General features: G+C 40.9%; 67 protein-coding genes, 1 pseudogene and 1 other annotated feature (2 of these 69 running past the window's edge). Of the genes and pseudogenes, 51 read left to right on the top strand and 17 right to left on the bottom strand.

What is annotated here, in order from left to right; all coding sequences use genetic code 11:
• On the top strand, positions 1-619 hold the 3' portion of the coding sequence (locus NR125_RS07530) for a bifunctional cystathionine gamma-lyase/homocysteine desulfhydrase (RefSeq protein ID WP_192908097.1). 509 nt of this gene lie to the left of the window's left edge; only the last 619 of its 1,128 coding nucleotides appear in the window; the start codon falls outside the window, past its left edge; its stop codon occupies positions 617-619.
• A 62-nt stretch (positions 620-681) separates the two neighbouring features.
• On the opposite strand, the pseudogene NR125_RS07525 reads toward NR125_RS07530, so the two are convergent.
• A pseudogene (locus NR125_RS07525) lies at positions 682-834 on the bottom strand (DUF1259 domain-containing protein); the annotation flags it as partial.
• Between NR125_RS07525 and NR125_RS07520 the strand changes: the two are divergent.
• On the top strand, positions 787-936 hold the full coding sequence (locus NR125_RS07520) for a hypothetical protein (RefSeq protein ID WP_256814915.1): 150 nt from the start codon (positions 787-789) through the stop codon (positions 934-936). The pseudogene NR125_RS07525 and the gene NR125_RS07520 sit on opposite strands and share 48 nt — an antisense overlap.
• 47 nt (positions 937-983) lie before the next feature.
• Here NR125_RS07520 and NR125_RS07515 read toward each other — a convergent pair whose 3' ends face one another.
• From NR125_RS07515 to NR125_RS07505, 3 genes are all read right to left on the bottom strand, one after another.
• Positions 984-1,280 (bottom strand): 4a-hydroxytetrahydrobiopterin dehydratase, encoded by a 297-nt coding sequence (locus NR125_RS07515; RefSeq protein WP_019381100.1) that lies wholly within the window; start codon positions 1,278-1,280, stop codon positions 984-986.
• A complete protein-coding gene (locus tag NR125_RS07510) occupies positions 1,277-3,010 on the bottom strand; it encodes an aromatic amino acid hydroxylase (protein ID WP_192908098.1) in 1,734 nt (577 codons plus the stop codon). Before NR125_RS07510 ends, NR125_RS07515 begins: the two co-directional genes overlap by 4 nt.
• 91 nt (positions 3,011-3,101) lie before the next feature.
• Positions 3,102-3,309, bottom strand: a binding site (T-box leader).
• A 100-nt stretch (positions 3,310-3,409) separates the two neighbouring features.
• On the bottom strand, positions 3,410-3,664 hold the full coding sequence (locus tag NR125_RS07505) for a YiaA/YiaB family inner membrane protein (protein ID WP_009335475.1): 255 nt from the start codon (positions 3,662-3,664) through the stop codon (positions 3,410-3,412).
• Between the two features lie 392 nt (positions 3,665-4,056).
• Between NR125_RS07505 and NR125_RS07500 the strand changes: the two genes are divergently transcribed.
• The 5 genes from NR125_RS07500 to NR125_RS07480 all read left to right on the top strand — a co-directional run bounded on the left by NR125_RS07500 (position 4,057) and on the right by NR125_RS07480 (position 7,741).
• A complete protein-coding gene (locus tag NR125_RS07500) occupies positions 4,057-4,296 on the top strand; it encodes a hypothetical protein (RefSeq protein WP_192908099.1) in 240 nt (79 codons plus the stop codon).
• A complete protein-coding gene (locus NR125_RS07495) occupies positions 4,271-5,044 on the top strand; it encodes a class I SAM-dependent methyltransferase (RefSeq protein WP_192908100.1) in 774 nt (257 codons plus the stop codon). Before NR125_RS07500 ends, NR125_RS07495 begins: the two co-directional genes overlap by 26 nt.
• A 120-nt stretch (positions 5,045-5,164) precedes the next feature.
• The gene (locus tag NR125_RS07490; RefSeq protein WP_192908101.1) at positions 5,165-6,118 is read left to right on the top strand and encodes a DUF2268 domain-containing putative Zn-dependent protease; all 954 of its coding nucleotides are present in this window, start codon (positions 5,165-5,167) and stop codon (positions 6,116-6,118) included.
• A gap of 15 nt (positions 6,119-6,133) precedes the next feature.
• Complete coding sequence (locus NR125_RS07485; protein WP_019381095.1) at positions 6,134-6,736, top strand: hypothetical protein; 603 nt, start codon at positions 6,134-6,136, stop codon at positions 6,734-6,736.
• Positions 6,737-7,033: 297 nt separating this feature from the next.
• Complete coding sequence (locus tag NR125_RS07480; RefSeq protein WP_192908102.1) at positions 7,034-7,741, top strand: DNA alkylation repair protein; 708 nt, start codon at positions 7,034-7,036, stop codon at positions 7,739-7,741.
• A gap of 47 nt (positions 7,742-7,788) precedes the next feature.
• On the opposite strand, the gene NR125_RS07475 is transcribed toward NR125_RS07480, so the two are convergent.
• Entirely contained in the window at positions 7,789-8,400 is a 612-nt protein-coding gene (locus tag NR125_RS07475) for a cupin domain-containing protein (RefSeq protein ID WP_009335470.1), read from the bottom strand.
• A 484-nt stretch (positions 8,401-8,884) separates the two neighbouring features.
• Between NR125_RS07475 and NR125_RS07470 the strand changes: the two genes are divergently transcribed.
• Entirely contained in the window at positions 8,885-10,339 is a 1,455-nt protein-coding gene (locus tag NR125_RS07470) for a serine hydrolase domain-containing protein (protein WP_192908103.1), read from the top strand.
• A 38-nt stretch (positions 10,340-10,377) separates the two neighbouring features.
• Here the strand turns inward: NR125_RS07470 and NR125_RS07465 are convergent, their stop codons facing one another.
• Positions 10,378-10,854: a VanZ family protein gene (locus tag NR125_RS07465; RefSeq protein ID WP_192908104.1), complete on the bottom strand. Its 477-nt coding sequence runs from the start codon at positions 10,852-10,854 to the stop codon at positions 10,378-10,380.
• Between the two features lie 120 nt (positions 10,855-10,974).
• On the opposite strand from NR125_RS07465, the gene NR125_RS07460 reads away from it, so the two are divergent.
• The 9 genes from NR125_RS07460 (at position 10,975) to NR125_RS07420 (ending at position 16,115) form a co-directional block, all read left to right on the top strand.
• A complete protein-coding gene (locus NR125_RS07460; RefSeq protein WP_226280666.1) occupies positions 10,975-11,343 on the top strand; it encodes a hypothetical protein in 369 nt (122 codons plus the stop codon).
• Between the two features lie 458 nt (positions 11,344-11,801).
• Positions 11,802-12,032, top strand: coding sequence for a hypothetical protein (locus NR125_RS07455; RefSeq protein WP_192908986.1), 231 nt, complete (start codon positions 11,802-11,804; stop codon positions 12,030-12,032).
• A gap of 163 nt (positions 12,033-12,195) precedes the next feature.
• Positions 12,196-12,387, top strand: a complete 192-nt coding sequence (locus tag NR125_RS07450; RefSeq protein WP_009335464.1) for a hypothetical protein — start codon at positions 12,196-12,198, stop codon at positions 12,385-12,387.
• Between the two features lie 22 nt (positions 12,388-12,409).
• Positions 12,410-12,847: a YfmQ family protein gene (locus NR125_RS07445; RefSeq protein ID WP_009335463.1), complete on the top strand. Its 438-nt coding sequence runs from the start codon at positions 12,410-12,412 to the stop codon at positions 12,845-12,847.
• Between the two features lie 183 nt (positions 12,848-13,030).
• On the top strand, positions 13,031-13,489 hold the full coding sequence (locus tag NR125_RS07440) for a LytTR family DNA-binding domain-containing protein (RefSeq protein WP_019381085.1): 459 nt from the start codon (positions 13,031-13,033) through the stop codon (positions 13,487-13,489).
• Positions 13,486-13,899, top strand: coding sequence for a DUF3021 domain-containing protein (locus tag NR125_RS07435; protein ID WP_019381084.1), 414 nt, complete (start codon positions 13,486-13,488; stop codon positions 13,897-13,899). The genes NR125_RS07440 and NR125_RS07435 overlap by 4 nt, the downstream gene beginning before the upstream one ends.
• Positions 13,900-13,917: 18 nt before the next feature.
• Entirely contained in the window at positions 13,918-14,829 is a 912-nt protein-coding gene (locus NR125_RS07430) for an ABC transporter ATP-binding protein (RefSeq protein WP_192908106.1), read from the top strand.
• A complete protein-coding gene (locus tag NR125_RS07425; RefSeq protein ID WP_256814904.1) occupies positions 14,826-15,566 on the top strand; it encodes an ABC transporter permease in 741 nt (246 codons plus the stop codon). Before NR125_RS07430 ends, NR125_RS07425 begins: the two co-directional genes overlap by 4 nt.
• Before the next feature lie 108 nt (positions 15,567-15,674).
• Positions 15,675-16,115, top strand: coding sequence for a GNAT family N-acetyltransferase (locus NR125_RS07420; RefSeq protein WP_192908107.1), 441 nt, complete (start codon positions 15,675-15,677; stop codon positions 16,113-16,115).
• A 330-nt stretch (positions 16,116-16,445) separates the two neighbouring features.
• Here the strand turns inward: NR125_RS07420 and pdxR are convergent, their stop codons facing one another.
• Entirely contained in the window at positions 16,446-17,879 is a 1,434-nt protein-coding gene (gene pdxR / locus NR125_RS07415; protein ID WP_192908108.1) for a MocR-like pyridoxine biosynthesis transcription factor PdxR, read from the bottom strand.
• A 766-nt stretch (positions 17,880-18,645) separates the two neighbouring features.
• Between pdxR and spxA the strand changes: the two genes are divergently transcribed.
• The 3 genes from spxA (at position 18,646) to NR125_RS07400 (ending at position 19,947) form a co-directional block, all read left to right on the top strand.
• Positions 18,646-19,041: a transcriptional regulator SpxA gene (spxA, locus tag NR125_RS07410; RefSeq protein ID WP_009335456.1), complete on the top strand. Its 396-nt coding sequence runs from the start codon at positions 18,646-18,648 to the stop codon at positions 19,039-19,041.
• A gap of 79 nt (positions 19,042-19,120) precedes the next feature.
• On the top strand, positions 19,121-19,534 hold the full coding sequence (locus tag NR125_RS07405; RefSeq protein ID WP_009335455.1) for an RrF2 family transcriptional regulator: 414 nt from the start codon (positions 19,121-19,123) through the stop codon (positions 19,532-19,534).
• An 83-nt stretch (positions 19,535-19,617) separates the two neighbouring features.
• Positions 19,618-19,947, top strand: coding sequence for an IDEAL domain-containing protein (locus NR125_RS07400; RefSeq protein ID WP_009335454.1), 330 nt, complete (start codon positions 19,618-19,620; stop codon positions 19,945-19,947).
• Positions 19,948-20,006: 59 nt separating this feature from the next.
• Here the strand turns inward: NR125_RS07400 and NR125_RS07395 are convergent, their stop codons facing one another.
• From NR125_RS07395 to NR125_RS07385, 3 genes are read right to left on the bottom strand one after another with little or no spacing between them, the layout of a single operon-like run.
• Positions 20,007-21,080 carry a zinc metalloprotease gene (locus NR125_RS07395; RefSeq protein WP_192908109.1) on the bottom strand — a complete coding sequence of 358 codons (1,074 nt, stop codon included), beginning with the start codon at positions 21,078-21,080 and terminating at the stop codon, positions 20,007-20,009.
• 13 nt (positions 21,081-21,093) lie between these two features.
• On the bottom strand, positions 21,094-21,630 hold the full coding sequence (locus tag NR125_RS07390) for a DUF2812 domain-containing protein (protein ID WP_009335452.1): 537 nt from the start codon (positions 21,628-21,630) through the stop codon (positions 21,094-21,096).
• Positions 21,627-21,947: a PadR family transcriptional regulator gene (locus NR125_RS07385; RefSeq protein WP_009335451.1), complete on the bottom strand. Its 321-nt coding sequence runs from the start codon at positions 21,945-21,947 to the stop codon at positions 21,627-21,629. The genes NR125_RS07390 and NR125_RS07385 overlap by 4 nt, the downstream gene beginning before the upstream one ends.
• 181 nt (positions 21,948-22,128) lie before the next feature.
• Here NR125_RS07385 and NR125_RS07380 point away from each other — a divergent pair, with 181 nt between their 5' ends.
• The 4 genes from NR125_RS07380 (at position 22,129) to NR125_RS07365 (ending at position 24,562) form a co-directional block, all read left to right on the top strand.
• On the top strand, positions 22,129-22,692 hold the full coding sequence (locus NR125_RS07380; protein WP_009335450.1) for an AAA family ATPase: 564 nt from the start codon (positions 22,129-22,131) through the stop codon (positions 22,690-22,692).
• Positions 22,693-22,743: 51 nt separating this feature from the next.
• Complete coding sequence (locus NR125_RS07375) at positions 22,744-23,133, top strand: hypothetical protein (protein WP_157380267.1); 390 nt, start codon at positions 22,744-22,746, stop codon at positions 23,131-23,133.
• An 18-nt stretch (positions 23,134-23,151) separates the two neighbouring features.
• Complete coding sequence (locus NR125_RS07370) at positions 23,152-23,634, top strand: hypothetical protein (protein ID WP_192908110.1); 483 nt, start codon at positions 23,152-23,154, stop codon at positions 23,632-23,634.
• Positions 23,635-23,965: 331 nt separating this feature from the next.
• Entirely contained in the window at positions 23,966-24,562 is a 597-nt protein-coding gene (locus NR125_RS07365) for a hypothetical protein (RefSeq protein WP_254786628.1), read from the top strand.
• A gap of 68 nt (positions 24,563-24,630) precedes the next feature.
• On the opposite strand, the gene NR125_RS07360 is transcribed toward NR125_RS07365, so the two are convergent.
• The gene (locus NR125_RS07360; protein ID WP_009335446.1) at positions 24,631-25,068 is read right to left on the bottom strand and encodes a cell wall hydrolase; all 438 of its coding nucleotides are present in this window, start codon (positions 25,066-25,068) and stop codon (positions 24,631-24,633) included.
• Positions 25,069-25,662: 594 nt separating this feature from the next.
• Between NR125_RS07360 and NR125_RS07355 the strand changes: the two genes are divergently transcribed.
• The gene (locus NR125_RS07355) at positions 25,663-26,550 is read left to right on the top strand and encodes a gluzincin family metallopeptidase (protein WP_256814900.1); all 888 of its coding nucleotides are present in this window, start codon (positions 25,663-25,665) and stop codon (positions 26,548-26,550) included.
• A gap of 33 nt (positions 26,551-26,583) precedes the next feature.
• Here the strand turns inward: NR125_RS07355 and NR125_RS07350 are convergent, their stop codons facing one another.
• Positions 26,584-27,969 carry a sigma-54 interaction domain-containing protein gene (locus NR125_RS07350; protein WP_071159732.1) on the bottom strand — a complete coding sequence of 462 codons (1,386 nt, stop codon included), beginning with the start codon at positions 27,967-27,969 and terminating at the stop codon, positions 26,584-26,586.
• Between the two features lie 180 nt (positions 27,970-28,149).
• Here NR125_RS07350 and NR125_RS07345 point away from each other — a divergent pair, with 180 nt between their 5' ends.
• The 5 genes from NR125_RS07345 to NR125_RS07325 all read left to right on the top strand — a co-directional run bounded on the left by NR125_RS07345 (position 28,150) and on the right by NR125_RS07325 (position 34,741).
• Positions 28,150-29,169 (top strand): NAD(P)/FAD-dependent oxidoreductase, encoded by a 1,020-nt coding sequence (locus tag NR125_RS07345; RefSeq protein ID WP_009335442.1) that lies wholly within the window; start codon positions 28,150-28,152, stop codon positions 29,167-29,169.
• A 31-nt stretch (positions 29,170-29,200) separates the two neighbouring features.
• On the top strand, positions 29,201-30,286 hold the full coding sequence (locus NR125_RS07340; RefSeq protein ID WP_192908112.1) for an aromatic ring-hydroxylating oxygenase subunit alpha: 1,086 nt from the start codon (positions 29,201-29,203) through the stop codon (positions 30,284-30,286).
• Positions 30,279-31,727, top strand: coding sequence for an aldehyde dehydrogenase family protein (locus NR125_RS07335; protein WP_009335433.1), 1,449 nt, complete (start codon positions 30,279-30,281; stop codon positions 31,725-31,727). The genes NR125_RS07340 and NR125_RS07335 overlap by 8 nt, the downstream gene beginning before the upstream one ends.
• Before the next feature lie 18 nt (positions 31,728-31,745).
• On the top strand, positions 31,746-32,837 hold the full coding sequence (locus NR125_RS07330) for a tartrate dehydrogenase (RefSeq protein WP_192908113.1): 1,092 nt from the start codon (positions 31,746-31,748) through the stop codon (positions 32,835-32,837).
• A gap of 350 nt (positions 32,838-33,187) precedes the next feature.
• Positions 33,188-34,741, top strand: a complete 1,554-nt coding sequence (locus NR125_RS07325) for a BCCT family transporter (RefSeq protein WP_009335424.1) — start codon at positions 33,188-33,190, stop codon at positions 34,739-34,741.
• Positions 34,742-34,836: 95 nt separating this feature from the next.
• Here NR125_RS07325 and NR125_RS07320 read toward each other — a convergent pair whose 3' ends face one another.
• A complete protein-coding gene (locus NR125_RS07320) occupies positions 34,837-35,766 on the bottom strand; it encodes a DMT family transporter (protein ID WP_019381064.1) in 930 nt (309 codons plus the stop codon).
• 208 nt (positions 35,767-35,974) lie between these two features.
• Between NR125_RS07320 and NR125_RS07315 the strand changes: the two genes are divergently transcribed.
• From NR125_RS07315 to NR125_RS07295, 5 genes are all read left to right on the top strand, one after another.
• On the top strand, positions 35,975-36,451 hold the full coding sequence (locus NR125_RS07315) for an Lrp/AsnC family transcriptional regulator (protein ID WP_009335421.1): 477 nt from the start codon (positions 35,975-35,977) through the stop codon (positions 36,449-36,451).
• A gap of 261 nt (positions 36,452-36,712) precedes the next feature.
• Positions 36,713-36,841, top strand: a complete 129-nt coding sequence (locus tag NR125_RS07310) for a hypothetical protein (RefSeq protein WP_256814885.1) — start codon at positions 36,713-36,715, stop codon at positions 36,839-36,841.
• Entirely contained in the window at positions 36,801-37,049 is a 249-nt protein-coding gene (locus NR125_RS07305) for a hypothetical protein (protein ID WP_256814884.1), read from the top strand. Before NR125_RS07310 ends, NR125_RS07305 begins: the two co-directional genes overlap by 41 nt.
• Before the next feature lie 12 nt (positions 37,050-37,061).
• Positions 37,062-37,388, top strand: a complete 327-nt coding sequence (locus tag NR125_RS07300; RefSeq protein ID WP_256814883.1) for a hypothetical protein — start codon at positions 37,062-37,064, stop codon at positions 37,386-37,388.
• A 113-nt stretch (positions 37,389-37,501) separates the two neighbouring features.
• Entirely contained in the window at positions 37,502-37,705 is a 204-nt protein-coding gene (locus NR125_RS07295) for a ChaB family protein (RefSeq protein WP_009335418.1), read from the top strand.
• A gap of 45 nt (positions 37,706-37,750) precedes the next feature.
• Here NR125_RS07295 and NR125_RS07290 read toward each other — a convergent pair whose 3' ends face one another.
• Complete coding sequence (locus tag NR125_RS07290; protein WP_256814882.1) at positions 37,751-37,969, bottom strand: hypothetical protein; 219 nt, start codon at positions 37,967-37,969, stop codon at positions 37,751-37,753.
• Entirely contained in the window at positions 37,942-38,220 is a 279-nt protein-coding gene (locus NR125_RS07285; protein WP_226280673.1) for an SRPBCC family protein, read from the bottom strand. The genes NR125_RS07290 and NR125_RS07285 overlap by 28 nt, the downstream gene beginning before the upstream one ends.
• Before the next feature lie 159 nt (positions 38,221-38,379).
• Between NR125_RS07285 and NR125_RS07280 the strand changes: the two genes are divergently transcribed.
• The 8 genes from NR125_RS07280 (at position 38,380) to NR125_RS07245 (ending at position 45,514) form a co-directional block, all read left to right on the top strand.
• Complete coding sequence (locus NR125_RS07280; RefSeq protein WP_009335416.1) at positions 38,380-38,580, top strand: hypothetical protein; 201 nt, start codon at positions 38,380-38,382, stop codon at positions 38,578-38,580.
• A gap of 188 nt (positions 38,581-38,768) precedes the next feature.
• Positions 38,769-39,332: a VanZ family protein gene (locus NR125_RS07275; RefSeq protein WP_192908116.1), complete on the top strand. Its 564-nt coding sequence runs from the start codon at positions 38,769-38,771 to the stop codon at positions 39,330-39,332.
• 20 nt (positions 39,333-39,352) lie between these two features.
• The gene (locus tag NR125_RS07270; protein ID WP_009335414.1) at positions 39,353-40,036 is read left to right on the top strand and encodes a response regulator transcription factor; all 684 of its coding nucleotides are present in this window, start codon (positions 39,353-39,355) and stop codon (positions 40,034-40,036) included.
• Positions 40,026-41,144 (top strand): sensor histidine kinase, encoded by a 1,119-nt coding sequence (locus NR125_RS07265; RefSeq protein ID WP_192908117.1) that lies wholly within the window; start codon positions 40,026-40,028, stop codon positions 41,142-41,144. Before NR125_RS07270 ends, NR125_RS07265 begins: the two co-directional genes overlap by 11 nt.
• A 185-nt stretch (positions 41,145-41,329) precedes the next feature.
• Positions 41,330-41,872 carry a GNAT family N-acetyltransferase gene (locus NR125_RS07260; RefSeq protein ID WP_192908118.1) on the top strand — a complete coding sequence of 181 codons (543 nt, stop codon included), beginning with the start codon at positions 41,330-41,332 and terminating at the stop codon, positions 41,870-41,872.
• A 394-nt stretch (positions 41,873-42,266) separates the two neighbouring features.
• Positions 42,267-43,799 carry a maltose/glucose-specific PTS transporter subunit IIC gene (locus NR125_RS07255; protein ID WP_009335411.1) on the top strand — a complete coding sequence of 511 codons (1,533 nt, stop codon included), beginning with the start codon at positions 42,267-42,269 and terminating at the stop codon, positions 43,797-43,799.
• Positions 43,800-43,823: 24 nt separating this feature from the next.
• A complete protein-coding gene (locus NR125_RS07250) occupies positions 43,824-44,516 on the top strand; it encodes an N-acetylmannosamine-6-phosphate 2-epimerase (RefSeq protein WP_009335410.1) in 693 nt (230 codons plus the stop codon).
• 158 nt (positions 44,517-44,674) lie between these two features.
• On the top strand, positions 44,675-45,514 hold the full coding sequence (locus tag NR125_RS07245) for a MurR/RpiR family transcriptional regulator (protein WP_009335409.1): 840 nt from the start codon (positions 44,675-44,677) through the stop codon (positions 45,512-45,514).
• 49 nt (positions 45,515-45,563) lie between these two features.
• Here the strand turns inward: NR125_RS07245 and NR125_RS07240 are convergent, their stop codons facing one another.
• Positions 45,564-45,911, bottom strand: coding sequence for a DMT family transporter (locus tag NR125_RS07240; RefSeq protein ID WP_019380224.1), 348 nt, complete (start codon positions 45,909-45,911; stop codon positions 45,564-45,566).
• Position 45,912: 1 nt separating this feature from the next.
• Positions 45,913-46,236, bottom strand: coding sequence for a DMT family transporter (locus tag NR125_RS07235; RefSeq protein WP_019380225.1), 324 nt, complete (start codon positions 46,234-46,236; stop codon positions 45,913-45,915).
• A 168-nt stretch (positions 46,237-46,404) separates the two neighbouring features.
• Between NR125_RS07235 and NR125_RS07230 the strand changes: the two genes are divergently transcribed.
• From NR125_RS07230 to NR125_RS07195, 8 genes are all read left to right on the top strand, one after another.
• Entirely contained in the window at positions 46,405-47,613 is a 1,209-nt protein-coding gene (locus tag NR125_RS07230; protein WP_019380226.1) for an erythromycin esterase family protein, read from the top strand.
• Positions 47,614-47,659: 46 nt separating this feature from the next.
• Positions 47,660-48,517 (top strand): manganese catalase family protein, encoded by an 858-nt coding sequence (locus NR125_RS07225; RefSeq protein ID WP_009335405.1) that lies wholly within the window; start codon positions 47,660-47,662, stop codon positions 48,515-48,517.
• Positions 48,518-48,652: 135 nt separating this feature from the next.
• Positions 48,653-49,426, top strand: a complete 774-nt coding sequence (locus NR125_RS07220; protein WP_019380227.1) for a TerC family protein — start codon at positions 48,653-48,655, stop codon at positions 49,424-49,426.
• A gap of 232 nt (positions 49,427-49,658) precedes the next feature.
• Entirely contained in the window at positions 49,659-50,771 is a 1,113-nt protein-coding gene (locus tag NR125_RS07215) for a sugar ABC transporter substrate-binding protein (RefSeq protein ID WP_019380228.1), read from the top strand.
• 81 nt (positions 50,772-50,852) lie between these two features.
• Entirely contained in the window at positions 50,853-52,373 is a 1,521-nt protein-coding gene (locus NR125_RS07210) for a sugar ABC transporter ATP-binding protein (RefSeq protein ID WP_019380229.1), read from the top strand.
• A 12-nt stretch (positions 52,374-52,385) separates the two neighbouring features.
• On the top strand, positions 52,386-53,561 hold the full coding sequence (locus NR125_RS07205) for a sugar ABC transporter permease (RefSeq protein ID WP_019380230.1): 1,176 nt from the start codon (positions 52,386-52,388) through the stop codon (positions 53,559-53,561).
• A 212-nt stretch (positions 53,562-53,773) separates the two neighbouring features.
• Positions 53,774-54,751, top strand: coding sequence for a sugar ABC transporter substrate-binding protein (locus NR125_RS07200; RefSeq protein WP_019380231.1), 978 nt, complete (start codon positions 53,774-53,776; stop codon positions 54,749-54,751).
• Positions 54,748-55,743, top strand: partial view of a sensor histidine kinase gene (locus NR125_RS07195; protein WP_019380232.1) — the 5' portion only. 444 nt of this gene lie beyond the right edge of the window; only the first 996 of its 1,440 coding nucleotides appear in the window; it begins with the start codon at positions 54,748-54,750; its stop codon lies off the right edge, out of view. The genes NR125_RS07200 and NR125_RS07195 overlap by 4 nt, the downstream gene beginning before the upstream one ends.

Raw genomic sequence — 55,743 nt, 5'->3', positions numbered from 1 at the left:
CACCTTCAGTACACCATATTGGCAAAATCCGATAGAACTGGGTGCTGATATAGTCCTCCATAGTGCCACCAAATATATAGGCGGACATAGTGATGTGGTTGCTGGGATGGTTGTGGTGAATTCCGAACAGCTTGCTAGAGATATGCACTTCATCCAAAATTCAACCGGTGCTGTTCTGGGACCGCAGGACAGCTGGCTATTAATCAGGGGAATTCGGACACTGGCCATTCGGATGGAGGAAATTGAAGAAAATGCGAAAAGGGTGGCACATTTTCTTGCCAATCATCCACAGGTTTCAAAGATTTATTATCCAGGATTTAAAGATCATAAAGGCCATGACATTCACTTGCAGCAGGCACGGGGCTTTGGCGGAATGATTTCCTTTGATGCCGGAACCGGTGAAAAGGCAGAAGAGGTCCTTAAAAAAGTAAAATACTTTACCCTGGCAGAAAGTTTGGGCGCGGTGGAAAGTCTAATTTCCCTTCCAGCCAAAATGACACATGCATCGATACCGAGAGATCGCCGTCTGGAATTGGGAATAACAGACGGCCTGATCCGCATATCGGTTGGTCTGGAAGATGCCGAAGACTTGATTGAGGATTTGGAGTCAGCGCTATAAGGAAAAGCCCCATTTAGTTCAAATTCTAAATGGGGCTTGCGTATTTTTTTATTTGAAAATGATTAACTTCTTAACGCTCTTCTGACTTTCCTTGCAAAATTGATTGGATGATCAACATCCTGGATATTCACATAAATGAGGCTGGGCTGATCAAATAGCCACTCATTGTGTACGGACGAAACGGTTATTACCTGTTTAATAATGGCACAAGCAAATCAGAGGATGACAAGAAGATTTTGCTGAATCTTCATTCAGACTGGTATGCAAAGAGAAGGGCGTTTTACGAAGTGCTTCCGGAATATGAGATTCCGGCTTGATACAATGGAAAAATAAGTGCCTGTCACCTCAACAGGCACTTATTTTCCTAATGATGGTCTGCAAGATAAAGGTCATCAATCTGCATGGCTAGCTTAAAATCCAGACCTGTCAGCCCATTCTCACTCCAGGAAGTGAGGGAGATGATCACCATTTTGTATTGAATGGTGATAAAAGGATGATGGTTTTCTTTTTCAGCAAGGGATGCTATTTTGTTTACGAATGCGATTCCATCGAGGTATTCTTTGAAACGGTAACGTCGTTCAATCCATTTGCTGTCTTTTCTTTTCCAGTCCGACAGCGTGGATAGTTGCCGGGCTATTTCTTCTTCACTTAATCTTTTCATACTTTGACATTCCTCCTGCCAAAAATGACATCGAGTCCGTTTTGAATCAGCCGGACATAGCGTTCTTCCCTGCTTAACTTTTCAAGCTGGTCCAGGAGCAGTTTTTTCAAAGGGGATTCTTTGTCATGCTTTTCAAGCAGTTCCAAAACTTCCAGCTGAAGCAGCCATTCTTCCGGGAACTCATCGAGAATTTTTCCGATAACACTGTGAAGAAGGACATCCTGAGAGAAATTCGTGTCTCTGATTTGCCTTACTTCCGCATATAGCTCTTCCAGAGGCGTAAGGGTTGTTCCTTCTTTTGGACTTTCTTCTTCGTTTATAACAGATTCCCCGTGGTATGCAGCGTAATCTGCTGCGATGGGCCGTGCAGAAACAATCTGACTGCCCACAGCTAAATCATATGTGCCCCAAGTGGGATGGAACAAGATTTCTTCTCCCTTTTTGACGAGACATTCTTCAAGTGATATTAAAACAAGGGTATCATGATTAAATAATAGATTCGTCACATGGCCGGAAATTTCTACTCCGCTTTCGAATGTGATTTGCATCATTTTATTTATTTCGATGCCAAGTTTTTTCAGGCTCTGTTCAGATTGATTCTCCAGCTTAATGCCTCCAGCAAGTTTTCCGATAGGCGCTCCAAAGCCGTCATTGTGAATATCAGGACCATGATGATTAATTTGTTCATTTTGAATCGAAAGGGCACTTGGACCTGAGGTTTTGACATAGATGGCTTCCCCTTCTGCATCCTTCATGATATCGGTGAAAAGACCAGTAATCTGAATTCCGGAATTGAACTCGATGTGCGCAACCTTGCTTGAAGCGATCGCTTTTTCGATAGCCACTGTACCGCCTTGTCTGAAGGCCATCGACTCGCCGAACCTCGTCACTTCCTCAATCAATTGTTCAAAGCTTTCGCAAACAAATAGCTGAGTCTGCATAGATGTAACGTCATAGCTGGTGTTAATCGCATCTTCAATTGTGAACAGGCGTTTCTTCACCTGATCGGACAGGCTATGTTTACTTTCTCCTACAGATGACAGCAGTCCTGCACCGAAGATCTTGGGCTTCTGCAGATCGCCAATCAGTCCAAATTCAACTGTCCACCAAAAAATCCGGGAGATTTGCTCAGCTTCAGAAAGTCCTTTTACGAGCTGCTGTTTTTCCTTTAACCGCTGTTTGGCTGCTTCAATTTCTTCTTCTGTTGAAACAGGACTTTCCATGACAATCGATAAATGCCTGATTGCTTCAAACACCTCATGTTCTTCTTTTGTCGCAAAAGCGTTGGCGCCGATATTCCCTATTAATTTAACAAACTCTGAGTAGGTTTCATCAAATAAAATCGGTGCATGCCCCGCCGCTTCATGGAGAATGTCAGGAGCGGGTGTGTATTCGATATTGGTCTTCTGGCGTATATCCGTTGCGATAGGAAGGATGCCATGCGCTTGAAAATCAAAAAACGCTGTGCCGGGAATCAATCCGTCGACAATGACAGCCCCCCAGCCGATTTTATCTAAATGATCGTTCATTTCACTTACCCGTGGAATGCTGTCGATGGAAATGCCGGATGACTTCAGACCTGAAGTGAATGCATCATGGGCTATGTCCTCAAGGAAATGATGATTTTGCCTCATCACATATCTCCAAACCGCATGGTCAATGGGACTGTAAGCATTGTAATGCTGCTGGGCTGTAAAAGGGCGTAAGTGCAGGGGAATCGATTTCTTCATTTGGTATGTCTCCTTTTATTAGTTTTCATGCTTAAACGCTTTTTAGTGCGAAAGTAAATGGATATAAAAAGTCCCTGCTGAATTTTCATTCAGCAGGGACGAATTTATTCGCGGTACCACCCTGATTGTAAGTATAGAACTTACCACTTCACAGAATAACGGCTAAACCGTCTTATTTCAGAAAAGAAATAAGAAGCTCCAGAAACGTAATTCATGATCTCCTTTGTACTGGTTTTCAGCACCACCAGCTCTCTGTAACAGGGAGGATACCACTACTTCAATTCCTTCAAAGCATTTAAGTATTAGGATGCTTTATATCTTAAACGCTTTTAAGTGTTAAAGTCAACACATTTTATTTAATAAAAAGAAAAAGCCCAGAAGCATTTCTGAGCTTGTGTATTATTGTTCAATTTTAGCTGATCTGCGCTCCTGCTCTGCCATGATTTCCGCATCTTCGGCATTGTCCCGTGTTACTTTCTGAGTCAGAATGGAACCAACTGCCACCAGGAGCATGACCGCAATATAATACCCTTTTTCATTAAGCTCCATATCAGCATTGTAAAGCCCAATCAGAAACAGGCCAACGCCGGCGATCAGTGTAAAGTATGCTAAAAATGTAAAAGCTGGCGTGTTTCTCCTTCTATACTTTTGCATGTGTTTCAATCCCCTTTTTTCATAACAAATTTTCTCGGTTCCCCTTGCAGTGCTGTAAGGTTTACATCTAATACAGCAGATGTAACATTTTATTCTTTATGACTTAAAATTATCCTTTTTTGTAAAAAAATGCAACATAAAATCATGTGAGTTTTCTACTGTTTTTAATTTTCGTTGAAAATTCACCTATTTAGAAGATATGTTAGTGTAAAAAGGTTTAAATAAAGAGAGAATCTAAAGCTGGTATTTTTTTATTGGCTGAAAGGAGGTAAAGATTTGTTAGCGAATATAGTGTTCCGGGATTGATTCTGTTTTACTTTTATTGCTGATAGCAAGTGGAATATTTTTTGTTTACCGGCTGTTTAAGAAATAACCGATATGAGGTGGGCAAAGTGCGCTATATTTTATTAATCGCAGTAATAGGTTTGCTGATTTATATTCTTTTTCGGATGTTTAAGTCCAGAAGAGACGTATCAGGCAATAACTTTACCCCAATTGATGACTTGGATAATGGGCTGATCAGGAAAAGCAGCAAGGAACCTCATAAAATTGAAGCTAGAGTGAAACTTCATTTGAAGATAGAAAGGAGAATTATATCTGGATACTATGAAATTTACAGAAGAATACAATGATCCGATTTTATATGATAAAGAGAATAACTCCTACCAGGAGGATGTATCCTATCTGCTGAAATGGGCTTCAAAAACGGGTGGGCCAATTATTGATTTAGCCTGCGGGACAGGGAGAGCGGCCATTCCGCTGGCAAGTAAAGGGCATCGTTTGATTGGAGTAGATGCCCATAGCGGAATGTTAAACCTTGCAAGGGAGAAATCAGCTGGGCTGGGCCTGCAAAAAATTGAATGGGTGGAACAGGATTGCCGAGGTCTCAGTCTGAATGTGAAGAGTCCGTTCATGTTCTCAGTCGGAAATTCTTTTCAGCATTTTTTAACGAATGAAGATCAGGATGATTTCTTATCATCTGTTAATAAACATCTGGAACGCGGCGGCATCTTTGTCTTTGGATCAAGGTTTCCGAGTGTGGAAGAGCTGCTGCAGCCTGCAGAAGAAGAATATTGGAAAACGTATATAGACCCTGTCAGTCAAAACAAAGTGGATGTATATACAATCAGTACGTACGACTCACTAAGTCAGATTCAGCATTATATCACTGTAAGAAAATTTTACGATAGTGAAGGAATGCAGACCAATGAAAAAAGAACAAGTATAAACCTGCGGTATGTTTTTCCAAGAGAAATGGAGCGGCTTCTATTGAATAACGGAATGGAGATTGTCCATGTATTTAGTGATTGGCAGGAGACACCTGTCAGATCTGATAGCTATGAGATGGTTTATGTTTGCAGAAAGATGAGAGAAATTTAGGGATTATACTGCCTGTCCTCTTAAAAATGAGGGCAGGATTTTTTATGGGTGTTACCTAGCGGATGTCCAAATTATGGTAATATTAATTTAAAAGATATATTTGGGCAAGGGATGGTTGGTATGAAGAGAGTTTTGCGGTTTTCAAAAATTATGCTGATGCTGACGATACTGTTCACATTGGCTGCCTGTTCCGAAGAGGAAAAGTCGAGCAAAGAAAAACAAGTTGAAGAAAAGATTGCTTATTCATTTGAACATCCGGAGACAAAACAAAAATACAAAGTCGTACACGCTTATAAGCTATATACTTCTCTGATTGATCAGCTCGAAAAAAACCAAGAAGATGCCGGTGAAGTTTATCAGAATAAAATAATAAAAAAAGTCTACAACACATGCTTTGAGGGCGGGGAATACCTCCACATGGTAGATAACCTGCTGAAATGGTCCCCTGAAAACTCTGATTCAATTAAGAAAGTTCTGAACGAAATCGATGAAGAAAAAACAAATGTTGCCATTAAGGATGCACTTCTAAAATCCTCAGATTTTTTACCTTCGGAGGAAGAAACAGCAGTTTGCGTTTTTCCTTCACATCCCGGAAATGAGAATACAATGGTTGCAGCAGGAGCTGGAAAGATTATTGTTTTTTACAATGAATTTTACACAGAAGATATGATTAGGGCCGGCATAGCTCATGAATATCATCACAGTATATGGACTGAACAACACTTAGAAAAATATATATCTTTTTCTGTGCTGGATAACCTCATTTTTGAAGGTAAAGCTGTGATGTTTGAAAAGCTCGTTTATCCAAATATCACCTTTTCTCAAGTGGACCCAAGTTTTAATAAAACCTTCTGGGCAAAAGTTGAAGGAGATTTAGATACATATGATCTAAATCGTTCTCTGGAGATTTTAATGGGCGGTCAGGCCCTTCCACGTCATTATGGCTACAGTGAAGGCTACAAAATGGTAGATTCTTATCTCAAACTGCATCCGGATACTACTCCGGAAGAGTGGACAGCCTTGAGTGCGGAAGAGATTTTTCAAGAGGGGCAGTATTTAAAAAATTATCAGTAGCGCTGAGGAGGAGTAATGGTGAAAAGAATGCCGTTTGAAAGACCTGCAGAGCATTATGATGAAAGACTGTTATCCATTGATGAGCAGATATGCACTTTGCTGAAGCGGCGGAAGGAATTATCTGATAACCCAGGGTATCCGCACCTTGATGTGATTTCGAAATGGGCAAAAGTGAATGGCCTTTATGAGGATTATTTAAGGTCACTATTTGGCTTGCTGGAAAATGATGAGCATTTCCGCCCGCAGGTCGAGCCCGTTAATTTTCAAAAGTATATACCGATTTTGAAGTCAGTTGAGAAAGAAAAAGCTATTTACTCAGTGAACTTTATTAGGCAATATGAAAATGCAAGTGTCGTGAATTTTAATATCGATTGGGAACCTGACGAAGAAAATAGAAGAGATCGGCTTCACCGGCATAGTTTCTGGGAGTTAGAGATTGGTGAAGGATATGATACAAGAATAACGGGTGGAAGTGGAACAGACGGACATCTTAACCACAATTTTGTTGTATCCCCGCCTCTGCCTGAACAAATATCTGGGCTGGAGTTTTTTTTCAAAGAGTATAAAACTCCTTTCAAGAAGAAGCCCACAGACCTGGAGATATGGATGCGTTTATGAAGCATCAGGAGATGTCTCCTCGTTAATGAATTTAATTAGCATCACTTCTTCGGTTGTATTGTTCTTATAACTTATACGTGAGTCTATTGGTTTCCCTGTTCTTCACCATCCTGCTCTTCTTGAAAGTGACGAAATTAATCCGTTTGTTAAAAGAAAATTGATGACGGCTGCTGGAAAGCTCGGCTTAACCACAATATATAGCTTGGTGACAAGAGCTTTTTAAGGAGAAATTGGCTTAAAGTAAATGAATACGGCTGATAATGTAATGGCGGCTGTTGTTTGAAGGGGTGAAAGAGATTGAATTATGAAGAAATCATGAAAAGGCTTGAGGAGCTTGGCTCTGATCAGACGAAGCGGATCTTTATGAATCACGGGGCGAAGGAGCCTTTTTTTGGCGTGAAGGTTGGAGATTTGAAAAAGCTGGTGAAGCATGTAAAGAAGAATCATGAGCTGGCACTGCAATTATATGAATCAGGAAATCATGATGCGATGTATTTGGCAGGACTATCGGTTAATCCGAAGCTAATGACAAAGGAGACTTTACAGGATTGGGCTGAGAAGGCTTATTGGTATATGCCTGCGGAATATACAGTTGCCCAGGTGGCCGCTGAAAGTGATTATGCTCTTGAATTGGCCCGGGAGTGGATTAAATCGGAGGAAGAAATGGTTTCAGTCTGCGGCTGGAGAACTTACTCCAATTATGTATCAATCACATCTGATAATGAGCTGGATGTCAATGAAATAAAAGCATTATTGACTAAAGTTAAAAATACCATTCATGAAGAAAAAAACCGAGTAAGGTATGTGATGAACGGTTTTGTCATCTCTGTGGGGTCATATGTATCGGAGCTGAATGTGGAAGCGAAGGATGTCGCTGATCACATCGGAAAAGTGCATGTGGATGTCGGAAACTCCGCCTGTAAAGTTCCTTTGGCAAAGGAATATATTGAAAAGGTGGAGTCGAAAGGCCGGGTTGGGGTTAAGCGGAAGACTTGCATATGCTAAGAGAATCTAAGAAGACAGGCATGGTAATATCCATGCCTGTGAAACCCTCAATAATAATACATATGTTGAGGGAAATATTGTTGAGTGTATTGATATTGCTGGTTTGGTTCCGGGCTTTGAGTATTTCTGCTGCAGTCTTTTGTCGGGCCGATAAAGGTTGAAGGCTGGACAGGTGATACGGTCTTCTGCCATTGCTTTTCATCCATACAATAAGTGTGCGCCATTATATTTGAAGGCGTTAATTTGAGAATGTCTGATCCCAGGATGACTTCCGGAGTAGGAGCATTAAAGATGGCCAGCAGATGAGTGCTGTCGGTATTGGCTATCTCATAATGCCACCAGCCCTGAGGGACATTGGCTACTTGCCCAGGTGTAATGTAATAGTTCTGGATTTGTTTTGTAAATGGATTAAGTAATGAAACAGTCGCTGCACCTGAAATACAATAAACCAATTCTGCAGCGTTTTGGTGATAATGGGGTTCTATCACATTATTTTTGCTTAGATAGATGTCCAGAAGTGAGACATCTTCCAGCGTGTTTAATTGCTGAATGCCCAATACATTTATTAAATTTCTGTTATCTTTTTTCATTAGATTGCTTTTGTTCACATCAAAAAAGTAATTTAAAGACGGAGAGCTGTAATCCAAATATTTAACCATTTCTGCTCAGTCCTTTTGGGAAATGAATTTCTCAGATAAAGTATGCATATGCCTACAATCGGTGCATGTACCTAAATAACGTGGTTGTGTTTGAAAAAGAAGGAGAGCAATAAATGAAGAAAAAAGGCATAAGGTTCTCGACTGGTATGAAAGGTAAAATCACCATTACTAAAAAGAGACCAAAAGTTCTATAGGCTTAAGAAAACTAATCGCTACAGTATTCATTATTTGTTTGCCGGCCCCATGTGTACCTCTATCATTCTATATAACCTGCATTATTTTCCAAATTATCTTTCTTGATGAAAGAGTCCGATTTTCTTCTGCGTCTCAAGTCCTATTTGAAAATAAAGCTGAGGCTCATTATAGATATTTCCAAATACAGGTAAGATGAGATCAAGAAAGGGAATGTGACTATAGATATTTTTTAGCATCCCGACAACGGGACAAACCGTTGATTAAGAACATTGGTAGAGGGAGAGGTTATATGGCAGTATTGCCGTCCAGTTCTTTAAAGATAATATTGGTTCTTTTCTTGCTCACTTCATTTAGTCATGATTTGCTTGAAAATTCTGCTTCAGCTGAGGAAGACATCGAAGCAAAAATAGAGAAGGCAATTAAGGATTACCTGGAAGAATATCAAGTTCCAGGAGCTTCAGTTGCCATCGTTCATAATAATGAGCTGTTTTTTTCACGGTCATGGGGCGTTACTGGAGAATCAGAGGAGGAGGTTACAGAACAAACTCCTTTCACGATTGGCTCCATAAGCAAATCATTAACGGGAATGGCCATAATGAAATTAGCTGATAATGGAACCATCCGCCTGGATGCCAGCATTCAAGAATATCTTCCCTGGTTTACACTGAAAAATGGGAAAGCTGCCGAAATAACAGTGAAGCAATTGCTCACGCAGACAAGCGGGTTGAGTACCTACGAAGGGCTTGCGCTATCTGATAAAGAGTTAACAGGCAGTAAGGCTATTAAGAATCAAGTCAAGAAAATGTCAGAAGTTGAACTGACTGCTGAACCTGGTGAGAAACATCAATACAGCAATGCTAATTTCTTAATTCTGGGTGCAATGATTGAAGAACTAACAGGAATGCCTTATGCAGAGTATATGGAACAGCAGGTTTTTGAGCCTTTAGGAATGAAAAATGCTGCAGCCAATAAAGAGGGAGCTTATAAGAAAGGATACCTTAGCGGTTATCAAGCCTGGTTTGGATTTCCTGTGAAAAGTTCTGTAGCCTACGATAATGCCGGGGCACCATACGGATACATTACGGCCAGTTCTGCAGATATGGTCCAATTTGTAAAATTATTGAGCGGGAAAGGGCCAGATCATTTTATCAGTGACAAAACATTGGATTTATTTATGACTCCTCAGGTACAAACAGGTGAGGACCGATATTATGGTTTAGGAATACGCATATCAGGCCCGGATACTTCCAGAGAAATGATCTGGCATTCTGGTTCTACACCTGATTCGCATGCAGAAGTCTTTTATATCCCGGTAACTGGCTGGGGCGGCGTGATTCTGACAAATAAGAATCATATTTTAGAGGAAGATGGGCTTTATTATCTTAAGAATCATATTATTAGTCTTTTAAATGGCGATGAGACAGAACAAGTACCTAATCATAGTTTGGCGATACAATCCATTCTGCTGGGATGCGTCCTGCTGCTAATAATACTTTCAATCTATTTATGGAAAAGATTCAGAACACGGAAGTTTCTAAAAAAGGGAACGGGACTTTTCTTAGGGCTGATTTTTATTGGCCTGTCAGCTGGACTAATCCCTCTTTTCACAGCTAGTACATCTTCACCTTGGCATTCCATCTCTGTCTTTGCACCTGATATTGCCCTTTTAACGATTTTGGGTGTAATTCTACTAGCAATAAATGGGCTGCTGCTGATTAGATTAATTTTTAATAAAAAAGGGTAATGGAAATGCCTGTCTAAATCCGTTAGACAGGCAATTTTTTATATGTTCACTGCATTTTTCCTTGTTTTCCGGGCTGTCATCGCTTTCCATAATCCAAACCCTATTAACGCTCCAATGATATTTAGAATAAAGTCATCAATATCTAAACTTCCTCTTCTTGTGACCAGCTGTATAATTTCCACACTAAGAATCATAACAGTCATGGTAACTGCAAATGATTTAATTCTGTTTAGCGTTCTTATAAAATAGGGCAGAAAAATTCCCATTGGCAAAAATGCAGCCACATTGCCGGCAAGGTTTTTTATAGGAATGATTAAATTCATACTTCCATTTGAAATAGCTAGTACATACCCATTAATTGTTTTAAAAGGCACAAAGTTTGAGGAAAGTTTCATATATTCCATTAACGGCATGTCTGACCAAAATCCTCTCGATATAAAGAAGAGTAATACTGTTAAGGCACCTAGGCAAGAAAGAAAGCTAATTCCCATGATCAATCTTATGATCTTTTTCATTATTATCCCCGCTTAAAAATAGTCTTTGATAATAATAACATAATTTTTCCAAATTTTACCCAATAAAGTTAACTGCCTGCTATTATAATAAAACTAATGCAATGCATAAGGGGGGGTGTTATGAAAAAGGGTTGGATTAGAATGATGGCTATGGCATTCATTATTATAAATGCAATAACCTATTATGAATTCTTTTTTGTTCCAAAGAATTCAATTGAACTGTATCAGGAGATTGCATTTGCAGAAAACTACGAAGAGGCTCAAAAAATTGTTCTGGAGGGATTTGAAAGCAATTTCAAGGAAGAGGATTTTGAATACATAAATAGACGGGATACCTTGCCTGATCGAATAAGCCAGTTTACTCTATTGGAATATGAGGGTAAGACCTTTGTGATCATGACATCCCCGGGCACTGAAAAGTTAAAAGTACTTGCCGTGGAAGAACTGCCAGATGAATTGAGGGAGTATTTTATGAAATTGCCTCAATAGATTAATAGTCATATTTTAGTAGATAGGGACATCTTTTATACAGAGGTGTTTATTTTGAAAAAGAAACTAATATGGCTGTGTGTAGTTATTGTCTTGATTTTTACATTTTATGAAGTAATGTTAAAAACCAAAACGGTTAAAGTTATACGGGTGAAAACGGGGATTGGTCAGTTGAAATTAATGCTAAGCTGGCTGGTCTTGAAGGAAGTCACTCCATAAAGATCCGCTATAAAGGGTCAGGTACCGTTGAGCGCGCAGATTATAGAATTTTCCCGGATGATTATGAAGGGGGATATCCGGATTTTGATAATAAAGGAAACTATTATTGGGCATGCAGTGACTGTGGTTATTATGACCAGAAAGATGAACTTCTTTTTTTCATTGTATGGGAGGAAAGAGGAAAAGCAGGTGAAAAGGCGGGTTTTATAGATTTAAAGAGAGCCGATAGGAGGAAATTAATGCTGTGGGTACTGACGCAAAATAAGAGAAGCATAGTCAATGTGAAAGAGGTAACTGTTAAAGGAAAAACCGTGGAAGGAATAATCAGCAGGAGTTTCTTTGTATATTGGAGCAGGGTCCTGGGTGAATATGACTCTCATGAAAGAGCAATGGATGTGGTCAAACAGATTCATAAAAAATTAGAGGGTGAAGCAAGAGGTTCAACGGCCTTTTCTATGCCTGATATGTAGAGTTCAATAATATTTGCCGTACCTATTAAGATGGGAGCGGCATTTTTTTTGGTGAAAAGTGGATGGTTAATTTTATATCGAATTGGATGGTTATCTATTGACTGGTTTACGGTATTATTTAGTTATAGAAGTTTATTAAAATGTAAAAGAAGAGGTGCGCAGCATGGGAATAATGCTTGGGCTGGTTCTAATTATCTTAATTTTTGCTGTGGTTTCGACTTTGCTGCTTACAGGCAAGGCTGATGAAAACTATGGAAGTTCAACAAAACGGAACACAACCAATTTAACCTTAATATATGTGGTAATTATTTTTATCGGATTAGCTTCTCTTGGAGTTTATATTTGGCGGTTCTAAATACAAATGGAGATGAAAAAAGATGACATGGGCAGTAGTGGTTCCTATTATTCTCGTTAGTCTGCTGAAAATCGTGCTGACCTGTATGCCGACCGGCACGGTTAATTGGCTGATCCGTAAATTTGAAACTCATTCCAAGCTTGATGAAAAAGAGGTTACAGTCACAATTGGTGATAATAGGCTGAAAGATGAGGAGAAGTTTCAGTTTATCAATCAGTTCAATGAAGGAATATTTATTAAGAAACACTATATCCACCCGGGCAACGAACAGCTTTTTTTACGGCCGGAGATCAGTGGAACACCTATAGTTATTGAGTTTCTGGAAAGAGATGACAAGCTGTTCGTATATAGCTATAAGGACCGAATTGATGTGGTCAAACAGTGCAGAAAAAAGGTCATCGCATACAGCTTGATTTCTGATAGCCTGCAAAGCAGTTCACTGGCAATCAAGGCCAGTTAAACTAAGAACATCAAATAGACGCCTAGATCCTTCGTGATTTAGGCTTTTTTATGTCTGCAGGAGGGAGGGGAATTACTGCAGCTTACCCTGCTGATCATGCGTGTTGCCTTAATTCTGGTGACAATTGGAAATTAGCCATCTATACTGAATCTATAAAGCTGATGGAAAGGAGGGGCGCCCTTCATGAAAATCCTGCTTAACATCGACCCGCGCAACGAGGAAACCTCCGTGACAATTCATTGCAAAGAAATCACCCCGGATATCCAGGAAATCCTAGAGTACCTTAAGAAGAATGAAACCGGCCTGATTGTCGGAAAGGATGGAGAGAACCAGCACTTAATAAAGCCTGATGAAGTTCAATTTTTCCGTTCAGAAGGCGACACAGTGACAGCCGCCACCCCTGAAGGAATTTTTAAAGTAAAGCAAAAACTTTATGAACTTGAACAATCCCTCCCTCCCCACCGGTTTATCAGGATATCCAAATCAGTCATAGCGAACCTTTACGCCATGAGCCATTTTGAGCCATCCTTTAACGGGACACTCTGTGTGCACTTTAAATCGGGGGAGAAGGAGTATGCTTCACGCCATTATGTCGGACGGATAAAGGAAATTTTGAGAATGAACAGGAGGGAGACGAAGTGAGGACATTTTTGTACAGAAGCATGATCGGCATATTCTTTGGGGGATTCATTTCTACAGCGGCAACTATAGCCTTAACTTATTTCGGCGGTCAACCCACGTTAGATGGGCAAACATTTATCATAAATGCATTGGGCTTTATTATCAGCGGCTGGCTGTTTACGGTTACTCCGCTTTATTTTGAAATCCGCTCACTTCGCCTGCCCATGCAGACTGCCCTGCACTATCTTACCGTCACGATTGTTTATTTCACATTAGGGCTTTGGATTGGCTGGATTCCGATCGGAGTAAAGAACTTTTTCATCTACCTTGCAATCTCACTATTGGTTTACGCGATTGCCTGGATCGGCTTTTATCTTTACTTTAAAAACGAATCGAAGAAGATGAATGAGGATCTGGAATGTATCGAATAGAAGTGAAGGAGGATTCGGATGGAAAGTGTCATTTCTGTAAAAAATTTATCTAAAAATTATGGTGCCGCCCGGGCAGTAAACAATCTTTCCTTTACTGTTTATAAAGGGGAAATCTTCGGAATTATAGGGCCGAACGGAGCAGGAAAAACAACAACACTTGAAATACTTGAGGGGATCTCTGTTCCGAGCGGAGGGGAGGTTGAAGTGCTTGGCCTTGTTCCAAGCAAGCAGCTGCGTGAATTAAACAAAAAAATCGGCGTGCAGTTTCAAGCCACATCCATTCAGAAGAAAATGAAAGTAAAAGAAGCGCTGGACCTCTTTTCTTCCTTTTACGAAGGCCCGGCGCAAAAAGATTATTTAATAGACTTGCTGGGCTTAAAAGAAAAATTGAACGTAAGGTTTGATGACCTATCCGGGGGCTGGAAACAGCGGGTAACGCTCGCCTTAGCCACCCTGCATGAACCTGAAATTCTTTTCCTCGATGAACCGAGTATGGGGCTGGACCCTTCTGCAAGGCGGGAAATGTGGTCATTAATACGGCTGTTAAGGGACCGGGGCAGCACCACTGTCGTGACAACGCACTATATGGAAGAAGCTGAGCAGCTTTGTGATCGGGTGGCAATGATCTATAGCGGCCAATTGAAAGCACTGAATACACCGCATGAATTGTTGAATGAAGGGGCTGCTGACTGTCTGGCCTTTACGAGTGCCGGCCTTAGCCGTGTTTATTTACTCTCCCTTCCGGGTGTTGAACGAGTGGAAAATAACCTGGACGAATTCAAAGTGTACTGCGATGATCAGCAGACAACAGCTTTTCACATTTTCACTCATTGCCAGGAAAAGGGGATACGTCTGGCAGACTTTAAGTTTGAGAAGGGCTCACTCGATGATTTATTTGTCCAGTACTTAGAAAAGGAGAAAATCGGATGAATGCTATTGTAAAGCTCGCCAGCCTTGAAACGAAAATGTTTTTTAGGGACCGGTTAAGCATGTTCTGGACGTTCCTGTTTCCAGTTGTCATGATTTGGCTGTTCGGTTCCATGTTTGTAGGAGACAACATGAGCCAAAAGGCTTTTGCAGAATACTTTGTTCCTTCATGGATTGGCGTCAACATAGTAACCACTTCCTTTTTTACACTGGGAACCGTTTTAACCAATTACCGGGAAACGGGTGTTTTAAGGAGGTATCAGTCAACTCCGCTTCAGCCATGGAAAATCCTCGCCGCCCATACCTTTCAAGGGACCGTCATCCTTGCCATATCTGCATTGATGCTTATGATCTTTGGGATGCTTCTGTATGACCTGACTCTGCCGGCTTATATTGGCAGTACGCTGCTTTCTCTGCTGATCAGCATCCTGGCCTTTTTCCCGTTTGCTTTATTCCTGACATCCTTAGCTAAAAATGCACAGTCTGCAGCAGCCATCAGTTCCTTATTCCTGAACCTGATGCTGTTCCTCTCAGGTGCGACCTTTCCTCTTGAGATGATGCCATCAGTCCTTCAATACGCAGCTAAAATCCTTCCGCTTTATTATGTGATTCAATTGCTGAGGGGTACCTGGACTGAAGCGCCGATTACGGAATATGGATTTGAAGCTGCTGTTCTGATTGGGATTGCGATTGTGTCTGTTGTACTTGCTGTGCGATTCTTTCGGTGGAGCGGAAAGTAAGCCCTAAGAGATTGGGGCTTTTTCATTGCATAAAAACATATTGAGTTTACAAATATTTGTTAATATTTATATAATTACTTAATTCATGTTATAAAGGTGGTTATGAATATGGAAATCTATCAAGCTTCAATGGAGGATCTGGAAGGAGTTTCTGCATTATTTAATTTATATCGCGTATTTTACAAACAAGCACCCGATTTGGAAGCAGCAGCCGATTACGTAAAAGAACGATTAGAGAAGAAGGATTCTGTCATATATGTGGTGAACAAGGAAGGAAAGTATCTTGGATTTACTCAGCTTTATCCAACTTTTTCATCTATATCTATGAAAAGAGCCTGGATCCTGAATGATTTGTATGTGGATGCAGAGGCAAGGAAAGAGGGAATAGGGGAAAAGCTCATAGACAAAGCGAAAGAGCTCGCTGCTGAAACAGGTGCGGTAAGTATCAGCCTCAGTACGGCTCCTGATAATTTTTCTGCACAAAGACTCTATGAAAAAATCGGGTTTAAGCGGGATGAGCAATTTTACCATTATGAATTGAGTATTTAATGGATTCTTTAAAAAGGAATGGATTTTCCATACCCTTGGAACCATTTAAATATCAAATGAATAATATTTATGGTTTTTTATAAATTTTTCTGTTTGTATTATCTGGATTTAAGTAATTTGCAATAGGTTCTGAAGGCTCTCTCTTTGCGGGGGGCCCAATACCACAGACTCTTTGAGTTCTTTAGATCTGTGACATCGTAATGTATAACCCTGTGGATATGTGAATTAGATAAGCAGATATGCTGATTTTTCAATGATGGAAGATTCAATTTGTTGTAGAATTTTGCATTACCTTAATGAAAAAACGCCTGAAAACCAGGCGTATTTTCATTATTCTAGAGTTTTCAGAGCCTCAGCAAACCGCTTAATACCTTCATGGATTCTTTCTTCATTTTCCCTGCCAAACGTAAAACGCACGAATCCCTTCTCAGAGCCCATGGTGGTTCCGGGAACGTAGATGACACCCCGTTTAATTGATTCTTCAAGCAGCTGATTTTCATTATGCTCTTTTTTGATCCTGCACCAAAGATGGATTCCGCCTTGCGGAGTGCTGAATTCCACTTGGTCTTTCAGGAAATGATTCAGGCTTGAAACAATGGAGTTTCTCCGCTGTTCCAAATGTCTGGTTAGAAATTTTAAATGTGACTCAAAGCCTGCGGACTCAATAAAATCATTCGCAATCCATTGCGAATAGCTTCCATGACCGAAATCCACCTGCTGCTTAGCATCTGATAACCGCTCAATTACTGATCTCGGACCGATGATCCAGCCGATTCTGAGGCCGGAAGCGACAATTTTGGTCATGGAGCTTATATATAAAACAATGCCGTTACGGTCGAGGGATTTGAGTGTCTTCATTTTTCCGCAGGTAAAGGGTGTCAGGCTGTAAGGATCATCTTCCACCAGCGGAATTCCGTATTCAGAGGACAATTCAAGGATTTTTCTGCGCCTGTCTTCAGGAAGCAATGTGCCTGTTGGGTTCTGAAAAATGGGATTTAAAAAGATCATCTTAATTCGATGCTTTTTATATAAAGCTATAATATCATCAGGATTTATTCCATCCTTGCCTGTTTTTAAATAATAAGTTTTGACTCCTGCTGATTTAAAGATTGGCAGGCTGTAGTGGTAAGAGGGATCCTCGATGGCAACAGAGTCCCCGGGCTTTAAGAGGCATTGGACGACAAGGTGCAGGGCCTGTTGGGCACCGGAAGTAATAAGTATGGAAGAAGGGCTGGTCTCGATGTCCCGGAACTTTTTTACATGGTCAGTCAGTGTTTTTCTCAGGATTTCATTTCCCTGAGGGTGATCGTACCCCAGTGTCCCGATAAAAGAGCGATTGGAAGTAATCTCTCTTAGCGAAGCCAAAGGAAAGAGGTCCTGAGAGAGTTCCCCGCTGGCCAGGTTGATCAGTTTTGTCTCTGCCAGTTCTTTATGAATCCTTTGTGTGACTGGCAAATTGGGCAAAAAGGAGCCTGCTTCTATATACCGGTTCCAGCTTGGAATGCGCCTTTTGGCCATTCCCCAAATATCTTTGCTGACCATCGTACCGCTTCCCCGATTTCGTTCAACAATCCCGTTTGACTCCAGTTCATCATATGCAGCAACAACCGTGCTTCTATTGATATCAAACTGTTTTGCTAACCCTCTTTCTGAAGGCAGCGGTTTGTCGGGAGGGAATGTGCCATCTGCTATTCCGTTTTCTATATACATCGCCAGCTGCTTATAAATAGGTGTTTTTGATTTTCTATCAGGTTTCCAATCCAATTGAAACATCCTTTTCGAAGTGAAACTTTAAAATTATTATAACAGCCTTTTTCTAAAATAATGGATGGAGAGGGTTTAAAAGCGTAAAAAAAAGCAGATATATGGCTTTTAAGGTTTGTTCTTTTCCATTAACTTCTGAAAGCCGTAATTAACATTTGCAAGTGCGAAGGAAATCAGGAACAGAGTAATGGGTTTGAATTTTTTAAGCTTGTAATGGCCAATCTTTTGGAATAGTGCATTTAGCGGGAAAGCAAAAATGATGTCCATCACGAAATTAAAGAAAAAATATAGCAGGTATTTACCATAAGTAAAATGAAATACCCATAAATTTATTGCGAAAAAGGGACCGAAAATAAAAGCTAATGCGTCCAATACAATAAATTTTGTACCGCCTTTTACTTTCCACCATTTAAAAAGAAGGTTTAAAAGGGTTTGCACTAACAAAATGCATGAGCAAAATAAGGTAACCGGCAGAAATCTTTTAAAGGACGACTTTGGGAGGAAAATGACTGTTATGGTCCATAAAAGGATTGCGTTAACAACTCTAAAGAAATTTACGTTCAAGAGTAACCCTCCTTTTTTATTATGGTGTTGAATTGTATGGCGATTATTCGAGTAGTAAAAGAAAATATTGACTTTTTTAACTGTAATGATTATCATTACAGTATACCCAATTGGGGAAAGAAGGATTTACTTTTGAATGTTAACTGTAAGAAATTATATTACATTTATAAAAATATCTAAACAATAGAGGGAGTGTTTTTAAATGGTGAATTTATTCTTATCATCAAGCTGCGGTTCCTGCCGGAAAGCCCGTGCATGGCTTGAGGAGCATCAAATAGATTATGTTGAACGGAACATTGTAACAGATCCGCTTACAGTGGATGAAATTAAATCGATTCTGCGCCTTACAGAAAATGGGACTGAGGAGATTATTTCAACTAAATCAAAAGCTTACCAGGAGTTAAACGTGAATATTGATTCCATGCCGCTAAAAGAGTTATATCAATTGATTATCGATAATCCTCAAATGCTGCGCAGACCGATTATTCTCGATGAAAAAAGACTCCAGGTCGGCTTTAACGAGGACGAAATTCGCAGCTTCCTTCCACGGAAGTTTCGTACGTTTTCATACAATGAACTGCAAAGATTGGCTAACTAACCTGTCTGTAAATTGTTGACAAGTCGATCTGTAACACTTAGTATTACAGTACAGTATGAGAAAATATAGGAGGCCGGCCATGAATAGCGATTTTACTCTTGCCATTCACAGTCTAACTTATCTCGCCCTGCAGCTGGATCGCATGTCAACGAGCGATGCGATTTCTGAAAGTGCAGGTGTCCATCCGGTCCGCATCCGAAAAGTCCTGAGTTTATTAAAAAAACATGGATTTATTAAATCAAAAGAGGGAACGGGCGGCGGATTTATTTTTGCCCGGGATTTAAGCGAAGTGAATCTTTGGGATATTTATAAGATTACTTCTGAAGGCGCACTGCAGCCGAAGTGTCCGGATTCAAATGAAGCCTGTGTAGTGGGGGCTAATATGCAAAGAGTTCTGATCAACATCTTTTTAGGTGCAGAGGAACATTTAGGTGAATATTTAAAGCACTATACATTAAAGAATATTGTTGATTTGATCTATAAAGAAAATTAATTGGGAGCTAATAAGCTTTCCATTCATTAAAATGTAACGAAAATTATTACAGTTTGAAAATCTCATTTAAGAAGGTGAAAAAAATGATGTCCAACAATAAGGCCATTTTAAAAGCGGGAGATTGGATTAAGGGGAAATCCCGTGAAGGGGAACTAATCGTTGGCTATATCGAAGCTCTTGAAGAAGGAATTATTAAGACAAAAGTTATTTCAAGTGATAATAAAACTATTGAAGGCAAAATCATTCCCCTGCTTAGCAAACAGGTTAAGAAAATGCCGGCGGCAAAGGTAGCCAATAAAGAACAGATCCATTTCCTGATCGACCTTGCCCTTTCCACTGGAGATGAAGAATGGTTTTTTGAATTGACCTCGAAGCTGAATTCGATGAGAGAGCTTGTGAAGGATATTAAATAAAAACCAGGGAAGTGCCTGTGTCCGTCTGCTTATAAGCAGGCAGATGCAGGCACTTTGTTTTATATTGCTTTACAGTCTTGTGCATTATGGCTGTCCATACGATTCCTTATTATTTCTGTCAGCTTTAGTTCTGCATGAAAATAACCGTATTGGGTGCTTCCTTTTCTGCAGGTCCTCTCCACTTCATCAAGAAGGGAATATGCTTTTTCGGCATCTCTATTTAAATAAGCCAGAATGGCTTCGCTTCTTTTGTAGCTGACCTTATCTATTGTATACATATTGCTATGCAAGGTTTTAATTAAAGTCAGATCAGGTTCTAAGGATAGGAATGAGTCGATTTGCCGGATATGTGAAGCAAACTGCAGACGGAATTTCGTTTTGTTGGTTATAGGAAGTTTTTTGAAGGCAGCAATTGATTCCGAGGCTTGCTCATAATTGCTATTCATGAGGTGATAGTAGAATAGCAGGAATGCGGTAGTCATGGCCTCTGGGGAAGCTTCTGTTTTATAAGCTTCCTGGATTAACTGTTCATCCCACTCGCTTGGGGTGCGCGGTGACATCATTTCTTTTAATAGGATAAGCCCGGCGAGATATGTCTGTGCTTCTTTGCCGCCTTTGTGCAGAAGCAGAAAAACACTGCCATCTGAGTTAAAGGTTCCTTTAAAGGGAATAGCTGTTGCAAAGAAAATGGCTAAGTTCAGTACTGTAAGCATCATAGCCATTTCGGCCTTTGTCATAGCCCAAATGGATAAACTGATTACAAATGCAATTAAAGTAAATACAGGACCGCCTGCCACAAACCATTTGTGCTTCTTAACCATATTCGTTAAGTTTATTTCGTCCGGCATGCAGCTGGCCAGTCCGCCAAAGGCAAGCCAGCTTTGGTTTGGCACTATTTTTAAAGCAGGGCTCTTTTCGATTGTGATAGGCCCGACTGTCAAAAATAAAAACGTGTAGCCGGCAAGCTTTCCGCCGATGACATGACCGAGTTCATGGATAAAGAGAACGATGAAAGCACATGCGGCCACAAGCCCAATAGAGAAGGCTTTATCTGCATGGGAAGTAAAAGAGAAGCCGATTAGGAGAGCAATGCCTAATAAGCATATATAGAAGGGGGTAAAAATTTTACCCATTGAGATATCTCCTTTAATTTTTGCTGGATTTATTTACTTTTAACAGCTGTATGAAAAGCGCCATGGATGTCATAAGCATCGGGATAAATAAAACAATAGAGATGAAGAATCCTATTTTGCCTGCCTGATTAAGGAATCCCTCTGCTAATTTCATGAATGCTAGAGCAATAATTGTGAACAGGAGGGCAGCAATGGTTACTATGTATACTGGCTTAGCCGTTCGTTTTACCTGATCTGTTTTGGACGCAGCATCACTATAAATAGGCGGTGTGCCGGGAACCGCTTTAAACAGGTGAATTCCTGTATGTGAGTAAACATGTGTCCAGCCGGCAGCTGCAAATAAATCGCAGTATTCTTCTTCGTCTTCTGGTGTCAATTCATGATAGTCGATACTGAATATCACATCTTCTGGGCCGGACTTTGTAAATGTATACAGGCCGCCTTTAAAGGATTCGACCATCCACCCCTCTGCAGCTTTTTCCCGCAGCATCTGTAAATCCTTTTGTTCAAAAAAAGCGAGTCCATTCGAGATTTTATATGTTTTCTTCATTGTACTCTCCCTTTATTCAATCCATCTTCCGCAAATTGCACCATCGTTTTTCTCCTTTCAATATCAGCTTGAAGAATTTCACGGCCTCTTTCTGTCAGTACATAAACCTTCCTCCTCGAGTTTGCATCGTCGAATAGCTCAACATACTCCTGTTTGATAAGCTTTTTGATAATGGTATATAGGGACGCCGGCCCAATATTCACCTCGCCGTTTGTTATTTCTTCAACCAGGCTCATCACTGCATAGCCATGCCGGGGCTCTGTAAAGGCCGCCATTATATAAAAGACGGAATCTGTTAATTGTTCTAAAGATTTCATGCCAGCACCAACTTTGTATCATTTTTCGATATATCTAAAAGTAATATATCAGAAAGTGATATAATAATCTATAAAAATTTCCAATTTATTTGAAGGAAGATGGATATTGGTTTCGAATATGTACAGGAAGGCATTAAAATAAATTCATGTTAACAGCAGATTTTGGAACGGAGCTGCAGGTGTGAAAAGGTTAGCGAATATGACTGTCGGCAAAACGCATAGCGGGAAAACGACATTTGCGAAAGCTTTAGAAAAAGAATTGTCCAACTCGGTTGTGATTGATCAGGATAATCATGCTGAGTTCCTTCAAAGCTATTACAAGCGGTTAATGCCGAAGCGGGGGCCAAATATAATTAAATACTCAATAACTAAAACAATTGTAGATTACGCTGCAGCTGAGACGGATTGCCACATTATTTTATGCAACTCAAACCGCAATCAGAAAGATCGGCAGAAGATGCTGGAGTACTATCACAGCCGCCAATTTACCAGTATCCTTGTGAGTTTCAATATTCCGGATGATGTTCTGAGGCGGCGCATTATGGCAAGTCAGCGCAGCACTTCTGTTTTAAGAGTGGCTTCCTCATTTTTGGAAGTCCTCAGCCGTCAGCAGGCGGAATCAGATCAAGGAGACATTAAAGCGCCTGCGGAGGGAGAAGCGGATTATTTGTTGAATATTGGGCATCCCGATGATGTGACAGAGGTTATCCGTATATTAGCTGATATTTCGATGCGATTGGACTGAAGACTATTGAAAAGAAGGGGAGTGTTTTTCTTAAAGGTAAATATAGTAAGTATGCTGTATGCTCTGATGATCGCAATTACCATTCAGCTTATGCTGAATGTCTGCAGAATCAGCAGACTGACAGAATGGAGTATTGATACCGTTAATATTGTATCGTCTGCTATTATCATCAGCGGATTTATCCTTTGCTCTGTTCTCCTTTTTAATTTAACAAGACGCTGGCTGTCTGAAACAAAGGCCCGGTATTGTACTGTCATACTCTGGCTGCCTTATTTTGTGCTGTTTGTATATATGACAACAAGTCTTTTTCCAATTACTTACCAGGGGGATGTTCCGAACACTGCTTCTGGCCTTATGGCAATTGGAGCTTTAGCTGTTTTTCCGTTTTACATTTTGTTGATCAGTCTGGTTAAGAAGAATGAGCAGGGATGGTATGTATGAAAAAGGAGCGGCAATAAAATGGGCATCAGTCAAGTATTTGCAAGAAAAGTAATAGCTGCATCGATTTCAGGGTCACTGTTCGCGGTTGTGTTAGGTCTGATTGTAACGGATCCGTTTGTTGGAGAAGCTGGTTCGGCTGGTGAATACTTTCGGGGAGCTATTATATCCATTCCCTTCTATCTTTTATACAGCTTCCCGGTCATTTTGATTTATGGCACATTAACTTCTGCCGTTAGTGACTTATTAGCCTTTTTTATTTCGAACCATACAAACAGGAAACTGGAATTATATATTTCATTAATCCTGCACTTGCTTTTTGGGTCAATTCTGTATGGTTTAAGTTTAGGAGCGGCTGTGTTATTTTTTATAACGGATTATATTTTGCGCCGCAAACAATTCGGAAGCTGGAGAAATGCTTTGAAATCTTTAGGATTGCCTGTTTTGGTTTGGATTGTCTTTATGGGTGGCGTGTATGTTATGGATGCTTCCTTACTGAAATAGTAAGAATAATGGATTGTTTTGATAAGTAGTTCTTCGAGAAAAAGGCGGCTATTTTTATTCGATCTGGGGTTACGTTCCATTTTTATTAATACCATTCAGTAAAGAGGCGGAAAAATGAACCTAATCCTTTTTGCTATTATCCACATTGTAATTGGATGTGTATTCATTTATATATACGGTAAATTGCCAAAAGCGATGTCCACATTTGCATTCGTTTTTCTTACTATGAGTTTTCTTTATTGGGGAGCAGTGTTAATCAATTTTGCTAGTTAGTCAGCTGCCAGAAGGGCGGCTTTTTATTTTTGGAACGATGGATGCAAAGGGGGATTTGATGAAGAAGACAAATGCGAAAAAGTATTTTAAGAGAATGTTATTTATATTATTGGTGTCAGCTTTTGTTTATAGCATTTATATAAATCTCGGATACAGGCACTTTATAAAACAAAGCCAGGAAAGGAATTATGCACATTTGAGGTCCATAGCTGCAGTAGGCGATAATTCGGCTCACTGGCTTGAGGAATTTGTTCAGATACCTATTGAGAAAGAGGATGAATGGAAAGACGAGTTATATAATTCATGGAGAGTTGTGAACGGAGAGAGCAGAAGTATCAATTCCTATTTGTCTGCCATGTCTGTTTTTGATATGGGAGAGGATGCACCTGATTGGAACTTGCTTCAATATAGCTTATTTCGTGTTGATGGGTTTATAAACGGCATGACGGATAAGTTTCTTGAAAATCAATCATATCGTATGAGTAAGGAAGAAACAGAAAGAATAGAAGCGGTTATTACAGTTTATAGAAGTGTTAGCGAAGAACTGGAAAAGGAATCTGTCAATGTAGAAAGACTCCTGGAATCTATAAAGGAACCGATGCTGGTAATAGATGATTATTATGCGGATGCCCTTGAGAAAGTGGATAGTAACTAAGAGCTTTCTTTTGGGACTTACATACACTAAAGGAAGGCAAATATCCCCCACTAAACGTGGGGGTATGGTCACCTATAAACACTTTCACATGTATTAGCTTGGGGTTCATAATAGCAATGCTGTTTGAATTGTCCTGAAAAAGGCTGATCGTACCATGTTGGCGGACATGGAGCATATGGATTGAAATACCAGAGAGCAAACTTGGAAGGATGCTGCCTCCAATAGTCTAAGGTTTGTTTAGCCAATCGTTTCTCTACACCTCTGGCCCTGTTGTAAAAAACATTTCCTTTCTGTACGGCTTCAAAAGAGTAATTTCCTCCCTGCACTTGAAATATGACTTGAGGTATTGTCCGGAGACCTACAAAGTCGAGGCAATCAGCCGCTCTTCGATTGACTATAACATTTCCGACCATAAGCATCCCCAGTTTTCCTTCACCTTCGGCTTCTGCCCTCATCATCCTTGCCATTAAAGCCACGTCACTGTCGGTATATTGTACTCTTGGCACTTTTTATCACCTCTAAAAGAATTGTATTAAGAAATCCTGTAAACATGCTAACGGGTTCAAAGGAAGAAATATTAATTGGGGGTGCAAACCGCATTGCGTGTTCAGCACCCCTTATTACAGATATATAAACAGTTAGTGTGGCTTAACTGCTTCGAGCTCTATTTAAATAAGCTACCTAATTTATATGCTGCCTCCGTTTGAAATATGCAAAAAAAGGAGTTTAATGAAACCTTTTCTATGGAAATTCGTACCATTACTTATGAGGGGTGGGTATCTTGAAAACTCAAAATGATAAAAGTGCAGTAAGCCTGAAAAAATTTTTATATGGTATAGGCCTATTTATTTTCGGGGGATTGGCTTTAACAAATGTGACGGCGCCGCTGCCTTTAAAGGAATCAACCAAAGAATTTCTTTTGTTTATTTTTGGGTGTGTACTAATCTATTATTTTTTAGTAAGTGTCTACTTCATAGGCGGATTATGGAGGAAAGTTTTTTATGCGATTTTAATTTTGCTATGCGGGTTTAGTATATTAATGGTTTTTTATTTGATAACACATTCAATACCTCACTAATATTTAGAAAGGTGGAGATAAATTGAGCAGATCAATAAAAATCAGCTGTTTTGTATTTTTGCTGTTTTTGATGACTGGCTGCAGCCACTCTGATTCAGATCCGGTTACTTCGGAAAAAGCAGATTCAACTGAAGAGAGTAATCTAAAAAACTTTAAAACAGACGATGGAAAAATAGAAATTGTTACTTTTAATAAAGGGAATTTTTCCGAAGATGCATTAAAAGCAATCAAGGAAGAAACCCTCGATTACTACAATCATCTGCAAAAGAAAAATATTTCAATTCCCTCCCCATCTAAAATATATTTACATCTATATAAAGAGGAAAAGGTAAGTTATTCAAGCGGGAATACTATACACCTTTATTGGGTGAAAGATGGAGATTATCCTCTCGTTCACGAACTTACTCATGTATTATTTGGCCATAATCATGACCATGTTACACAAGAAGGTCTGGCGATTTTTATGCAGGATTCCTATTCGGACGAAAAAGTATTTCCTAATTATAAGGGAGATATCCATGGCATCATGAACTATTTAATGATGCAAGAAGTTATGCTGCCTCTGGAAACACTTCTGCAGAAGGATGAAATTTTTTCATATTTAAACCCAAATAAAGACTCTCATTCTTTAAGGTGGCTGGCTTATATTGAATCTGCTTCATTTTCGAGCTTCCTTATTCATGAATATGGTATTGAAAGTTTCCTCAAAATCTATGATAAGCCGAATTTAACCAACGAAATACATACTGTATACGGGAAAAAATTAGAACTGCTCGAGGATGAGTGGAAAGAGTTTGTTCAAGAGAAACCCGTACTAAATGAAGAATTAATTCACCGCAATGACTCTCAGCTTCCTGAGATTATTAATCACTTAGAACTGAATAAAAGTGAGTTATTAAAACGTTTATAATTTGAGAAGGGGACAGGAATACTGCCCCAATTTTCAATAGGGATGAGGAACCTGTCCCTCTGCTCCGCAATACTCTTTAATCAGCCTGGCTGCTTTCGTTTGGCTGATGCCAAGGTCGTTTGCCACTTTTCTGGAGGATTTATGGGTCTGATACGATCTTCTTACCAGAATCCTTTTGGTTTCATCCAGAGCTTTGTCCAGGCTAGTGGAATGAGATGGGTATACTGCTTGATGAGTATTTTCCTTGATCATGTCAGGGAGATCAGAGACCTGAATAATGGAATTGCTGATAATGACTAATCTTTCAATCAGGTTTTCGAGCTGGCGCACATTTCCCGGCCAGGAATAGTGAGTAAGAACATTAAGGCACTCTTCAGAAATGACTTTATTCTCTTTATATTTTTGGTTAAATTTATTCAGGAAATTATAGGTGAGCGGAATGATATCTTCCCTTCTTTCCCGCAATGGCGGCAGATGAATATCAATTACATTTAAACGATAAAATAAGTCTTCTCTAAATGATTTGTTTTCAATCATAGTGGTCAGATTCTGATTAGTTGCCGCTATGATGCGGACATCCACTTTCTTTATTTCGCTGCTTCCGACAGGGATGAACTGTTTCTCCTGTATGAGCTGAAGCAGTTTTGCCTGTACGGAAAGGGGCATTTCTCCGATTTCGTCCAGGAAGAGGGTGCCGCCGTCCGCTGCTTCAATTAATCCTTGTTTTCCTAATTTATTTGCTCCGGTGAAGGCGCCTTTTGAATAGCCAAATAGTTCGGATTCCAATAGTTCTTCCGGAATGGCAGCGCAATTGATGGCAAGAAATGGCCCTTTATTCCGGTTGCTGACTTTGTGAATATATTGAGAAAAGGCACCCTTTCCGGTTCCGGATTCTCCCAGAATAAGAATATTTGAATCTGTTGGAGCTACTTTTTTACAAAACTCCAATATTTCTTTAATCTCTCCGCTGTTGGTTACAATTGTTATTTCCTTTTCTTCATGCTGAGTCGATTTTGACTCGATTTTATCCTCCCTTGCATTCACCATATTAATTTTTTGTATTTCCGTAGAGGTGATGACGACCAGTTCAATTTCGTTTTTGTTATTTAAGATCGGGATGGCCGTAGTCATGAGCTCTGCCCCGATATATGTCTGCTGTCTTAAGTAGCACGGCTCTTTCCGCCGATATACCTCAGGAACAATAGAAGGCTTCCAGTAGCCCTTTTCAAAAAGTTCCACATTGTACTTTCCAATTACATCCCTTGGCTTAAGTCCATAGTGCCTCTCACATACTTTATTCACATATAGAATCCGCATTTCACCATCTAAAACGAAGATTTCATCAGAAGAATAATCAAGAATTTTTAACAGGGTTTCCAATGTCATTTCTACATTGCCTGTATTTGTTGGCATTTTCATTCGGTGAAGCCCTCCTGAGTCATTTTTGATTCAAGAATATCAGATATTGAGTATATTTTAACTCAATATCTGATATTTTTCAGTAAATTTTCAATTGTTTGTTTAATTATTAAGGGTTTGCACTATTGGCACAGTACTTGCATTAAAAGGTGTATAGAACGATATAAAGGAGGTTCAGGAATGGGCAATTATCCAGATGCTTTCGATATCACCATTATAGGCGGAGGCCCAGTTGGTCTTTTTACAGCTTTTTACACTGGTATGCGCCAGGCTTCGGTGAAAATTATTGAGAGTCTTCCGCAGCTGGGCGGACAATTATCAGCACTATATCCGGAAAAATATATTTATGACATAGCTGGTTTTCCTAAGATAAGAGCTCAGGAACTGATAGATAATTTGATAAAGCAAATGAATCAATTTAATCCATCTGTCTGCTTAGGGGAATCAGTGGAAGGCATCGTCCGCCTGTCTGATCAATCATTTGCGATTCACACGAATAAAGGGACCCATTATACGAAGGCAGTGATTATTACGGCAGGGAACGGTGCTTTCCAGCCAAGGAAATTAAATATCGGCAGCGAGGACAAATTTGAAAATAAAAATCTTCATTATTTTGTCCAAGACTTAAATCAGTTTGCCGGCAAAAAGGTTGTGATCTTTGGTGGAGGGGATTCAGCGGTTGACTGGGCTTTGATGCTTGAGCCGATTGCCGGCAAGGTAACGCTCATTCATAGGAGAGATAAGTTCCGGGCGCATGAGCATAGTGTGGAACGATTGAGACATTCCAGTGTGGAAATGCTGACACCTTATATTCCAGTGGAGCTGGCAGGTGCAGAAGAAATTGAAAACGTAATGGTAGAAAACACGGCTAGCGGGGAGACAATGCTCATCCCGGCAGATGATGTACTAGTGAATTTTGGATTTGTATCTTCATTAGGCCCCATTAAAGAGTGGGGGTTGGAAATAGAGAAAAATGCGATCCTGGTAAACTCCAAAATGGAAACGAATATTCCAGGAATCTATGCGGCAGGTGACATCTGTACCTATGAAGGCAAAGTAAAGCTTATAGCCAGCGGATTTGGGGAAGCGCCGACAGCTGTCAGCAATGCAAAGGTTTATATTGATCCAGGTTCAAAGGTCCAGCCGCTCCATAGTACAAGCATTATGGCAGATAAGGAAAAAACCGGTTCAGCAATCTAAAGGAAAAATTCATTTAAGAAGGAGACAAATCATGACTGCTTACAATAAAGTGCAAAATGCAACAAATCGTACATTTGAAAGAACCTTAACCTATGACAAATACACAGATCCTAAAGTTCTGGAAAAAGAGATGGACCTTGTGTTTTCAAGGTCCTGGCAGCTCGTAGGACATGTTAGTCAGGTGGAAAAGGCTGGAGATTTCTTTACTGCAGAAGTGGCAGGCGAGCCTATTATCGTAAACCGCGGTAAAGATGAAGTAGTCCGTGCCTTTTACAATGTTTGTCCGCATCGGGCAACAAAGCTTGAAAAAAATGCAGCCGGGAATAAAAAGATTCTCCAATGTGCTTATCATGGATGGACATTTAAGCTTGATGGCCAGCTGAATAAAGCGCCTAACTTTAGAGGGGAAGACGAGGCTTGTGTAAAGGATGCCTGTCTGCGTTCGGTGCGGATGGAAATTTTGGAATCACTTATCTTTGTAAATTTGGATGACAATGCAAAGCCATTAAGTGAGTCATATGGAGATTTCTTTGAAAGGTTGAGCAAGAATTCCTTTTTAAGCGAACTAAAAAGAACCGGCCAAAAAACACGTACATTCAAAGCGAACTGGAAGGCTTTTATGGATAACTACCTGGAGTGTGACCACTGCCATGTTGCACATCCAAGCTTCGTTGCTGCACTTGATATGAATGATTATCAGATTATTACGTGTGAGAATTATTCCATGCAAGGGACAATTGTCAAGCCAGATAAAAAATATGGAACAGTTGATTTAAATGATGCCGAAATGCAAGGCGGCCAATTCTACTGGCTATGGCCAAATCTGATGCTGACCATTTATCCGGGGCCAGGCAATATGGCGACCATTCAAATTATTCCGATTGATCATGAAACATCCATGGCTGTCTACACCTATTATTTCCGTGATGAGAACCTGTCCCAGGCGGAAAAGGATTTAATGACGTTTGCGGAGCAAGTCCGCTCGGAAGATATTGAATTGGTAGAACTGGAACAGATTGGTTTTCGCTCCCGAGCTTTCAGCAAAGGCAGATATTCATCCTCAGAAAAAGCAATTGTTCAATTTCATGAAATGGTATTGGAGGCCCTAAATGAGTAAAATAACCGGAGTTCAGCCAGCAAAAAAGTATTTAATGATTAATGGCAAAAAAGTAGAAACAGATCGATACGCATCTCTTTTTTCACCTTATTCCGGGGAAGAAATTGCCCAAATCGCGATGGCAAATAAAGAACAGACTGAAATGGCCATTGTTGCTGCTTACGAATCCAGGCATTTGATGGCAAAAATGCCAGCTTACAAGAGAGCTGAGATTTTAGAAAAAGTCGTTTCGCTTTTGATTGAAAAAGCGGATCAGGCTGCAGAGATCATTACCCGAGAGTCGTCCAAACCTATTATGTTCTCAAAAGCGGAAGTTGCCAGAACGGTCGAAACGTATAAATTTTCGGCTGAGGAAGCGAAGCGCATTCATGGGGAAACCATTCCTTTTGATGCTGCTTCAGGCGGGGTTGGCCGTATTGGATATACATTGAGAGAGCCGATTGGGGTCATAGGAGCCATAACTCCTTTTAATTTCCCTATGAATCTTGTAGCTCATAAGGTAGGACCGGCAATTGCCGCAGGGAATACAGTTGTCTTGAAGCCAGCCTCACAGACACCGCTCTCGGCACTGTTTATAGCCGAATTATTTGAAGAGGCAGGTCTGCCGCCGGGTGTGTTAAACGTTATAACCGGTCCTGGAAGTGTAGTAGGGGAAGAAATTGTCAGAAATGACCTGGTCAGCATGGTCACCTTTACAGGAAGTCCGGAAGTTGGGATTGGGATACGCAGCAGAGCAGGCTTAAAGAAAACAACATTGGAGCTGGGATCGAATTCAGCCTTAATCATTGATAAAGATACAGATGTCGACCAGATTATTGACCGCTGCATAATGGGGGCTTTTTCGAATCAGGGTCAGGTTTGTATTTCGCTTCAGCGCATTTATGCACATGAAGAGGTATATGAAGAATTCACAGAAAAATTTATTCAGGCAGCAAAGCAGCTGAAAGTTGGCGATCCGCTTGCACCGGATACGTATATTTCTTCTCTAATTTCAAAAGGAGAGGCTGATAGAGTACTAGGATGGATTGAGGAAACAAAAACCACGAATGCATCTATTGCAGCCGGAGGAAGCCTTCGAAATGGGGTGCTTGAGCCTACGATTATTATCAATGCGGAGCATGATTTAAAAGTATCCTGCCAGGAAGCCTTTGCCCCCGTTGTTGTCGTAAACAAATTCAGTTCCATTGAGGATGCCATAAAGCATGTCAACAACTCACGGTTTGGCCTGCAGGCGGGAATTTACACAAATAATGTGAAGCATGCCCTCTTTGCTTCGCAGGAACTTCATGTTGGCGGAGTTATAATCAATGATGTTCCAACCTACCGTGTTGATCAGATGCCGTATGGCGGTGTAAAGGAAAGCGGCACTGGACGGGAAGGCATCAAATATGCAGTTGAAGAAATGACCGAGATGAAATTAATTGTCTGGAATAATAACTAAAGGTAAAGGGAGATTTTTGTGAAAATTTATAAAATTGCGGTTATAGCAGGTGATGGAATTGGACCTGAAGTGATTGGCGAAGGGATCAAAGTACTAAATAAAGTAGCGGCGATGGATTCAGGTTTCCGCTTTGATTTTACTTATTTCCCTTGGGGCTGTGAATTTTATGCGAAACACGGAAAGATGATGGATGAAAATGGCATGGAAGAATTAAAGAAGTTTGATGCCATTTATTTGGGGGCAGTCGGGTTTCCCGGCGTCCCTGACCATATCTCTTTATGGGATCTGCTTTTAAGAATCCGCAAAGAATTTGATCAATATGTGAATATCCGGCCAGTTCATTTACTGAAAGGGGCAAAAACTTCCTTAGTGGATGTAAAACGGGAAGACATAAATCTGCTTTTTATCCGTGAGAATACCGAAGGAGAGTATGCGGGTGCTGGTGAATGGCTGCTTAAGGGGCAGCAAAATGAAGTTGTCCTGCAAAACAGTGTGTTTTCCCGAAAAGGAACGGAAAGAATCATCCGGTATGCGTTTGAAGCAGCTCGTAAGGAAGGAAGGTCTCTCACAAGCATATCAAAGGCGAACGCATTAAATTATTCAATGGTTTTCTGGGATCAGGTTTTTGAAGAAATAAGCTCTGAATACCCTGATGTGGAAACAGCCTCCTACCTTGTAGATGCCGCTGCCATGCTGATGGTTAAGGATCCAAAGAGGTTTGAAGTGGTCGTCACTTCCAATTTATTTGGCGATATATTAACAGACCTGGGTGCTGCTATTGCAGGAGGAATAGGGCTTGCCGCTGGTGCCAACATTAATCCTGAAAGAAAGTATCCTTCCATGTTTGAACCTATTCATGGCTCTGCTCCTGATATTACAGGTAAGGGGATTGCCAATCCGCTTGCTTCCATTTGGTCAGCCAGTCAGATGCTTGACTTTTTTGGTTATGAGGAATATGGAAAACAAGTGCTTGGAGCCATTGAGGATTTGCTGATCGAGGATGAGACACTTACACCGGATATGGGAGGAACCGCATCTACCGCGGAAGTGGGTAATCGGATTATTGACATCATGGAGACCCGGCTTGTATCTGGTAAACTAAATGTTTAAAAGTCAGCGGATATCATAGGAAGAATTGATTCTTCCTATGGTATAGGTTGATTTTTCTTCCATTTCTTTTATACTTAACTTTTATTAGCGGCGGTCGTTATAAACCTGTTTCCACTTTTTAGATGGGAAGAATACTGATGCACCGCAAAGTCTGATAAATAGATAAAGTGACCGTTATGGGTCAGGGAATCTGCTAACGATCAAAATAATTGTGAAGGTGAAAAGGAAGAGTACTATTTTTTATGCGCTAGTCCGATTTACCTTTTCTCTCATTTATTTTTTGGAATAACAAGAAACCGCTTACATTTAAAATACTGAAAATTCAATATTCTGGAAAGAGGAGTGTTGGCATGAACGGTAAAAAAACTGTCTTTTTTTCCTCGTTAGCCATAAGTTTGGTTTTAATAAGTATAGGGGTCTTTGCCCCAAAGCAAATGGAAAGCTTTTCAAATCATTCACTGGAATTTATCTATAATAACTTGGGCTGGTTTATTCTGGGCAGTGTCTTTTTCTTCTTTGCTTTTTGTATGTATATTGGGCTTTCAAGATTCGGGAAAATCAGGCTGGGGGACGATCATGATCGGCCAGAATACAAAACAGCTACATGGGTAGGGATGCTGTTCAGTGCCTCTATTGGGATAAGTCTTGTATTTTGGGGTGTGGCAGAACCAGTTTCATACTATATTGATCCTCCCTTTGGGAAAGGATCTTCAGAAGAATCCGCAAAGCTGGCAATGCAATTTGTTTACCTGCATTGGGGGGTCTCTGCATGGGCGTGTTATGCAGTTGTAGGAGTCTCCTTAGCATTTTTCCAATTCCGCAAAAAGCTGCCGGCCTCACTGAGTTCTGTTTTTTATCCATTAATAGGCGACAAAATTAGGGGCCCTTTTGGCAAACTGATTGATGTCGTTGTCATTCTTTCCATTGTCATTGGCATAGCCACATCGCTGGGATTTGGAACGCTTCAAGTGAATAGCGGTATGAATTATCTGTGGGGTCTTCCGGTAAGCTTTTATACCCAAGTTGCTATTATTCTCGTTGTAAGTTTTATTTATGTCGGTTCCACTGTTTCAGGCCTTCAGGGAGCGATGAAGCATTTGTCCAACCTTAATATGCTGCTGGCATTTGCACTATTGGCATTCGTATTGTTTCTTGGACCAACCCAATCCATCTTAAAGATCTTTTTTCAAGGGATAGGGGATTACGCCCAGAATTTCATTGGGATGTCGTTTAGGACTGAGCCCTATAGTGATGGAACCTGGATTGCAAGCTGGACACTGTTTTATTTTGGCTGGTGGATCGCCTGGGCTCCGCTTGTCGGCAGTTTCGTAGCCAGAATTTCAAAGGGCAGAACCATCAAAGAGTTTATGATCGGGGCCATCTTTATCCCTGTTGCAGGAGCATTCTTCTGGTTTGCCGTGATGGGCGGATCGGCCATTGATCTCATTCAGAACATGGGCGAAACAGCGATTGCAACGGCGGTTTCCACCGATGTAACCTCTGCCTTATTTAAGTTTTTTGATTATTTTCCAATGAGTGTCTTTTTAAGTATTTTAGCTATGGTACTTGTACTTGTTTTCTTTATAACCTCTGCGAATTCTGCTGTTTTTGTATTAGGGATGATCAGTGAAAATGGAAACCCTAATCCATCTCACTCAACAAAAGTCATATGGGGGATTGTAATTGCTGGGGTCTCTGCTGTATTAATTATGACAGGAGGCCTATCCGGCTTACAGTCAGCCCTGGTTGCCACATCCATCCCGTTAGCCATTCTCATGCTTTTCATGTGTTACTCCACTTATAAGGGCTTAAAAGATGAGCTAAAAGCGATGAGTGAAAGCCGGAATCAAGATGAGCCTATCGTTAAAAGTATAAGAAAGAAAGCCGTTGCCAAAAAGGCATAAGCGGGGACAATGGGACAGGTACACTGTCCCTAATTACTCAAAAGATTAGAAGGAATCATAGTGCCTGCTCCCTATAAAGGGGCAGGCACTGCTTTTTATCTCTCCTTAACCGGCTCACTTATAAATACTGGTGCAGGAATCCCCATTGTTGTTTTTCCAGTCCTGGTTTTAAGTGCAGAGAATAAGAAACACCCCGCAATGACAATGATGCTTCCGACCGCTTGTATCCAGTTCAAGACCTCTCCTAAGAAGATAAAAGCTAAGATGGCTGTGAAAATGGGATTAAAGTTTAGGAACAGGCCGGAAGTGCTTGGTCCCAGCTGGTTGACCCCGATGTTCCAGAGTACCATGCATAGGACTGTTGAAATCAGACCCGTATACAGAATGGATAAAAGAAAGGAAGCACTGACATCTGTAACGGTGAAACCAGCAGTGTTGAACGGCAAAAGCACGAGAAGGCCAAATATGCCTGAGTATAAGATGGACATCATAGGTGTAACGAAAGACATGGCCCATTTGCTGCAGACCGAATAGATTCCCCACATGCCCACCGCGGCCATCATATAAAGGTCCCCATTATTAAACTGAAGAGAGACCAGCAACTCCAGGCTACCTTTTGAAAGGACCAGCAGTACGCCAAACAATGAAATGAACATGGACATGAGCTGCAGTATGTTTATTTTTTCTTTTAGAAAAATGAAAGAGAAGGCAGCAATGGAAAACATATTTAATGTAGAGATTAAGCCAACGCTGGTGGCCGATGTTTTTTCCAGTGCCATGAATTGCAGGGCCTGGAACAAAGCTACTCCCGTGATGCCCATTAGCAGTAATGGCAGGATTGCATTTTTCGGCGGCAGCAGCCGTTTCTCTTTATGCCAGACAAGAGGAACGAGACAGATAATGGCGATGGCCCATCTTAAAATGGTTAAGGTAATAGGAGATGCATGATCCACAAGCGTCTTTCCTACAATGAAATTTCCGCCCCAGAGAAGACTTGTTAAAAGAAGGAGAAGATAATAGTTCACGTCATTAAGCTCCTTTTCAGAGCCATTGTGCACAATGACATTATTTATATGAATAATTTTAACATTTATTTAAAAAAACAAAAGATAATTTTGTATAATGAAATTAATTCAAAATAATTAAAAGTATATGAGATTATAATTGTAGAATATTCAGTTTGAGTGTGTGATTTGATCCGTATTTTGAATAATTGAAAAGGGCTGATGGATAGTGGAATCAATTGTAAGCAAGGTATTAGATCACCTGGATATAAAAATCCTGGATTTGCTTCAAAAGGATGCTCGGATTAGCAATCTGGAACTGTCGAAAAAGGTGAATCTTTCTGCTCCAGCTGTACATGCAAGGATTAAGCGTTTGGAAGCGGAAGGGTATATCCAGAAGCATGTGGCTATTTTAAGCCATGAGAAGCTGGGCTTTGATTTATTATGCTTCGTGTTCATGAGCACCAATATGCACCAGGCTGAAAAACTGGAATCTCTTGAAAAAACGCTGGAATCAATGAAGGAAGTTTTAGAATGTCATTGTTTAACAGGGGAGTATGATTATCTGCTGAAAGTAGCCTGCAAGGATCGCAAGGGGCTGGAGATGTTTATCAGGAAGCTGAATGAATTGGGAATTACGAAGATTCAGACCAGCCTGGCATTGAGGGAGATTAAGGATTCGACGGTGCTGCCAATACAGGATTAGAGTCTTTAACGAATGCCTTGAAACCTTTTCCAATAATTATCGTAGAAAGCAGGAACAAAGGTCAGGAGGGATTAGTTTGACAAAAAAGCTCGAGCAGCTCGAAACACGTTATTATGTGCTTTTTGGCGCTGTAATTGGTTCTGTGATCGGATTAGTGGCTTATGTGAAAGATTGGATCTAATCGATGAAAATTATTGATACATTTCCGTTTTTTATGCGCAGCTGCTTTATCAGGAAGGAGCGGCTACCCACTTTTCCAGAATGACAGAGCCTGGTTTAAACACGTCTGTCTATTTTTCCTTCGATGATGGAGGGGACGAGTGGCTGGAATTCGCAATATCCAATCAGCATGATATCATGCTGGAATTTGCTGAAGATTATTTTATCTAAAACAGCGGATGCGATATTTCTTGAATGGTTTTCCATTCGTGGCGGTGAAAGATTGGGATATAGCCGATTGGGATATTTTTTGGGGGATATGTTTTTCCAAAGCCTTGTTGAACGGATGGAAGAAAGACATGCCATCATTGCATGGAAAAGACCTGACTTTATTGACTCTGCTGAAGTTTGGCTCGATGGAAAGGGGATTGTGACATGATGAGGTGGAAGAATGAATGATTATAAAGATAAACCTAATGCAGGGTATACGCTGTTTAAACCAACAGGTGTACGCCATGAATTTCCTCTTGTCGACTTGGTGAAACAACAAGTGACGGGAACTGTTCTTTACAAGGATAAAATATATATGACTGTTGTTGTTGACGTAAAGGCAGATACAGTACAAGTTCAAGGAGACACTGCTGATTTAGGGGATTTAGCCATTAGCAGAGAGTCTTACATTGATATGTTCAAAGATCAGGCGAAGTTTTTCATTGATAACCATATTTATAATCCGAAGGCGTATTATGATGAACTAATTAATAATCCTTCCGAGTGATGACGGGCAGCTGAGTGGCTATTCCTGGACATGGGGACTTCCTGGGGATGTGTTTAAAACACACATAATTAGGAAAAATACATAAAAGAACATGTGCAGGGGAGGAAGCAAAAATGCCTTATGATAAACTAAGCGATCTGCCTGATTCCGTCAAAGATAATCTTCCGCATCACGCACAGGAGATCTTTAAGGAAGCGTTTAATTCTGCAAGCGAAGAATATGACGAGGAAGAAACGGCCTTTAAGGTTGCCTGGAGTGCAGTGAAGAAGAAATATGAGAAGAATGATGATGATAAATGGGTGAAGAAGGAAGAGTAAATATGCTTTTACAGTAAAAGGTGTCCCGTTCCAGGACACCTTTTGTTATTCATCATCAACCGCTTCATTTTCCACATATCTCTTCAAGTTCTGATATTGCTCTTCAAACACAAATTTAGCCGTCCATCCTAATAGTCTGGTTGTCAGTTTATAGAAGAAGTTGCTTGGTACAAGGCTTGCTTCCACGATCAGGCGCGTGCCGTTGTGTTCTCTTGATAAGAGATACTTTGAAATGCTTAAGCCTTCTTTGGAATGAGAGTGCATAACAACTTTATGGGAGCTTTATATTCAATTAATTCGGAATCGATTTTGATGATTTTTTTATCTAGTTTCTGAACGGTGACAAACTTAGTGCCAGGCACTGGGACTGGTTTATTTTCCTCATTGTCATAGATGTTTTCGATCAGCATGGTATTCCAGAGCTTTATTTTTTCATCATCATCGACGTACTTAAAAACCAAATCTATTGGGGCATGAATTACATCTTCATACCTGTAAACCAGCATTTCTTTCATTTTAAAGTCCTCTTTCTTTCTATTTATTCAAAGGCATCTTAATAGTTTTTTCGGCAGAACTTGCCTGTTATTAACTTTATAAATGGATCGGTTATTTTGTTTCAATTTTCTGAAACTAAATAAACCATCATCCGTATATAAAAATAAGGGGTGATGGAAATGTCAGGATTCATTATTATTGGTTTACTTCTTATTATCATGATCGCTATTGGTGATTCCAGACCATCGAATCGTTCTTATGGCAGCGGAAAAAATCATTCTTCCTATCACCATACAGGAGATTATAGCAGTTCGCATAATTGTGATAGTTTTGGAGGGGGCTTTGGCGGAGATGGCGGAGGCTGCGGGGGAGGCGATTAGTCATTTGTTTTTTTTAACATCTGTATGCAAAATTTAAAGATTGTGTTAAATTCCATAATACAAAACCCGCCAATCAGGGCGGGTTTTATTTATGTACTAACTTTTTACTGATTCTTAATCTCTTCTTTAAAAACTCTTTAGAACTTCTTCCTATACTATGTTTATTGAAAGATAAGGAGGAAGTTAAATTGAAAGAAACAATGTCGATAATGTTTTCCATTCCATCATGGTATGTACTTCTGCCAGCTGCTTTACTGGGATTAATAGGGCTCTGGATCTGGATGAGGCACCGTAAGGAAAAGATAAGGCCGTTACAACTTGCCGTTCTGATTTCCTTCGGGATCTACTTGCTTTGCGTCCTGCATCTGGTCTTTTTCCCAATCGATGTGAATATAGGGATGTATGCAAATCGGACGCCCTGGTATAAGGCAATCAATTTTATTCCCATTTTGACAATCGATCTGAAAACGTTTTTGTTAAATATTATTATGCTGATTCCTTTTGGCATATACTTACCGTTTATAATGAAGTCGAAAGGCAGTTCTAAGAAAGCTGCAAAGCTTGGATTTCTGCTGAGTGCTTCCTTTGAGCTTCTGCAGCTGATCATTCGAGTGACGCTGGGAAGCGGAAGAAGCACAGATATCAATGACTTGCTTGCGAATACTCTGGGAGCAGTTATTGGATATCTGATTGTTAAGCGCATGTTTAAGGTAACTCCTTTAAATAGTATGCTCAAACAGTTTCAGCTTTAGCTGATGGGAGGAGACAGGCAATGACAAGAATCCTGATTGTTGATGATGATCGGCAAATTGCTGATTTGATAGAAGTATATCTGAAGAATGATGGCTATATCATTGATAAAGCCGGGGATGGAATGGAAGCACTTAAGAAACTGGAGCAGGATCCTCCTGACCTGATTGTTTTAGATATCATGATGCCGAAGATGGATGGACTTGAGTTTTGCAAATATGTCAGAAAAAACAATCAGGTGCCGATCCTGATGGTCAGTGCCAAGGCAGAGGATATGGACAAAATCATGGGTTTAATGACTGGTGCCGATGACTATATGATTAAGCCGTTTAATCCCCTGGAGCTGGCTGCGAGAGTAAAGGCATTGCTCCGCAGGGCAAATTATAAAACAACTGGAAAAGCTGATGATGTATTATATATCGGATCTGTCGCCATCGATAAGCGGAGCCATGGCGTTACCGCTGAGGGAAGCGAAATAAAGCTAACAGCACGGGAATTTGAGATTTTATATTTGCTGGCTAAGAATCGCGGCCGTGTGTATGCATCGGAGGAGATTTTTGAAAAGGTCTGGAATGAACCTGGTGAAGGGTCAAACAAGACTGTCATGGTTCATATCAGCAATATTCGCGAAAAGCTGGAAGCGGCGCTGCCAGGTGAATCGGTCATTCAGACCGTCTGGGGAGTGGGGTATAAAATTGAAAAATAATATTATGAATCTGCTCCGATATCTGCCTAAGTGGAAAGTCATGATGTATATCCTGCTGTCACTTTTCCTGGCGGTGGTTATGGGAGCTGTTCTCCTGCCGGCAGTATGGTTTTTAGAGGACAATTCCAGATTTTTTGAGAGCCTGTTTTTCATCCTATCCTATTTTCGTGAATTTTTCTTCCTTGTTTTCTATCTTTTGGCCACCGGGTTATTTTTGCTGATATTTTATCAGTTTGAGCGGAAACGATATCTTGCACTTAATCTTATTAAAGTGACAGAGGATGTTCAGCGATGGGTAAGGCAGGAGAATGCTTCAGAAGGTTTTTACGTGCAGCCGGAATTTCAGGCACTCGCAGATGGCATACAAAAGATAATTGAAAAATCGGAGGAGGCAATTAAGGAAGTCAAAAGGACAGAGCAGCTGAAAAATGAGCTTGTAACGAGTGTAGCGCACGACTTAAGGTCTCCGCTTACATCTATTATAGGATACCTGGATCTTATTAATAATGACCGGTACAGTAATGAGCTCGAGCTTCGCCACTATGTTCAAATCATTCATGCAAAGACATCAAGCTTATATGCGTTAATTAATGATATCTTTGAATTCACTTATATGCAGAACCAGCAGATCAAGCTGCATAAGGAAGCTATTAATATCGAGGAAATGCTTAATCAGATAGCCGTACAGACAAAGGTGCAATTGGAAGCAGCAGGAATGGAGTTCCGATTATTTTCATCTGTTGATGATCCTGTTGTAGAGGGGGATGGTGTAAAGCTGGCCCGTGTATTCGAAAACCTTATCCAAAATGCAATCCGCTATGGAAGTGATGGCAGGTATCTGGATGCTGCGCTACATGATAGAAAAGACATGATTGAGATCGAAATTGCTAACTATGGCCAGGCCATACCTCGCATTGATCTTCCACATATCTTTGATCGCTTCTACCGCGTTGAGAAGTCACGATCCCAGTATACAGGTGGTTCGGGTTTGGGACTGGCGATTTCCAAAAGCATCGTCGATCTTCATAGCGGGTGCATAGATGTGGAGAGTGCACCAGGGAAAACGGCTTTTACTATTAAGTTATTCAAGAAATACCGAAATAAGTGAGCAGAAGTGCGTTAATCCTCGATTAACGCACTTTTTTAATGGCTGACTGCGGCCTGATCGATGAATAAGCAGGAAACCTTAAGGATACATTTTTTTACTAAGTCTTTACCTGGGTATAGTAGAATGAGAGAAACAAAATGGAAAGAAGTATCCAAAGGAGTAACTATAAAAGGGGCAGATTAATAGTGAATAATGTCATGATAAGAAGGCCAGCTGCTGAGGATGCAAAAGATCTAAACCATTTCTTTCGAATGGTTATAACCGATACGTTTCTTAAAGAAGGCATTGGTGATTTGCTGGAAGACATGGAAGAAGAAATTATAGCCAAGAAAAACTATTTGAATATGGATATGAAAAGCGGCGGTAAAGAACGGTATTTTCTAATCGCTCTACTTGGCGATAAAATCGTTGGTTCAATAGAATACGGAGCAGCCAATGAGCTGATAATTAGAGGTTCGGATCAGGCACTTAATGGCTTTTATGAAGTGGGGACAGTCTTTGTACATCCTGATTATCAGAAAAAGGGCATAGGCAATCAATTATTAGCAGCTATGTATTTGACCTTAAGGAATAAAGGAGTAGAAGAATTCTGTTTAGATTCAGGATATAAACATTCACAAAAGATCTGGAGAAGGAAGTTTGGAGAACCGGATTATTTATTAAAGGATTATTGGGGAGAAGGGTCTCATCATATGATTTGGCGAATCAAGGTTAATTCTATTAAATAATCTTGCCTAGCTGTTTAGTTGACATCTCCTTTTGCAGGTTAATGGCTAAATGTCACTCTCTCCTTAATAAGGAAGGCTCTGTTAGCGATACTTCAATTTCAAAAGACCAGCCAGATATTTTCTGGCTGGTCCAGTATTGTAAATGAAGATTTAACGTAAATATATTAATCAAGTAAGTTTATTTTTAACTATTTTTCCTTTTAACGGCATACAAATTTCGCTTTATGTTTGTTAGGCACCTTAGCAACTGAACGTATTTTCAGCGTTGCCGGCAGAATGATGAAAAGGATTGAAAACGATTTCAATCCCATTGAACTGCTGCAACTGGGAATATATGATACGGATAGAAGGTTAAAGCATCAGGTTACTCAGCAAGATAAAGGGGGTTTATTCAATGAAAAAAGCTTTTGAAAAAGCTCAGCAATTTGGTAAATCGTTCATGCTGCCTATTGCGGTTTTGCCGGCAGCGGGTTTGTTATTAGGGATTGGCGGAGCGCTGTCTAATCCGAATACGGTTTCAGCTTATCCATTTTTAGATATCACCTGGCTTCAGGCCATTTTTACGATCATGAGTGCTGCTGGATCGATTGTATTTGCCAACTTGCCGATCATATTTGCGGTAGGGGTAGCGATCGGTTTAGCCCGTTCAGATAAAGCAACGGCTGGTTTAGCAGCCATGATTGGTTATTTTGTTATGAACAGCACCATTAGTGCGCTGCTTTCTTTAACCGGAGATCTGGCGAAGGATAACCTGGCAGGAGCCGGCCAAGGGATGGCTGTCGGGATTCAAACTTTGGAAACCGGTGTTTTTGGGGGGATTATCGTCGGGATAGCGGCAGCTGCCCTGCATAATAAATACAATAAAATTCAGCTGCCTCAAGTGTTAGGATTCTTTGGAGGATCCCGCTTTATTCCTATTGTCGTTTCATTTGCTTCGATTTTTGTTGGAGCCATTCTATTTGTGATCTGGCCATATTTCCAGGCAGTAATCAATGGGCTTGGATCAGTTGTTACTGGCACCGGGGAAATCGGAACTCTATTCTACGGATTTATTTTACGTATGCTTGGACCGCTTGGTCTGCACCATATTTTTTATCTTCCATTCTGGCAAACGGCTCTTGGAGGAACACTGGAGATTGGCGGGAAGCTAATCAGCGGTACACAAAATATCTTTTTTGCCCAGCTGGGTGATCCTTCGACTGAACAATATTACGAAGGGGTATCACGATTTATGTCAGGCCGTTTTATTACGATGATGTTTGGGTTGCCGGGTGCAGCATTGGCCATTTATCATTGCTCTAAAAAGAAAAACAGAAAAGTGGTTGCTGGAATTTTGTTATCCGCAGCATTAACCTCATTTTTGACAGGCATCACAGAGCCGCTTGAATTTAGTTTCTTGTTCGTGGCACCTCTTCTTTATTTAGTACATGCCATTTTCGATGGTTTTGCTTTTATGATGGCGGACATTTTCAATATTACTGTCGGCCAAACCTTCTCAGGCGGATTTATTGATTTTATTTTATTTGGAATTCTTCAAGGGACAGATAAAACAAACTGGCCATATGTATTGATGGTAGGTATTCCATGGTTCTTCCTATACTACTTTACTTTTAAATTCTTAATCAGAAAAAAGAATTTCAAAGTTCTGGGACGTGAAGATGAAGAACAGGCTGCGGAGCAAGTTGCAGCTACAGATCGTGCTAAAACGATTGTAGAAGGATTAGGCGGAACAAATAATATTGATATTGTTGATTGCTGTGCGACTCGTCTGCGGGTAACCGTAAAGGATGAATCCATGGTAAAAGATGAAATCATTAAACAGACCGGATCAAAAGGGATTGTGAAAAAGGGAACGGGAGTTCAAATTATTTATGGACCTCAAGTCACCATTGTTAAAAACGAGATAGAAGAGTATCTGGGTCAGTAATAAATAATAAGGACGTGTTTTTAAATGCATCAAGTGCTGGAACAAATCAAAAATGGGCTAATTGTTTCCTGCCAGGCTTTAGAAGGAGAACCGCTTCACAGCTCGTTCATTATGGGACGTATGGCATTGGCTGCAAAGGAGGGAGGGGCTGTTGGCATTCGTGCCAACTCTGTCCCTGATATTAAGGAAATAAAAGAACAAGTTGATCTTCCTGTGATTGGCATCATCAAACAAGTATACAAGGACCATCCTGTCTTTATTACACCTACGATGAAAGAGATCGATGCCTTAGCTGAGACGGGTGCCGAAATCATTGCAACAGATGCAACGACCCGGATCCGGCCGGATGGAAACGATCTGGAATCGTTTTATCAGGAGGTAAGATCAAAGTATCCTCATATACTGCTGATGGGCGATGTCTCTTCAGTAGAAGAAGCCATTTTGGCCGATGAGCTTGGATTTGATATTGTCGCACCAACATTATACGGATATACAGAAGAGACAAAAGGATTGAAAATCGATGATCATGACTACTCCGTGATCAAACAAATCGTCAAAGAAGTGAAGCATGCAAAGGTTATAGCTGAAGGAAATGTCTCCACTCCGGAGATTGCCCGTTCAGTACTGGACTTTCATGTTCACTCGGTTGTGGTAGGCGGTGCAATAACAAGACCGCAGATCATCACGAAAAGATTTGTAGAGGCTATTAAAAAATAAGGATCAGCTGAAAACAACTCAGTCTTCTGACTGTTGTTTTCAGCTTTTTGCTTTAGTGAGGCTAGTTATAGATATTTCATAGTTTTCTGCCCTTTGAATAAAAATATGGTTATCATCTTGTATAATGAACCTAAGGATATCTAAAAAGGAGATGGAATATGGAATATCTCGGTGAGAACCTTCTTCATGGCATAGCCTGCTCGATGGAAAAGTTCACAAGCTCGGAGTCGGAATTAGCAAAATATATAATCGGAAATCCTGATGAAATCAGCCAATTGTCAATCAATCAAATCGCGAAAAAAATTCATATTTCTCCTGCTACGATTACCCGATTCTGTCAGAAAATCTCTTTTTCAGGGTTTAATGAATTCAAGCACGAATTAAAGAGATATATCGACTTAAGAAATAAGCCGGCAGCGTCCAGTGACATCAAAGAGATTGATTATTTTTCCAATCTCTATCAAAACCATTTAGAGATCATCGAAACGACTTTCCGGAACATGACTTATTTTGATATTCAGCAAGCTATTACCCTGTTAACGAAAGCGGAGAGAGTGCATGTATACGGCATCGGCAACTCAGGGATTGCAGCACAGGAGTTTAAATGGAAGTTTTTTCGGATCGGAATCCAGGTTGAGTCGATTACAGACCCTCATCAAGCTGTGATGGATGCAGCATTAAGCTCAGACAGAAGCCTTGTCATTGGCATTTCTGTTTCAGGGAAAACAAAAGAAATAATCGATGCTGTCAAAATTTCCAAGAGACAAGGTGCGTCAGTCCTTGCTATCTCAAGTGATAAAACATCCGAACTCTCCCGGCTGGCAGATCTATCCCTTCTGGTTACTAGTAAAAACAGTATGCATATGGGCCAGAACATCTCTCCAACACTGCCGCTCTTCCTGCTCTTTGACTTGCTTTACACAGAACTTGTTGCGAAGGACTATATCAATCGTGTTCAGATTCGGGATAAGACATTGAGGGCCTTGAAGAATATCTAATAAGGGAAAAGGCATAAATGAAGATAAGTCATGGAAACATAAAAGAGCCCTAACGTGAAGGCTCTTTTGCAGTCTCTTCATTACTGGAAGAATTCAATGCGATTATTCCGCCGATAATCAGTATGATTCCCAGTATCTTGAGGCTGCTGAATGCTTCTCCCCATAGTACGGCACCGATTAACGCAGTTAACGCTGTTCCTGCTCCTGACCAAATGGCATAAGCCAGACTTAATGGAATGGTTTTAAGACATAATGATAGGCAATAAAATGAAAGTGCATAGCCAAACAAGACTCCTGCAGATGGCAGCGGCACCGTAAAGCCATCCGACAGCTTAAGCATGGTGGTGGCAAAAATCTCTCCTGCGATTGAGACTGTTAAATAAAAGTATCCTCTCATATTAATGGCCTCCACCGCTATTTAATAAAATAACTCCTCCAACTATTAAAGCCAGTCCCAGAATCTTTTTGTCATTTACATTCTCTTTATAGATGGTGATTCCGACCAAGGCTGTCAGCACGGTCCCGAGGCCAGCCCAAATCGCATAAGCCACACCAAGCGGCAGTGTTTTTAACGATAAAGATAACGAATAAAAAGCTACACCGTATCCAATGATTACACCAAGGGATGGCAGTAGTTTTTTGAACCCGTTTGTTGCTTTAAGCATGGAACTGCCAAACACTTCACTTACAATGGCTAATGCTAAAAGTAAATAGGCATTCATAATATCTCCCCAATTCTTCTCCGAATGGATTCAATTTATTTTACCTTTTCGAAGGTTCTCTTTGCCAAGTATATGAATGTAAGAAAAAGTGAAACCAATTAATTTCCAATTCGTAATCATAGTTATCTTATAGGGAGATCTCCCCGGTTTTGTGATGGAGGTTTGTTCATGAATTTCATAACAAGAAAAACAAGATCACTTTGGATAGATCAAATAGCCAGCAAGAGCTGTGAAATAACGGTTCCATCTGATTTTACCTGTATGGATCCATATGTTGAGGGGAAAAGGGTTGTGATGCTGGGAGAGAGCAGCCATGGAGTCGGGGATTTTTACACAGGCAAAATAAATATGATTAAGTATTTGCATAGTGTCCATGGATTTAATGTGGTTGTCATGGAGAGCGGTCTGCTTGAAGCGGTATTTTGCAGAAAGCTTCTGAAAGACCTCCCTGCTGAGGAGAAAATTCAGCATGGCCTTCTGGATATTTTTCATAATGAAGAAATGCTCCCTTTATTTCAGGAATCCTGGGCGAACCGCCTGCATATCGCCGGTATGGATATACAGCCCGCATACCCGCTGATATCGCAAAACATGCTGGAATGGCTCAAGTTTAATACAGATGAAGAAGTATATGCTTCCATTCATCAGGCAGAAACAGTATTTTTCAATATTGATGAGGAGATAAGGGGACAAACGAAAATAGCTAAGAAGGCTAAAGAAAAGATTCAAATGTGTATGGATCTATATCAGTCCAGTCTGGAGCTTTTTGAGAGCAGATTGAAGGAAGATGATATAGAAAAAGAAAGGAACCTTAAGGTTATAGGGCAGGGACTCAAGAACCGTTTGAAGTGGCTGGAAATCAATACAAAAAGCTGGATTGCTTCAGGAGTCATTCGGGGAACGTATATGTTCAGAAATCTGCAGTGGTTATTGGAAGAGTATTACAAGGGTGAAAAGGTCATTGTGTGGGCTCATAATTTTCATATTAGAAAAAGCAAAACAGTCACTTCTAAGCTGTTTGGTATCACGAATGTCGGACAGCAGCTATCAAAATGCTATGGCGATCAAGTTTACTCCATAGGTTATTATGCCGGAGAAGGTGAGCTTGCCTCCCTGCTTAGAGTGAACTTTCCCATTAATTTGTCTAAAAAACAGTTAGAAAGTTTACTTCTGGAAGCCTGTAGGCATGACAGTTTTGTGCCTTTATGTGAAAAGGGGCTTCCAAAGCGGAACTGGCTGAATCGGAGGTGGCGGCTCCTCGAAGCTGGCATGATAGGGCTGTTGCCTATTGCCATATATCCGCAAAAGCACTATGACGGCATCATGTTTTGCAGAAAGGTTAAGCCTCCTGCTTATTTTATGAATAGGCTCCTTTAGGCAAGGCATTCTAATTAAGAATGCTGGAAAAAGGAGAATGATGAACATGTACTTTTATAAAGAAGATTTAATTAATATGATTGTGCCGGATAAGCCGGATCCGCATGCGGCGAAAGTGCTGCAGGAGGCGTTGGGCGGGCAGTTTGGTGAAATGAGGACGCTGATGCAGTTTTCATTCCAGAGTGCAAATTTCAGAGGAAAAGCGAAGCAATATCGTGATCTGATCAGAGGTGTGTTTTTGGAAGAGCTAAGTCATGTTGAACTCGTTCAAACTACGATTAATCAGCTTCTAAATGATGCTGGCGGAAGTATGCCAGGCAATCAGGCTGAAGATGGGGCTCCATTGGACGATGTGATTCAAGGAGGAGCTAACCCTCATCATTTTATTATGGGGGCAAAGGCATCTCTTCCTGTCGATGCTGGCGGTAACCCGTGGAACGGATCCTGGGTATATGACCACGGCAACCTGGTGGCCAACCTCCTGAATAATGTCGTTCTTGAATCGACAGGTGTTCTCCAGAAATCAAGGATTTACGAGATGAGCAGCAATAAGACGCTAAGAGAGACGATTGCCTTCCTGATTGTCCGGGATAATGCCCATCAAAATGCATTCGCAAAAGCACTGGAAACGTTAGGAGTGGATTGGGGCAAAATATTCCCGATTCCTAATTACGATCTAAATAAATACCCTGAATGCCGAAAATATGTGGAAATGGGCTTCCACAATGCCCAGTTTAATTTCAGGCTTGATGATACCCGGATCGGTGAGGTTTTCCAGGGGACCACTCCAAGCAGAAATGGCGGAGATCTTGCCGTTGTAGAACCGCCAAAAGGCTATCCTGTTCCTGAAATGCCTGATATGCCAAATGAGCATGCCCCGGGTCTTTTTGATTTGAATAATTAGTTTTTTTTCTTCTGGCGTCCTGAATATAGGACGCCATTTTATTATATATTTTTAAGGTTTCCTTCAGCAATTTTGGGGAATCTATAGTTATCGAATCAATGAAGAACATTTTTGTTGCAGAAAGGAGTGTCGCGGATGGAGTCCATTTGGCTCGAGTATGCCTGGGCATTATTGATATTAATTGGTCTGGAAGGATTGCTGTCGGCTGACAATGCTCTTGTCTTAGCCGTCATAGCGAAGCATTTACCCGAAGATCAGAAGAAAAAGGCAATTAATTATGGAATCATTATGGCTTTCGTTTTCCGGTTTGGTGCGCTTTTTGCCATTTCATTTATTGCAAACGTCTGGCAGATCCAGGCGATTGGAGCGGCATATCTATTGTACCTTGGCTTAAAACATGTAATTAAGGCCAAGTTCGGAAAAGAAAACGAAAATATTCGTGAGGATGTGAAGGAAGAAGCGGCAGGGAAAGGATTTTGGCCAACCGTAGGGAAGATTGCATTAGCCGATCTTGCCTTTGCCATCGATTCGATTCTTGCTGCTGTTGCGCTGGCACTAGGTCTGCCGGATTCACCGCTTGACGATTTCGGCGGCATGGATGGCGGCCAGTTTATTGTAGTGGTGCTAGGCGGGATTGCCGGACTGATCCTGATTAAGTTCGCGGCTACCTGGTTTGTTAAGCTCCTTGCTAAACGGCCGGCATTAGAAACAACCGCTTATGCGATTGTCGCCTGGGTTGGTGTCAAGCTTGCTGTTATTACACTTGCCCATGAGGATATCGGTGTCCTTGATCATCATTTTCCTCATAGTACAGGCTGGACATTGGTCTTTTATGGCGTATTGGTGGCCATTGCCCTGTTTGGCTGGTTTGCGCCGGGTAAGAAGCAAACTGAGGGTGAAGCTTTATAAAGAGAAATGCGTTGATCTTTGGATTAACGCATTTTTTTATGGACATAAAAAATGCAGTTAGTGCAGCTGTCTTTTTTTTATTGTGGAAGAAAAATTTGAGATTGAATTAAGTATAAAAAATTACAGGTGATATTAAAAGAGTGCTAGTGATAACGCTTTCACGGGCTGGTAATAAAGTTATAATTTTTCCTGTAGGCAGGTAATTTTTATCCATTATAAAGGGGGAAAAAGAATGAAAAGAAAGTGGAAAGTCATTTCTCTTATGCTGACGGTTATGATGTTTGCGTTTATTGCAGCAGGATGCAGCCAGGGCACTGGCGGCGGAAGCAGTGAGGTAAGTGTCGGTATCGTTTTGCCAACGAAAGATGAGCCCAGATGGGTTCAGGATGAGCAAAGATTTAAAGATGCGTTAAAAGGAACGGAATATACAACTGAGATTTTGTTTAGCCAGGGATCTTCGGCTAAGGAAAAAGAAAATGTAGAGACATTGCTGAACAAAGGGATTGATGTGCTGATTATCTGTCCGCAAGATGGCGATGCAGCTGCTGCAGCGGTTGAGGCTGCGAAGAAAGATGGGGTAAAAGTCATATCCTATGACCGTTTAATTACCAATACAGATGCAATTGATTATTATGTAACATTTGACAGCCTTGCTGTAGGAGCTGCACAGGCACAATACCTGGCAGATAACGCAACGGGCAAGGACGTGCCTCTGTATCTATACGCAGGCGCTGCTTCTGATAACAATGCTTTCCTATTCTTCCAGGGAGCATGGAGTGTGCTTCAGCCTAAGATTGCAGATGGCACATTCAAGATTGCTAATTCAAGCGAAGCCGAAGCTTTGAAAGAGACAGCTGATCTGTCCCGTGACCAGCTAAGCAAAATCATTGGCCAGGTGACAACGAACTGGGATCCAAACGAAGCGAAGAACAAGGCACAAACGCATTTGACTGCAGCTTCTGACGATATGAAGGGCGATGTGGCAATTCTTGCTCCGAACGACGGAACGGCCCGTTCCATTGCAGATGTTTTTGGAACTGACAGTGCAGTATCCAGCTATCTTGTAACAGGTCAGGATGCAGAGAAGGCTTCCATTCAATACGTTATTGATGAAAAGCAATCCATGACAGTATTCAAGGATGTTCGTACTCTCGTGAAAGATGCAATGGGCATGGCGATCGATATCCTTGAAGACAAAGACCCTGAGACAACTGGTTCTTACGACAACGGCAAGATTGAAGTAAAAGCAAAGCAAACAGCTGTAATCGTTGTCGACAAAGATAACGTGAAAAAAGAACTGATTGATTCTGAATACTATAAAGCGGATGAATTTACAGGACTTTAATCAATAAAGGAGGAGAAATAGTGATAGATGCTTCTATCACTATTTCTCCTTCTGATAGCTGTTTGGCTAGGGGGAATCATAATGAACGATAATATTTTGGAAATGCACGGGATTTCCAAGGAATTTACAGGTGTCAAAGCGCTCAGCAATGTCAATTTCAAAGTGGAGAAAGGTGAGATCCACTGCTTGATTGGTGAAAACGGAGCAGGTAAATCCACACTGATGAAGGTGCTCAGCGGCGTATATCCATATGGCACATATGAGGGTGACATTGTATTTGAGGGCAGTGTGCAGCAATTCAACAAGATCAGTGACAGTGTAAAAGCAGGAATCGTCATTATCTACCAGGAACTTGCATTGTTTCCGGATCTCACAGTCTATGAAAATATCTTCGCGGGCAATGAAATTAAGCAAGGTGGAATCGTCGATTGGAACCGGACCATTGCTGAAGCTAAAAAAATGCTGGATAAGGTTAAGCTCGATGTGAATCCAGAAACGCTCGTAAAAGACCTGAGCGTTGGAAAACAGCAATTAGTTGAAATTGCCAAAGCTTTAAGCAAGGACGTGAAAATGCTTATCCTGGATGAGCCGACTGCAGCACTTAATGAGGATGACAGCGAAAATCTTCTAGATTTGTTAGGGGAGCTGAAAGAGCAGGGAATTACCTGCATCATGATCTCCCATAAGCTGAAAGAAGTCATCTCGATTGCAGATAAAGCGACTGTGCTTCGTGACGGCCAAACCATTTGTACCCTGGACGCCTCAAAAGGAGAAATCTCTGAAAATGTCATTATTAAAAACATGGTTGGCAGGGAGATTGAAGATATTTATCCAAAGAGGCCGAACAAAACATTTGGCGATCCTGTTCTTGAGCTTCGCAGCTGGTCCGCGTATGCTGTGCATTTGGGCAGGCAGGTTGTAAAAGATGTTAATTTTCATGTTAAGAAAGGAGAAATTGTCGGGATTGCGGGCTTGATGGGGTCAGGCAGGACAGAACTTGCCCTGAGTATTTTCGGAAATCCAAAATCTTATAAACTACACGGCGAACTATTGGTGGATGGCGTTCCAAAAACGCTGAAGCATCCGAGTGACGCCATCAGGTCAGGGATTGCGTACGTGACGGAAGACCGAAAAGGGGACGGCCTGTTTTTAATACAGGATATTAAAAACAACATTTCTGCGGCAAACCTCAAACGGATTGCTGTAAATGGAGTGATTAATGATAACGAAGAAGTAAAGGAAACAATGGAATATAAAAAGTCCATGTATATTAAAGCATCTTCCCTTGAACAGGTTGTCGGCAATTTGAGCGGGGGGAACCAGCAGAAAGTGTCCCTGGGCAAATGGCTATTTGTCGGGCCGAAATTGCTGATCCTGGACGAGCCGACGCGGGGCATTGACGTTGGCGCTAAATTCGAGATTTATACGATTATGAATCAATTGATCGAGGAAGGTATGAGCATCATTATGATTTCTTCAGAACTGGGTGAGGTTCTGGGGATGAGCGATCGTGTCTATGTCATGGCGGAAGGCCAAATTAAAGGCGAGCTGTCGATTGAAGAAGCAAATCAGGAAAGCATCATGCAGCTTGCTACGCAATAGGAGGTTAAACTAATGGAATTTATTAACGAAGCGAAAACGCTATTTAAAGATAATATCCGTGACTATGGCATGTACATTGCCTTATTCGTGATTATGCTCACCTTCACCATTATGACTGACGGTCTGTTTATGTCTTCGCGAAATATAAGCAATCTGCTGGATTCAACGGGATATATCGCTGTCCTTGCAGTGGGGATGACGCTGGTTATCGTGATCCGGCACATTGACCTCTCAGTCGGGTTCGTCGCTGGATTTTTGGGAGCGATTGCTGCGATTCTCCTGACGGGAATGGGAGTAGCGTTTTATATCACCATTCCGATTATCCTGGTGATGGGTATTTTTGTCGGGCTATTCAATGGCCTTTTAGTTGCAAAGTTCGGTATCCCATCCTTCGTAGCTACTCTTGCAGGAATGCTGATCTTTAGAGGTGCACTCCTTCAGGTAACAGAGAAGACCGGGACCATTATCGTCAAGGATGATGGATTTAATGCAATCGGAAACGGATTCATTCCTTCGATTATGCAAGTGAATGGACTGCATCTCCTGACACTGATTCTGGGTGTACTGGCCATATTGCTGTATATATACAGTGAAATTTCCACGCGGAAAAACAAGATCAACTATCAATTCGAGGTAGTGTCAAAAGGGATTTTTATTGTCAAATTAGTTTTTGTTTCTGCTATCATTTCCTATATTACCTGGATCCTGGCAGGCTACAATGGATTTTCCTGGACGGTTGTCATTATGCTTTTAGTGGTTGTCATCTATCACTTTCTGACAACGAAAACCGTTCTTGGCAGACATATATATGCTGTGGGAAGCAATCCGGAAGCGGCACATCTGAGTGGAATCAATGTAAATAAAATTACGTATATAGTATTCGGTTCAATGGGGATGCTGGCAGCTCTTTCCGGCATATTATTCACCTCACGTCTTCAGTCAGCGACTACAACAGCTGGGACATTATTTGAACTCGATGCCATTGCAGCTGCTTATGTCGGCGGGGTTTCTTCTGCAGGGGGCGTGGGCAAAATCACTGGTGCCATTATCGGTGCTGTAGTCATGGCCTCTTTATCAAGCGGCATGAATCTGCTCGGGGTAGGGGTTTCCCTCCAGTATATGATCCGCGGAGGCGTATTGGCGGGTGCTGTGATTTTTGATGTCATGACCCGAAAGAAGAGAGGGTAGATTACCAGTTTCCTGCATTAGCAGTTTCGAAAATGGGGCATCCGGCAAAAGGATGCCCTTAAAATGCAGGTGGGCAGCATTTCCTAAAGCACCGATTATCCTCCTGTTAACAGCAGAAAATCCTCTCTCTTTCTAACTCTTCTATAAGCCTTAAAAAGGTGATATGATTAAAATTATTTAGCTGTTCATACTTAGGAAACGGAGATACAGCCTTGCGTAAAACGGGTATTTTAGTATTTTGTCTTACATGTATCGTCCTTGGTTATTTTACATTTACGCTATCAAAGAAAGCGTTTACATCCGAATGGGACCTCCCAGCTGCATCAGATGGCCAGGAAGCGAAATATCGGCTTGTCCTGATAACGCAGGAATTAGAGACCCCTTTCTGGGACAAGGCAGGAATTGCTGCACAGGAACAAGCACGGAAGGATGGGGCAAGCCTGGAAGTCTGGGGAAGTTATGGAAAGAATCAAGAGGAATTTTTGAAAAAGTTAGAGATAGCCATTCAATCAAAAGTGGACGGCATCATTGTTCAGGGTCTGGACACTCAGGAATTCAAAGATTTAACAAAGATAAAAGCAGCTTTTTATGGAATCCCGATTATTACGGTGGCCAATGACGTGGCCAAATCTGAAAGTTTGAGAAAAACGTACGTCGGCTCGGATCAATATCTGGCCGGGCAGTTAATTGCGAAACAGCTTCTTGACGATATGGGCCATAAAGGAAAAGTCATTCTCATGGGTGACAAGCATAAAGAGTTTTATCAGCGGCAGCGCCTTGATGGCATTCATGAAGTACTGAAGGATTATCCAAATATCCAGACAGTCTATGCGGAAACGACTGATGTTAGGGAGGAAATTATCGCTGCCACTCAGAACATGCTGAATCAAAATCCGGATACTGATAGTTTTATAGCTATTAAGGCAAATATAGCCGGAGCGATGATTCAGGAAATTGGAAGGCGGTCACAGGTAGAACCTTATTATATCTATTCTTTTGACGATGGTCCGGATTCAATATCTTTGCTTACTCAGGGGAAACTTGATGGAATCATTGAACAGTCTCCTGAAAAGATGGGAAGCCTCAGTGTAGAGCTGATTTTGAAATGGCTTAGGGATGAAGAAGTGCCGCTGAAATCTGAAGGCTATCTCACCGATATCAGGATATTAAAGGCGATGGAAAAGCAATGAACAAAATTCATAAGAAAATCTGGACACTCACGACTGTGATTCTATTGATTATGGCAGCCATATGGATCACACTCACCTATTATAATCAGAAAACTCAGAATCAATATAATGAAATTCTTCAGCGGTACCTTCGAATGAATGAAGTTACAAGAACAAGCCAGCAGATGATTGCAGACTTGAATAACTACTTCATCACGCCTATTCCCGAAAATCTGGACAAACTGAACAAAAGTAGGGGAAAAATAGAAAATGCAAAAAGGGAAGTTTCATATCTTCGAAATTCAGAAAATGATTTCGCTTTGACAAATTATATGAATTTGATTGACAGCCTGGTTGAGACAACTGACCGCTCCCTTCTTTATTTTAATGAAAAGGAGACAGAGGATTCGGCAAAGGAATTCTCAGAAGCGACGCGCATCTCGATGTATATCTCCGAGATGACGCTGACGCTGATTGATAGTGAACTGAATACGTATGAACGGCTTTACCGGGGGATTATTGACCAGTCCGAAGAAATCAAAAAACTGGGGATTTGGCTGATGCTGATAATCACCTGCCTCTTAATGTTCTTGACCTATGGCTTTTCCTTAAGCATTACGAAGCCTGTACAGAAGCTGACCCAGGCAGCCAATGAGTTATCGAGGGGCAGATTTCACTTGCCGATAAAGGTTGATTCGAATGATGAAATTGCTTTTCTTGCCCAGACCTTTGACCGGATGCGGATTAATATCAATAACCTAATTTCAGAGATCCAGCATAAGGCGCAGCTGGAGCATGAGCTGCAGGAAAGCAAGTTATTGCTGAAGGAAAGCCAGCTCTTGAACCTGCAAAGCCAGATTAATCCTCATTTTTTATTTAACACATTAAATACCCTTTCCAAGAAAGCCTATCTGGAAGGCTCTCATGAAACCAGCGACCTGCTTGTTAGTGTTGCCGGCCTGCTGCGCTATAACTTAAAAAGGCTTGATAGGCCAGTAACACTTAGAGAAGAA

The sequence above is a fragment of the Cytobacillus sp. Bac17 genome (assembly GCF_024519925.1).
GTDB classification, from domain to species: domain Bacteria; phylum Bacillota; class Bacilli; order Bacillales; family Cytobacillaceae; genus Cytobacillus; species Cytobacillus pseudoceanisediminis.
The sequence above is the reverse complement of the archived record's forward strand: the minus strand, read 5'-3'. Positions and strand labels throughout refer to the sequence as shown.

What these genes read in the sequence shown, in the direction of transcription:
- NR125_RS07515 (WP_019381100.1), bottom strand. Translation starts at nt 1,280, where the DNA reads ATGAAAAGATTAAGTGAAGAAGAAATAGCCCGGCAACTATCCACGCTG.
- NR125_RS07510 (WP_192908098.1), bottom strand. Translation starts at nt 3,010, where the DNA reads ATGAAGAAATCGATTCCCCTGCACTTACGCCCTTTTACAGCCCAGCAG.
- NR125_RS07505 (WP_009335475.1), bottom strand. Translation starts at nt 3,664, where the DNA reads ATGCAAAAGTATAGAAGGAGAAACACGCCAGCTTTTACATTTTTAGCA.
- NR125_RS07495 (WP_192908100.1), top strand. Translation starts at nt 4,271, where the DNA reads ATGAAATTTACAGAAGAATACAATGATCCGATTTTATATGATAAAGAG.
- NR125_RS07490 (WP_192908101.1), top strand. Translation starts at nt 5,165, where the DNA reads ATGAAGAGAGTTTTGCGGTTTTCAAAAATTATGCTGATGCTGACGATA.
- NR125_RS07485 (WP_019381095.1), top strand. Translation starts at nt 6,134, where the DNA reads ATGGTGAAAAGAATGCCGTTTGAAAGACCTGCAGAGCATTATGATGAA.
- NR125_RS07475 (WP_009335470.1), bottom strand. Translation starts at nt 8,400, where the DNA reads ATGGTTAAATATTTGGATTACAGCTCTCCGTCTTTAAATTACTTTTTT.
- NR125_RS07470 (WP_192908103.1), top strand. Translation starts at nt 8,885, where the DNA reads ATGGCAGTATTGCCGTCCAGTTCTTTAAAGATAATATTGGTTCTTTTC.
- NR125_RS07465 (WP_192908104.1), bottom strand. Translation starts at nt 10,854, where the DNA reads ATGAAAAAGATCATAAGATTGATCATGGGAATTAGCTTTCTTTCTTGC.
- NR125_RS07460 (WP_226280666.1), top strand. Translation starts at nt 10,975, where the DNA reads ATGAAAAAGGGTTGGATTAGAATGATGGCTATGGCATTCATTATTATA.
- NR125_RS07455 (WP_192908986.1), top strand. Translation starts at nt 11,802, where the DNA reads ATGCTGTGGGTACTGACGCAAAATAAGAGAAGCATAGTCAATGTGAAA.
- NR125_RS07450 (WP_009335464.1), top strand. Translation starts at nt 12,196, where the DNA reads ATGGGAATAATGCTTGGGCTGGTTCTAATTATCTTAATTTTTGCTGTG.
- NR125_RS07445 (WP_009335463.1), top strand. Translation starts at nt 12,410, where the DNA reads ATGACATGGGCAGTAGTGGTTCCTATTATTCTCGTTAGTCTGCTGAAA.
- NR125_RS07440 (WP_019381085.1), top strand. Translation starts at nt 13,031, where the DNA reads ATGAAAATCCTGCTTAACATCGACCCGCGCAACGAGGAAACCTCCGTG.
- NR125_RS07430 (WP_192908106.1), top strand. Translation starts at nt 13,918, where the DNA reads ATGGAAAGTGTCATTTCTGTAAAAAATTTATCTAAAAATTATGGTGCC.
- NR125_RS07425 (WP_256814904.1), top strand. Translation starts at nt 14,826, where the DNA reads ATGAATGCTATTGTAAAGCTCGCCAGCCTTGAAACGAAAATGTTTTTT.
- NR125_RS07420 (WP_192908107.1), top strand. Translation starts at nt 15,675, where the DNA reads ATGGAAATCTATCAAGCTTCAATGGAGGATCTGGAAGGAGTTTCTGCA.
- spxA (WP_009335456.1), top strand. Translation starts at nt 18,646, where the DNA reads ATGGTGAATTTATTCTTATCATCAAGCTGCGGTTCCTGCCGGAAAGCC.
- NR125_RS07405 (WP_009335455.1), top strand. Translation starts at nt 19,121, where the DNA reads ATGAATAGCGATTTTACTCTTGCCATTCACAGTCTAACTTATCTCGCC.
- NR125_RS07400 (WP_009335454.1), top strand. Translation starts at nt 19,618, where the DNA reads ATGATGTCCAACAATAAGGCCATTTTAAAAGCGGGAGATTGGATTAAG.
- NR125_RS07395 (WP_192908109.1), bottom strand. Translation starts at nt 21,080, where the DNA reads ATGGGTAAAATTTTTACCCCCTTCTATATATGCTTATTAGGCATTGCT.
- NR125_RS07390 (WP_009335452.1), bottom strand. Translation starts at nt 21,630, where the DNA reads ATGAAGAAAACATATAAAATCTCGAATGGACTCGCTTTTTTTGAACAA.
- NR125_RS07385 (WP_009335451.1), bottom strand. Translation starts at nt 21,947, where the DNA reads ATGAAATCTTTAGAACAATTAACAGATTCCGTCTTTTATATAATGGCG.
- NR125_RS07375 (WP_157380267.1), top strand. Translation starts at nt 22,744, where the DNA reads ATGCTGTATGCTCTGATGATCGCAATTACCATTCAGCTTATGCTGAAT.
- NR125_RS07370 (WP_192908110.1), top strand. Translation starts at nt 23,152, where the DNA reads ATGGGCATCAGTCAAGTATTTGCAAGAAAAGTAATAGCTGCATCGATT.
- NR125_RS07365 (WP_254786628.1), top strand. Translation starts at nt 23,966, where the DNA reads ATGAAGAAGACAAATGCGAAAAAGTATTTTAAGAGAATGTTATTTATA.
- NR125_RS07350 (WP_071159732.1), bottom strand. Translation starts at nt 27,969, where the DNA reads ATGAAAATGCCAACAAATACAGGCAATGTAGAAATGACATTGGAAACC.
- NR125_RS07345 (WP_009335442.1), top strand. Translation starts at nt 28,150, where the DNA reads ATGGGCAATTATCCAGATGCTTTCGATATCACCATTATAGGCGGAGGC.
- NR125_RS07340 (WP_192908112.1), top strand. Translation starts at nt 29,201, where the DNA reads ATGACTGCTTACAATAAAGTGCAAAATGCAACAAATCGTACATTTGAA.
- NR125_RS07335 (WP_009335433.1), top strand. Translation starts at nt 30,279, where the DNA reads ATGAGTAAAATAACCGGAGTTCAGCCAGCAAAAAAGTATTTAATGATT.
- NR125_RS07325 (WP_009335424.1), top strand. Translation starts at nt 33,188, where the DNA reads ATGAACGGTAAAAAAACTGTCTTTTTTTCCTCGTTAGCCATAAGTTTG.
- NR125_RS07310 (WP_256814885.1), top strand. Translation starts at nt 36,713, where the DNA reads ATGACAGAGCCTGGTTTAAACACGTCTGTCTATTTTTCCTTCGATGAT.
- NR125_RS07305 (WP_256814884.1), top strand. Translation starts at nt 36,801, where the DNA reads ATGATATCATGCTGGAATTTGCTGAAGATTATTTTATCTAAAACAGCG.
- NR125_RS07300 (WP_256814883.1), top strand. Translation starts at nt 37,062, where the DNA reads ATGAATGATTATAAAGATAAACCTAATGCAGGGTATACGCTGTTTAAA.
- NR125_RS07295 (WP_009335418.1), top strand. Translation starts at nt 37,502, where the DNA reads ATGCCTTATGATAAACTAAGCGATCTGCCTGATTCCGTCAAAGATAAT.
- NR125_RS07290 (WP_256814882.1), bottom strand. Translation starts at nt 37,969, where the DNA reads ATGCACTCTCATTCCAAAGAAGGCTTAAGCATTTCAAAGTATCTCTTA.
- NR125_RS07285 (WP_226280673.1), bottom strand. Translation starts at nt 38,220, where the DNA reads ATGAAAGAAATGCTGGTTTACAGGTATGAAGATGTAATTCATGCCCCA.
- NR125_RS07280 (WP_009335416.1), top strand. Translation starts at nt 38,380, where the DNA reads ATGTCAGGATTCATTATTATTGGTTTACTTCTTATTATCATGATCGCT.
- NR125_RS07270 (WP_009335414.1), top strand. Translation starts at nt 39,353, where the DNA reads ATGACAAGAATCCTGATTGTTGATGATGATCGGCAAATTGCTGATTTG.
- NR125_RS07255 (WP_009335411.1), top strand. Translation starts at nt 42,267, where the DNA reads ATGAAAAAAGCTTTTGAAAAAGCTCAGCAATTTGGTAAATCGTTCATG.
- NR125_RS07250 (WP_009335410.1), top strand. Translation starts at nt 43,824, where the DNA reads ATGCATCAAGTGCTGGAACAAATCAAAAATGGGCTAATTGTTTCCTGC.
- NR125_RS07245 (WP_009335409.1), top strand. Translation starts at nt 44,675, where the DNA reads ATGGAATATCTCGGTGAGAACCTTCTTCATGGCATAGCCTGCTCGATG.
- NR125_RS07240 (WP_019380224.1), bottom strand. Translation starts at nt 45,911, where the DNA reads ATGAGAGGATACTTTTATTTAACAGTCTCAATCGCAGGAGAGATTTTT.
- NR125_RS07235 (WP_019380225.1), bottom strand. Translation starts at nt 46,236, where the DNA reads ATGAATGCCTATTTACTTTTAGCATTAGCCATTGTAAGTGAAGTGTTT.
- NR125_RS07230 (WP_019380226.1), top strand. Translation starts at nt 46,405, where the DNA reads ATGAATTTCATAACAAGAAAAACAAGATCACTTTGGATAGATCAAATA.
- NR125_RS07225 (WP_009335405.1), top strand. Translation starts at nt 47,660, where the DNA reads ATGTACTTTTATAAAGAAGATTTAATTAATATGATTGTGCCGGATAAG.
- NR125_RS07220 (WP_019380227.1), top strand. Translation starts at nt 48,653, where the DNA reads ATGGAGTCCATTTGGCTCGAGTATGCCTGGGCATTATTGATATTAATT.
- NR125_RS07215 (WP_019380228.1), top strand. Translation starts at nt 49,659, where the DNA reads ATGAAAAGAAAGTGGAAAGTCATTTCTCTTATGCTGACGGTTATGATG.
- NR125_RS07210 (WP_019380229.1), top strand. Translation starts at nt 50,853, where the DNA reads ATGAACGATAATATTTTGGAAATGCACGGGATTTCCAAGGAATTTACA.
- NR125_RS07205 (WP_019380230.1), top strand. Translation starts at nt 52,386, where the DNA reads ATGGAATTTATTAACGAAGCGAAAACGCTATTTAAAGATAATATCCGT.